The sequence below is a fragment of the Pseudomonas fragi genome (genome assembly GCF_025426255.1).
GTDB lineage: Bacteria > Pseudomonadota > Gammaproteobacteria > Pseudomonadales > Pseudomonadaceae > Aquipseudomonas > Aquipseudomonas kulmbachensis.
Genome location: NZ_CP104861.1, coordinates 1,833,702 through 1,891,372, shown reverse-complemented (window position 1 = coordinate 1,891,372; position 57,671 = coordinate 1,833,702). Strand labels below are relative to the sequence as shown.

Genomic DNA, 57,671 nt, shown 5'->3' with positions numbered 1-57,671 from the left:
AAGACGGTGAAACCTTCAACGTGCAGGATACAGCTCGCTTTTATGTCTCGATTCTATCGATTCGCAAAGCGCGAATTGCTGATCAACATTCACAACCCGGTGAGCGACAGAGGCGACACCCCCTTTGGTGCAGCAAGCCCGCAGAATAGACGAGAGCTTGCCGTTGCCGCTGCTTTGACCTTGATCCAGTCCAAGGTTTTCAACTCAAGCGGCCCTGCCCAGCTTCAATGGGAGCTGGATAATCTGGGCAAATATGCCGATCAGATACAGGCCGCGCTTGAGGTTGAATGAGCGGGGGGACGAGAAATGCCAACGCGCAGCTACAAGCCGCGCGCAGGCACTGACTGACAGCTCAGCTCATGACATCAAGCGGCCGCCCCCACTCGTGGAAGCTGACGCATGCTCTCGATGACCTGGTTTGCCAATGGTGTAACCACAACAAGGGCATTCGGTACCCAGACACGCGGGCGGGCCGGCGCGCCGACGAACCAGATGCTCTCCTTGCCGCCAAAACTCTCATGCGCACCGGCCATGCTCGGCAAGATAGTGATCGCATGCCTGCCCCGCTCACCTGTCACGTCCAGCTCGACCCTGCCGTCATCGCTCATGACATATCTGGACTGGTAGTAGCCCGTGGCTGCAACAATGGTGTCAAAGCCATGCACCTCCCCACCCCAACTGACATTCCATGCATTGGGGCGCCTGTCTGAGTAATCCATCGCGCTGATTTCACCGCCCTCTACGCAGAGAACACCGTCTTCAATGTACTTCAACAGTTTGCGGGCGTTGGGCAGTGCGAGTGCCGTAATATACCTGTAAAGCAGACGCTCGAAGCGAGGGTGGAAAGAGCCGTCGAAATAGACGTCTTCCTTGTTGTGCACGCCGTTAATGGCATGCATGAAATCAACAACGTATTCCTGCCACTGGCTATCACCACTCTCTGCAATTTCGACTTCTTCCTTCAACCTGCCGAGAACAGTCGATGAATAGGAGAACTGCTGACTCCAGTCTTTGCCAATGTTCTGGCGCAATACCTTGGAGAAGTATTTGACGTACCTATAGTGCAGCGAAGGACTGTACGTCTTGCAGCCCTCCTCCCCTGGCGCCATGACGGATGCGATGTCTTCGCCAACGAATGCTGCCTTTGGGCTGCGCATGAAACGCGCACGTACGGCGGGGAACTCTCCCGACGGGGACAGCATGGTCACTTGATGCCCGTCGCGACAGAGAACGATCGCACTGTCGATGGCCGACAGTTTGCTACCCATCACAAGCACACGGGATTTTTCAGGAATCATCGCCAGCATGCTGGCTTCAGGGTACGGATTCTTGATGAAGCTCGAATGGTTGAAAAAAGGTTGCGCAACAAGCGGTAAACGAGGCGGCCCAAAGCCCGTACAGAACACCACATCAGTGACCATCAGAGATGAGGACGGCACCTGAGGGGAGTCAACAAACTCCAGTTCATAGCGGCGGTGGCCATGAATCTTCAGGGCCTTGAACGTACTCGATACATATTTGACGACCACCCCCTGCTCCCGCGCCATGGCGGAATACTGCACAAAGCGGTTCGCCAGGTATCGGCCCACCAAAAACCGCGGCACAAAGCTCTCGGCCGTAGAGGCGTAGCCTTCGCAACTCAAGTGTTCAAGAAAATCCAGGGGCACGTCGTGCAACACCGACATGGTATCAACCGAGGTATTACAGAGAATGTCGCGATCCGTATTCGAGAATGCTGTTCCCGGGCCGACGGGGTGCGGATCTACCATATAGATGGTTCGCGCAACACCCGCCCTGACCGCAGCGATGAAAGTCGCAACGCCGGCAGCTCCGGCACCGACTATGGCAAGTCTATTCATGGGATTGCCTCTGAAAAGAGTAAGAACGCAGTGGCTGATCACACAGGCAAAGCCGCATTGATCATTTGCCAATGCGGCTTTACGCACGATTCACTACACCGCGCATGCCTCGATAATTGATACGTAGCAGCCCGTATCAATAGTGCGGTTCAAGCGCATATCGGCGCTTGCCAACAACTGTTCGAACTCTTTTTTGGTCCGCTCCCTGCCGCCTTCGTAGATACCCATGCACAACAGGTCCATCAACTTCCCGGAGTGCGGCGTGTTTCCCTCCGGAATGAGGGGATCCATGATGAGGATGCGTGCGCCGGGGTTCATGGCTTTGCGGATGTTCTTCAGGATCAGCGATGCCTGCTCATCAGGCCAGTCATGCATGATGTACTTGAGAAGATAAATATCCGCCTTCGGTGCGGACTTGAAGAAATCACCCGAACTCAGCTCCCACCGGGAGTTGTCTGCCAGCTCACCCAAGCGGTTCCTTTCCAGAACGTGCGGCTGGTCGTACAAGATTCCGTGGAGACTGGGATTGGTCTGCAGCACACGCAGCAGCAAACCGCCAAAGCCTCCCGCAATATCCGCAACGGTGGCTCCGTCAGGGAACTCATAACTGCGCACCAGGAAAATGTTCTCCACTTCCGACATGGAGGACATGCCGACGTGAAAATCCTCTGCCTGGGCACCAGCCTGCGACCAGTACTCGAAAAAGGATTTGCCATACAGGTGCCTGAACGGGGGATTACCACGGGCACTCTCGATCAGTTCACCGATGGGCCGCCAGAACGTCTCATCGGTAAGCATCAGCACAGCAGAACGCAGTGAATGATCAGCATCGGTACGCAGATAATCTGCCGCCGGCGTGAGCTCAAAAACACCGGGCTCAACCTCGCGGAAAATATCCCGTGTTGCAGTAACTCGCAGCAATCGCTGCAACTTCTGAGGCTCCGCGCCCACGGCCTGCGCCAGATCCACCACTGACTTTGGCCCGTCGGCCAGATAATCGGCGACCCCAAGTTGTGCTACTGCCCGTAGGGCTGCCTGATAGGTATAACCCATCGTTTGATCCAGCAAGTGAAGTGCAGCATCTTCGTTCTTGAGTACCAACTGTGATTGTATTTGCTTCGTCATATATACCTCTATCCTTGAGTATTAATGAACTGCGTATCTTTGAATTAAAGATGCAATGCTTATTCGGCTTTTCCAAAGCCTGCTTACCTGCAGGGAGCCGGAGTGTAGTGCCACGAATAACAAACGCAAGTTTGTAATTACATCTATTCAGGAAGCACAGCACCCAACGGGCCCGCACTATGATTTCTTTCCGATAAATGGCTAAGCCCACCTGATTTATGACAGTTGTAATAAAAACAACGTACACAGATGGCGAGTTTCTCTTGCAACGCCCGTTGTAAACTGCCCACTTCGAAAACTCACGACTACACTGACGCTCACACCGCGCACGCGAACAAAGCATGGTGATAGCGAACGTGGTTTTCATGCGGGTAATCATTGTGTTGGCGGCTATCGGGGCTCTAGCGTAGACAATTCATTAAGCCCTCACCCCCAGTACAACGGCGTCAGTTCTTCAGGTGTTTATACATTCGGAAAACCCGAACCCCGGTCAACGTTTCTTTTATCCACACACAAGAGGGCCCAGCCATTGGCAAACAACACAGCTCTGTAAAAGCAGTATCAGCGTTACTACCCGCCTAGTTTAAACAGGCAGCTTGCACACGCCTGTAACTTAAAAACCTTCAATAAAAACAAGAAGCCCGGCCGCCGACGGACTTCACGTTCAATACAATAACCCCCTCTTCACAGAGACAGAAAGTGCAGAACACAAGTTACCTCAACCCTTCGTTCTTTTCGTAAGCCCGATAACCATAAAGACGCACCCAGGTATCCAGATTCCGGGTATTGAAGTGGCGAGACCTACAGCAGACAGCGAGACCCCGACTACGAATAATGGCTGTTTGAATGCATTTTCCATAACGCAAAATCTCCCCAAAAATTAACCTTATTTATTAACAGCGTGAGCACAGAACCAGCATAGAGCAACGGAGAAATCTCGTAGATGAGCCCGCGCAAGTCGGCTTGCGCCTTCTGCGAAACAATGCAGGCGTCATTCAAGCCCGGCGTTCCCCGGGCAAAGTGACCATACAGCGGGATGGCTACGCAGAGTAGCTGCACGCAAATAAATCTGCAGAAAACAGTGCAAGTTAGCGCGACCGAGCTTCACTTACCTATAAAGGTTCTTACTGAACAACCAGCGCCAACGACAGCCTGTCGCTAACTGCCCGATCCCTCACGGGAGGTCGCATCGGAGTGTGATCTGAGTAGCCAACGGCCGACATACGCCAGGCAGATCGTACTCCGATGCGTACACATCACTGCAAGCCAGTCCGCCATCATCCCGGGCCGCGCCGCGCCAGGTGCCTTCATCAGCTCATATATTCACGATCGACGCCCTGAAGGCGGTGGTCGCGCCTGACGCTGGAAACACTCCACCAGTCAGCAACGTCATGGGTCTGTTCGGGTATCTAAAAAACGAACTGAACAAGCTAAATCTGGCCTGGCCTGCATGCACTTCGTTGAGGGTGCTACGGCGACCAGTCGTGGAGCTCCCGGAGGCATCGATATAGATTACTTGAGCGGCTTATTCACAGAGCCCTGCATCGACAACAACAGCTATAGCGAGCATTTGGCGTTCTGAAGCGGGGGTTTTGCAAATCGCAGACAACAAAAAAGGGCCCACCTTTCGGTGAGCCCTTCTAGACCGCCCAGCAGAGCGGATTTTGTTTGGTAGGCGCGATTGGACTCGAACCAACGACCCCCACCATGTCAAGGTGGTGCTCTAACCAACTGAGCTACGTGCCTGCTGTGGGGTCGCATTCTATAGATTTGCGGAGGGGTGTCAACACCTTTTTTGCAGCTAACCCTATGAATAGTCGAATTATTTATTTTCACCGCAAAAAAGCTCATCCGCCGGTAGCTGGCGGGTGGATTTCAACTCAGGTAGCATCGGTCGCACTCGTAAAAAATATAAAACAGAGGCTGCAGAATGTCGAACACTCCCTATCCCCAGTCCTACTATGCGGCTTCAGCTAATCCGACTCCTGAACGCCCTGCCCTGCAGGGTGAGGTCGAGACGGATGTCTGTGTAATCGGCGCTGGCTATACCGGGCTGTCGAGTGCGCTGTTTTTGCTGGAGGCCGGTTTCAAGGTCACTGTGCTGGAAGCCGCAAAGGTGGGGTTCGGCGCTTCCGGACGCAATGGCGGGCAGATCGTTAATAGTTACAGTCGCGATATAGATGTGATCGAGCGCACTGTGGGGGCCAAGCAGGCGCAGTTGCTGGGGCAGATGGCCTTTGAAGGCGCCAAGATCATTCGTGAACGCGTGGCCAAGTATCAGATCCAGTGCGACTTGAAAGACGGCGGTGTGTTTGCAGCGATCACCGCCAAGCAGATGGGCCATCTGGAAGCACAAAAAAAGCTCTGGGAGCGTTATGGCAACACGCATCTGGAGTTGCTGGATCAGCGCCGGATTCGTGAGGTTGTGGACTGCGATCAGTATCAGGGGGGGCTGCTGGACATGAGCGGCGGGCATATTCACCCGCTGAATCTGGCGCTGGGCGAGGCCGCCGCCGTTGAGTCGCTGGGCGGTACGATTTACGAGCAGTCACCGGCGATTCGGATTGAGCGCGGTGCCAATCCTGTGGTGCATACACCACAAGGCAAGGTGCGCGCCAAGTTCATCATCGTCGCGGGCAATGCTTATCTGGGTAATCTGGTACCCGAACTGGCGTCCAAATCCATGCCGTGCGGTACTCAGGTAATCACCACCGAACCGTTGAGCGAAGAACTGGCCAAAACCCTGTTGCCGCAAGATTACTGCGTCGAAGACTGTAACTACCTGCTCGACTACTATCGCCTGTCCGGCGACAAGCGCCTGATCTTCGGCGGCGGCGTGGTGTATGGCGCGCGGGACCCGGCCAACATTGAAGCGATTATCCGGCCAAAAATGCTCAAGGCTTTCCCGCAGCTCAAGGACGTGAAAATTGACTACGCATGGACGGGTAACTTCCTGCTGACGCTGTCACGCCTGCCTCAGGTTGGCCGTATCGGTGACAACATTTATTACTCGCAGGGTTGCAGCGGTCACGGAGTGACTTACACCCATCTGGCAGGCAAAGTGCTGGCCGAGGCCTTGCGCGGCCAAGCAGAGCGCTTTGATGCGTTTGCCGACTTGCCGCACTATCCTTTCCCCGGCGGACAGCTGCTGCGTACACCACTGACCGCTTTGGGCGCGTGGTACTACAGCCTGCGGGACAAGTTCGGGTTTTAACCCATTGTGGGAACGGGCTTGCTCACGATAGGCGCGACGCGATCCTTCAGTGAAACCGCGTTGTTTACATCGCGAGCAAGCCCGCTCCCACAGAGTTTGTCTATTTATTGGATTCAAGGGTCTTGATGGCGGTGGCCCCGGCCTGCTCCTGTCCCGAGCGGGACAGGTCATTAGCCGCTTTCAACCAGCGCGCCTTGTCGACATTGGCCGGCAATTGTGTCGGCGACAGGATCAGTACCGCCCAGCCTCCGGCATCTTTCCAGGACGACTCGAACGTGTTGATGTTCATCAGTCGCCGCCGCTCCATGCCCGCACGCAGCATTACCGTACGCTTGGCGCGGTTATAACCTACAAGCATCGCGTAGCGCGGCTCGGACCAGAGCGTGCCGTCGCTGAAACGCAGCATGACCGGATAGCCTGCAGCGACTTGGGTCAAGAGCGCAGAAAGCGATGAGTCCAACGGATAGACCATCAACCCGTAGCCAGCAGCCAGTTGCTCCATATTGCCTTGCAATGCAGCTTCGGCGCCCGGCAGCTTCAGCGGTTTGATCAAAAGACCCGGGGTAATTCTGACCCGTTGCTCACCGAGCATCCCGGCCAATGTTTGCGGGCCGCCTTGATTGGCATTACCGCGAAAAAAGGGTACGCCATTGAGCTCGACCCGTTCAGGCAAGCGCTGAATTTGCGGCGACTCAACACTAGCGCATCCCGCCATCACCAATACCAGGAACCCTGTCAGCAACAGTCGCGCTGATCTCAACCCAGTCACTCCCTGCATATTCCCTCGCCTTGAATGAGTGTCGGACCATAAGGCCCGCCAAGGGTGACGATCATAGGGTGCCAACAGGACGAGGTATAGCCTTTAGCCACAGCACTATCGTTGAGATAGAGCAAAATGGTTAGTCCAGCACGACCTTCGGTCAATAGACTGCAACACTGCTGAGGCTAGACTGTCCATTGCTTGGCGTGTGTTTGAGCCCGTTGGGGGCAAAGGAGGCACTGATGAGCCCGATACTCACGATTGTCCTGCTGATCACCGGCTGGCTGACTGTCGCTGGCGCTATGCTCTGGGGCCTGATGCGCATTAGCCGCCATCACCACCCGCAGGTGCAGCCAAAACCGCAAGACACCCCTGAAAAACCGGTAGCTGGCGCAGCAAACGCCCATTAAACAAAAAGCCGCCCACCCCAAACAGGGTGGACGGCTTTTCAGCAGTAACTTGCGCTTACTTCACCAGGGCAGCCTGGCGTTTTTCCCGAATCTGGCGCGCCACAATGTTGAGTGTTTCAACAGTGGCCGAGAACGCCATCGCCGCATACACGTAGCCTTTAGGTACATGGGCACCGAAGCCTTCGGCGATCAGGGTCATACCGATCATGATCAGGAAGGCCAGCGCCAGCATCACCACGGTCGGGTTGTCATTGATGAATTTGGCCAGAGGCTCCGAAGCCAGCAACATCACCATTACCGCGACCACTACTGCAATCACCATGATTGGCAAGTGTTCGGTCATGCCGACTGCGGTAATGATGCTGTCGATGGAGAACACCAGGTCCAGCATCAAAATCTGCCCGATGGCCGCCGCAAAACCCAAGGTTACTTTCGACGACACGCTCTCGGTCTTTTCTTCCGGTTGCGGGGTCATGCTGTGGTGGATTTCACTGGTGGCTTTCCATACCAGGAACAGACCACCGGCAATCAGAATCATGTCCTTCCACGAAAAGGCCTTGCCCAGCACTTCAAACACTGGCGTGGTCAACTGAACAATGTAGGCGATAGTACCCAGCAGACCCAGGCGCAAAATCAGCGCCATGCCGATACCGATACGACGTGCCTTGGTGCGGTATTGCTCAGGCAGTTTGTTGGTCAAAATCGAGATAAAGATCAGGTTATCGATGCCCAGCACGATTTCCATCACGATCAACGTGGCCAAGGCAACCCAGGCTGCGGGGCTGGCAGCCAGTTGTAAAAGATATTCCATAGGTGTGTTCGGACTCTGCAGTAGGACGCGTTAAATGGCTTTGGATGAGTCTTTGTTTTCTTGTTCAGGCTGCTCTTTTTCAACCAGCCCGCCAGTGGCATCACTGAGCGCCTGTTCAGCCGCCTTGTGCGTGTCATCAATCGCCTGTTTGGCGGACTCAGCGGTTTTGCTCAACATTTGTTGGGCGGCTTTTTCTGCCTGATCGCAACCGCTCATCAGCACCAGGCCCGACACCAACAACACGGCAACAGCAGATTTTTTAATGTTCATGGTCTCTTTCCTCTCTAAATCGACGGCCACCGGGGTGGCTTGCGCATAACGCGGGATTCTAGAGAATCAAACACTTCAGGAAAATTCGTATTTTTAAGCGCTATACTTCGGTTTTTACGAACTGTTGATGCGCCGATGCTTAATTACCGCCAACTTCACTACTTTTGGGTCGTTGCCAAAACCGGCAGTATCGTTCGCGCCTGCGAACAACTCAATCTCACGCCGCAGACAATCAGCGGGCAAATCAGCCTGCTGGAAGATACCTATGGCCTGCCATTGTTTCGCCGGGTCGGCCGCCAGTTGGAGTTAACCGAAACCGGGCGTCAGGTGCTGCCCTATGCCGAGCAGATCTTTCAGCTCGGCAGCGAGCTGGAAAGCATGCTGCGCATGGCGCCCAAGGAGCAACAAATTCTGTTTCGGGTTGGCGTGGCCGATGTGGTGCCCAAGTCGATTGTGTATCGCTTGATCGCACCCACCATGGAGCTGAACGAGCCGATCCGTATTACCTGTCGTGAAGACAAACTCGATCGGCTACTGGCGGACCTTGCGATTCAGCGTCTGGATCTGGTGATTTCCGACAGCCCCATGCCCTCTCACCTCGACATCAAAGGCTTTAGCCAAAAACTGGGCGAGTGCGGCATCAGCTTTTTTGCCGCCCCGGCACTCGCCAAAGACTACACCGAGAACTTCCCGCACTGCCTGCAAGGCGCCCCGCTGCTGATCCCTGGCCCCGAGACCGTACTGCGCAGCCGCTTGCTGCGCTGGCTGGCCGAGCAGCAAATACAACCGCGGATCGTGGGCGAATTTGATGACAGCGCACTGATGCAGGCCTTCGGCCAATCCGGAATCGGTGTATTTATCGCCCCCAGCGTGATTGCTCAGGAGGTGATGCGCCAGTTTGACGTTGAGCTGATCGGTCACACCGAAGCGGTCACTGAATCGTTTTACGCCATCACCGTCGAACGCAAAATCCGCCACCCCGGCATCGTTGCGATTACCGAGGGAGCCAGGCGCGAGCTGTTTACCCCGCGTTAGCGCACACAGGGCGAGGCTTGGCGGACATCAACAACAGCGCCAGCAGAATCGCTATCAGAATAAACCCGGCGGCGACGAACCCCAGGCTGCCCAAACCATAGTTATCGATCACGCGCCCACCGACCATCGCGCCCAGGCCAATCCCGAGATTGCCCCCGGCAATGTTCAGCGACGCAGCAAATGCCGGGGCATGGGGCGCGGCTTTCATCAACCGCACGTGACTGACCAGAAACAGCGCTGCCTGCGTCACACCCCAAATGCCCATCGCCGCAGCAAGGCCCAGGGTCGAGTGAATACTCGGCACCAGCGCCACCAGGCCGCCAATCATAAAGGCACAAAACACCATCGAAGCAATCAGCGGATGACGGTCCACCATGCGTCCGCCCAACGAGTTGCCGATCAATCCGACCGCACCAAAACCCATCAGACACCAACCCACCAGGGTGCCGTCAAAACCCGCCAACCGCTCAAGGATGTCGGCCAGGTAGGTGTAAGCCGTGAACATGCCGCTAAACACCAGCACCGACAATACGATATGGCCAATCATCAGCGGGCTGCGCAACAAACCAAATTGTGAGCGCAGGGTGACGACTTCCTTGACCGTTCGGGTCGTGGGCAAGTAGATCCACAGCAGCAAGGCCTTGGCCAGTGCTACCACCGCCAGAATGCCGAAGGCACTGCGCCAGCCCCACGCATCGGAGATCAAGGTGCCTACAGGGATACCAAATACTGTCGCACAGACAATTCCGAAACCAATTTTGGCAATCGCCCGCCCGGCGTAATCCGGGCCTACGATGTCTACCGCTGTTTCGCTGGCCAGGGCCCAGAACACCGGCAAACCCAACGCGGGTAACAGTCGAGCAAATGCCATCACCCAAATATTCGGCGCCAACGCCGCCACGGTGTTGGCGAAGGCGAACATCAGCAAAATAGTGATAAACAGCCGCTTGCGTGGAAAACGCGCAAAGTACGCGGTCAAAAACGGCCCAAGGGCGGCTACGGTGAAGGCGAACAGGGTCACCAGCAAACCGGCCTGGGGCACGCTGACCTCAAGGTCACGGGCAATCGACGGCAGCAGGCCGACAATGATGAACTCGGTAGTGAGCACGGTAAAACCGGCCGCAGACAGCAGCAGGATGGGCAACAGCATGAATAACTCCAGAGACAACGAGGCCAGCGAAAGCCCAGGGGCCCGCTGATTTGAAGAAGAATGGGGATGAGTGATAGTAACAGAGTGCTTCTACGCGAAGCCACGTTACCCTCGATAGAAGCCCGCCATGAGATGTGGCAGATTGCCCCTGCTTAAGAATGCACCTACATCACTATGTTAAAGTTCGCCCCCCGCCGTGGTTTTAGTCACACAGACGTGTTCAGCACGCAAGACCAGCCCCGGCCGCTGACTCTGCTTTAATCAAAACGTTTAACCCCGCCGACTTGCGTCGATCAGCCTGCCCGCTTGCTGCTGATCGCCCCATAGTTTTTCAATGCACCACCCAGAACAACTAGAGAAAACCCTATGACTGACGCTCCACCTACCCTGCTGCAAAAGCTCAAGAGCACCAGCCTGGTGACCCAGATCGTGATCGGTCTGATCGCCGGTATTTTGCTGGCCTGGCTTGCACCTGCGGCTGCGCTTTCGGTGGCCTTTATCGGCAAGGTGTTCGTCAGCGCCTTGAAAGCCGTGGCACCGATTCTGGTATTTGTCCTGGTCATGGCATCGATTGCCAACCATAAACACGGACAAGAAACCCATATCCGCCCGATCCTGGTGCTCTACCTGTTCGGCACCTTTGCCGCTGCCGTAGTGGCCGTTATCGCCAGCATGTTGTTTCCATCGAGCCTGGTACTGGTCACCGAAGACATCGCCATTGCAGCGCCGGGTGGTATCAGCGAAGTGTTGCAAAGCCTGTTATTGAGTGTGGTGGATAACCCGGTCAACGCGCTGATCAACGCCAACTTTATCGGCATTCTGGCGTGGGCTATCGGGATGGGGATTGCCATTCGCCATGCTGGCGACGCCACTCGCACCGTGCTCAGCGACCTGTCCAACGGCGTCACCCTGATTGTGCGTGTGGTCATCCGTTTTGCACCGCTGGGTATTTTCGGCCTGGTGGCTTCAACCCTAGCCACTTCGGGCTTCGGCGCGTTGCTGGGCTACCTGCACCTGCTCACCGTGCTGATTGGCTGCATGCTCTTTGTGGCACTGGTGGTCAACCCGCTGATCGTGTTCTGGAAGCTGCGTCGCAACCCGTACCCGCTGGTGTTCCTGTGCCTGCGCGAGAGCGGGATTACCGCGTTCTTCACCCGCAGTTCGGCGGCCAATATTCCAGTGAACATGGCGTTGAGCGAGCGTTTGGGTCTGCATGAAGACACCTACTCGGTATCCATCCCGCTGGGTGCCACTATCAATATGGCAGGCGCGGCGATCACCATTACGGTATTGAGCCTGGCAGCCGTGCATACGCTGGGAATTGCGGTCGATATACCGACAGCCATTTTGCTGAGTGTCGTGGCAGCCATATGCGCGTGCGGCGCATCGGGCGTGGCGGGCGGGTCGCTGCTGTTGATCCCGTTGGCGTGCAGCCTGTTTGGCATCCCGAGCGAGATTGCGATGCAAGTGGTAGCTGTGGGCTTCATCATCGGCATCCTGCAAGATTCGGCCGAAACCGCGCTCAACTCATCCACTGATGTACTGTTTACGGCTGCTGCGTGCATGGCCCAGCAAGACAAGGCTGTGCAACAGAGCTAAGACAACCAACCAAATCTGTGGGAGCCGGACTTACCCGCTCCCACAGAGGGCTTGCTTAGAAAGCGCCCATGTAGTCACGCTTGCCGACTTCAACGCCGTTGTGGCGCAGGATCGCGTAAGCAGTGGTCACGTGGAAGAAGAACTGTGGCAAGCCGTAGGTCAGCAGGTAAGCTTGGCCGGTGAAGCGTTTCTCTTTCGGCGTGCCCTGACGGGTGATGATTTCGATACCTTCCTTGCCGTCGATTTGCTCAGGCTTGATCGAATCAACAAATGCCAGCACTTTGCTGATCAGCGCTTGCAGATCGGCGAAGGTCACTTCGCTGTCGTCATACTTCGGCAATTCGATTTCAGCCAGACGGGCCGACACACCCTTGGCAAAATCAACTGCGATTTGCACCTGACGTACCAGCGGGAACATGTCCGGTGCCAGACGCGCTTGCAAAAACACGCTCGGGTCGATGTTCTTGGCGGTTGCATGAGCTTCAGCCTTGGTCAGAACACCGCTCAGGGCGTTGAGCATTTGCTTGAACACAGGGATGGAAGCAGCGTACAGAGAGATAGTCATGAAAGTCTCGACAGTCTGTGGGCGGGAATTGAATGTGCGGCGATTATAGACACGCCTGTCCTCTTGTGGCGTATGAAGATCAACCTTAAGGTCACTGCCGGAATAACACGCATGCCTTCTGCAAGTTTTGGTACACCTCCAGTCATGGCAATGGAAGACCCGGTCCAGGTGCTCTATCGCAAGATCACCTGGAAACTCATCCCCTTCCTTTGCTTCTGTTATCTGGCCGCCTATCTGGACCGGATCAACATCGGCTTCGCCAAGCTGCAAATGCTCGGCGACCTGCAGTTCAGTGAAACCGCCTTCGGCTTGGGCGCAGGGTTGTTTTTCGTCGGCTATATCATTTTCGAGGTGCCGAGCAATCTGGTCCTGGAAAAGGTCGGCGCCAAGGTCTGGATTGCCCGGATCATGATCACCTGGGGCCTGCTCTCGGCCTGCACCATGCTGGTCACCACCCCGGCCCAGTTCTACATCGTGCGCTTCTTGCTGGGCGCGGCCGAAGCCGGGTTTCTGCCGGGCGTGCTGTATTACCTGACCACCTGGTTCCCGACGCAGCGACGGGGACGCATCATCGCCCTGTTCATGATCGGCATGCCGCTTTCCAGTGTGATCGGCGGGCCGCTGTCGGGCTGGATCATGGGTGCTTTCGACAACACGGCCGGGCTCAGGGGCTGGCAATGGCTGTTTATCATCGAGGCGATCCCCAGCGTATTGCTCGGGATTCTGACGTTCTGGGCCCTACCCAATAGCCATCACAGCGCCAAATGGCTGAATACCAAAGAAAAAGAGTTGCTTGAAAACGAGCTGCGCAAAGATGACGTCGAAGGCAAAAACAGCAAGCACAGCTTTCGCGACGGTTTTTTTAACCTGAAGGTGTGGATGCTCGGCGGGATCGACTTCTCCATCCTGCTCAGCGCCTATGCGATGGCCTTCTGGATGCCCACTTTCATTCGCAATGCGGGAGTCGCCGACAACTTCCATATTGGCGTATTGACGGCTCTGCCCAGCGCCGCAGCCCTGATCGGCATGCTGATGATTGGGGCCAGCTCCGACCGTCATCGCGAGCGGCGCTGGCATATCATCGTGCCTTTTCTGGTCGGCGCGGCCGCCATGGCTGGCAGCACCTTCTTCAGCCATAACGTTGTGGCAACCGTGGCGCTGTTTGCCATTGCATCGGCCGCGATCATTGGCGCTGTACCGGTGTTTTTCAGTTTACCGGCGACCTTTCTCAAGGGCCGTGCAGCCGCAACAGGGTTTGCCCTCGCCTGCTCGCTGGCCAATATCGCCGGACTGGTGAGCAACTCGCTGATGGGCATCGCCATCGACGTGACGGGCAGCGGCTCCGGTGCGCTGTGGTTTTTCGCCTGCTGCCTGCTACTGAGCAGCCTGCTGGTGATTGCCCTGCCTGCCAAGCTGGTCAATCGCTGACAGACAATAAGAAACAACCTGTGGGAGCAAGCAGGCTCGCTCCCACAGCGGGGGTTACATGGCTGTCGCTCTACCGCGCAAAAGACTCCACAATGGTTGCTGGCAACGGTTGCTCAAATTGGAGAAGAAAATGGAAGTCCCCGCGAGTCAGTTCCCACAAAGCACGCAGATCGAGTCTGATGCAGGGCCTCAGCTCAACAGCACCGAGATCCGCATCCTCGGCTCGTTGATCGAGAAACAGACCACCAACCCTGAAACCTATCCCTTGACGCTCAACGCACTGGTACTGGCCTGCAATCAGAAGACCAGTCGCGAACCGGTGATGAGCCTTACACAAGGGCAAGTCGGGCAAAGCCTGCGCGCACTGGAAGGCCGCGGCTTTACCCGACTGGTCATGGGCAGCCGTGCCGATCGCTGGGAACATAAAGTCGACAAGGCGCTGGAGCTGGTGCCTGCACAAGTAGTGCTGCTGGGATTGCTGTTTCTGCGCGGTCCGCAAACCCTGAACGAGCTATTGACCCGCAGCTCCCGCATGCACGACTTCGAAGACATCGAGCAAGTGCAGCACCAGCTCGAACGCTTGATTGCCCGGGACCTGGCGCTGTTATTGCCACGCCAGAGCGGCCAGCGCGAGGACCGCTATACCCATGCACTGGGCGATCCGGCAGATATCGAAGTGATTATGGCCGCGCGCCAGCAACCCGCAGAACGCAGCAGTGGTTCCGGGGTCTCGCTGGAGCGTTTTGAAGCTCTTGAGGCGCGCATTGCCGCTCTGGAAGCGCGTCTGGCAGAGCTGGAGTAAAGCCGATATCGGGCGAGGCAACTCGCCCGACACTGCAATCAACTACGGGCAAATGCCACCGCAGCCTGGAACTGCTCCGTTGTAGGCCGGACACCGGTGTACAGCACAAACTGCTCGAGCGCCTGAATCGCAATAACCTCAAGCCCCGTGATCACCTGTTTGCCCTGGGCACGACCACGAATGATCAATGGCGTTTCAACCGGGATCGCCACCACATCGAAGACGATATCGGCACGATCAATGGCATCCGCTTCAAAGGCCAGATCATCCGCCTCAGCGCCGCCCGCCATGCCCACCGGCGTCACGTTGATCAGCATCTGTGGCCGCTGTGCAGCCAGCTCCGGCTGCCACTCATAACCGCAGCTTGCCGCCAGTGCGGCCCCTGTCGCCTCGTTACGCGCCACGATCAGCCCATTGCGATAGCCGCCATCACGCAACGCCGAAGCCACCGCCTTGGCCATGCCGCCGCTGCCACGCAGGGCAAAGGTGGTGTCCTGGGCGACTTTATGGCTGGCCAGCAGTTGCGCAATAGCGATGTAGTCAGTGTTGTAGGCCTTGAGGTGGCCGTCCGTGTTGACGATGGTGTTGATCGACGCAATGGCTTGGGCCGATGCATCCAGCTCATCCACCAGCGCAATACACGCCTCCTTGAAAGGCATCGATACCCCGCAACCACGAATCCCCAGGGCCCGGATACCCGTTACGGCGCCCGTAAGGTCCTTGCTGCTGAAAGCCTTGTAGTAAAAGTTCAGGCCCAGCTGTTCGTATAGATGATTATGAAAACGCAGTCCGAAGTTACCCGGCCGACCCGACAGCGATATGCACAGCTGGGTGTCTTTATTCGGATTCATTTGCATGATCATCTCCTTGCTGAATGCTTTTAGATGGACGGCACACGCCGTACCGAGAAATTTGTTGGATCATATTGCGGTCGCTTGCGCTGAAACGTCTCAGCGCCTGCCAGACCTTACACAAAATTTACCAAAACGCTTCGCAGTTTTTTAAAAAAGCACTGTCTTAAGGTTATCCCCGCGATTATCTGTGGTCTGGTGCAGACCGAAACGTCGGGGCTGGAATTCGAGGAATCGTCATGATGCGTACCATCCCCAAAGTGGCTTTGCTTATCGGCGCACTGGCTGTAGCGGGTCAGGCATCCGCCCATGGCGGCTGGGGTGCCGGCCCTGTCCTTTTTGGCGCGGTAGTCGGCGCTGCGGTTGTGGGTTCAGTCATAGCAGGCCAGGAACCGCGTCCGGTTTACGTTCAACAACCGGTCTATGCCCAACCGCAACCGGTCTACGTACAGGCACCGCCGGTGTATTACCAACCGCAACCGGTGTATGTACAGCCACCTCAGCCCGTCTACTATCAGGGTTACTACGGCCGGCCACACCCGGTGTACTACGGCCCGCCACGTGGTTATTACGGCCCGCCACGCTGGTGATACCGGTGCGCGCAAACCGGCAGGCTTTTTCAGCTGCCGACGGGTCCTAATAGACAATGTGAATGTCGCGGATGAGACACCGTACTGGCCCCAAGTACGGCATTATGGAGCGTAATCTGCTCGATCATCGGCACAATCATAAAAACAAGGACGACCTTTATGCCTACACAAAACCCGCATCATATCGTCGGGCTATGCACCTCCAGCAAGGTTTACAACACCCTGACCGAGCTCAAGCAGCTCGAAGGCCATCGTACCGCCAAGCTGGTTTCTCTATTGACCCAGCACCTTGTCCGCGAAGGGTTGTTGAGCGATCAGGAAGTCATGCACATGCTCGATCTGGTGGTTGACTGACACCTCACCGCCATCAATGACGACTATCACGCGCAATGATTTCTTGCGCAGCGGCCCGGGCCGTAAGGTAGCGACATTGTTTGAAGGAGGTTTTTATGCCCACGATTCATGTCATGTCAGTCATCGGCAGTGCCGTACCGGCCCCACTTCGCGCCGACGGCCTGTTGGCGTGCTGGTATGTGGTCAGTGACGGCGTTGCCGTCAGCGGCCCCTTTACCTCGCGCGCTGCGGCACAACTCAAAGCCACCAGCGAAACAGATAAAACAACGCGACACTCAACGCGACACTGAGCAATACGTTGCGTCGCCAAAGCATCAGACCTATGGCGCACAACCCGGCCAACAGGTATGGGTTGCTCAGGCTCAAGTCGAGCCCGTGATCCTTGACGAAGATGATCGGCCCGCAGATCGCCGTCAGCATTCCCGGCACTGCAAAGCCCAGGAACTCCTTGACCCCGCGATTCAAGCGAATCGGCAACCGCGGCTCCAGAAACAGGTAGCGGTTGAAAAACAGAATCAGCGTCATCCCGCCAATAATCGTCCAGATCATGCCCAGTACCCTCCCAGACGCTTGCACAGATAGCCTGCAACCATGCCCGCCAACCCTGCCAGCACAATGGCCGACTCCCACTGCCAGTAACTGAACAGCACAACGGTCAACAACGAGACCGCCACGCAGACAATCGTCGGGACAGTGCGCACGATGGGCGTGATTAACGCGATAAAGGTCGCGGCAATCGAGAATTCCAGCCCCAGTTGATCCAGCCCCGGAATGCTCTTGCCCAGCACCACGCCCAGAAGGGTGAAAATATTCCAGCCCACGTACATGCACAGCCCTACGCCCAGCGCATACCAGCGATTGAATGTCTTCTGGTCAAACGGGCTGACCAGGGCAAAGAACTCATCGGTCAGCAAAAAGCCCAGCCCGAATCGCCACTTGGGTTGCAACGGCGATACCAGCGGTCGCAGATGCATCGCATAGAGCAAGTGCTGCGAGGTCAGCAGCAAGGTCGTTACCAGAATCGAGATCGCACTGGCGCCACCCTTGATCATGCCGATCGCGACCAGTTGCGCCGCACCGGCAAACACAAACAGCGACAGCCCCTGACTTTGTGCAGGCGTTAACTGCGCATCAATCGCCGTGGAGCCGGCCAACAACCCCCAGGGCGCGCACGCCAGCGTCAACGGAAGGCAGGCTATGGTGCCGCGAAAAAACGCGGTTCGAGCAAGGGAATCACGCATCAGAAACATTCCGGCAGTAAGCAGCGGCAAAGGGTCGCAACTTGCGTGAATAAAGTCTTGAACGATCTTGCTCTGCGCCCCTCAAAACTTTACGCGGCCTGCTTGAAAAGGCCCGGCGCGTTTGACGAGAGTCTGATCCTGGTCTTTAGTCAGGCGCATTCAAGTTGCGTTGTTGCCCATCCACCGCTGCCACGAGGAACCACCATGTCAGACCTGAAATCCGCCAAGGAAAGCAGAAAGGCCGATCTGCGGACACCTACGGCACTAAGCGAAAAAGCCTGTATCAACATTGCGGCAGAAGTAAATGCACTGCTGGCTGACACTTTCGCCATTTACATGAAAACCAAGAACTTCCACTGGCATATGTCCGGCCCGCATTTCCGTGACTTCCATCTGCTGCTGGACGAGCAAGCCGATCAAATCTACGCCACCACCGACGCTATTGCCGAACGCGTGCGCAAACTGGGGCGTACCACCCTTCGCTCCATCGGCCATATCAAGAAACTGCAGCGCCTGCTGGATAACGATGCCGACTTCGTAACCCCCGAAGACATGCTGGCAGAGCTGCGCGAAGACAATATCCAGCTGGCCGCCTACATGCGTGAGACCCACGACATGTGCTCCGAACTCGGAGACGTGGCCACCACCAGCCTGCTGGAAAATTGGATCGACGAAGCAGAACGCCGCGTGTGGTTCCTGTTTGAGTCGTCGCGCACCAAGTAACCCAAAATTCTGTAGCCGCTGAGGAGAGCTGCGAGGCTAAGACCGGTTTGCCAGGGCTCCGCCCTCGATCGCAGCCTCCGGCAGCGGCTACAGTGCGATTCCTGTTTGAGTCGATGAATTTTGTTTCATCTTCCATAAGCGCGGCGAAGGGTATATTCGCCGCGCTCATTGCTCATTCAATGAACCCTTGGCCCGCACCCTCCCCCGCGGGCTTTTTTTTGCCCGTCAAACGCCCTGCTTGAACACCAGCGCCTTGAGGCCACACTCGACGTCGGCATCCGGGAACTCCGGCGGGTTGTCCAGACGCTGAACAAAGTGCAGGCTCGGCGCATCCTGGGTCACGCCATCAATCAAAAAGCCCGAACCCAGTGCAGGATCGTTCATACAGGCCAGCACCGTGCCGTTTTCGCTGAGCAACTCCGGCAAACGCCGCACCACGCGCTGGTAATCCTTGGTCAACAGAAAACTGCCCTTCTGGAACGACGGCGGGTCGATGATCACCAGATCGTAAGGGCCGGTGCTTTTTACCTTGCCCCAGGATTTGAACAGGTCATGACCCAGAAACGTCACCTTGCTCATGTCATGCCCGTTCAAGCGATGGTTGTCACGCCCACGGCTCAACGCCGCACGGGACATATCGAGGTTGACCACATGCTGTGCCCCGCCCTCTATCGCTGCCACTGAAAAACCGCAGGTGTAGGCGAACAGATTCAATACCCGCTTGCCCTCGGCGTTGGCCCGTACCCAGTCACGACCATAGCGCATGTCCAGAAACAGGCCGTTGTTCTGCTTGCGACCCAGATCCACTCGATAACTCAATCCGCCTTCAGTCAGCGTGCACTCATCAATCGCCTCGCCCACCAGCCATTCGGTGTCGCTCTGCAGCGTGTAGCGATGTTGCAGCACCAGCGTATGCGCGCCGCTGGCTTGCCACTCCGGCGATTGGGCGATGCTCAGCAGCAATTGCTTCAAGGCATCCAGAGGTTCAGCCTCCGGCTCCTTGAACAGCGAGACCAGTACCACGCCTTGTAGCCAGTCCACCGTCAACTGCTCAAGCCCCGGCCAGCACCGTCCGCGCCCGTGGAACAAACGCCGGGTTTCGCTGGGTGCAGTCTGCAGAGCAGTCAATAAGTGCAGGTGCAAGGTGGTTAACGCTTCAGGAGTCATCGGGCCGGCCGGTCAATTTCAGGGGCCGGCATTTTACACAATTGCGCCGCCTGCAAGCATGTGAAGGCAAGCCCTCAGCGGCCGCAGGTCAGCCAGCAATCTTTAAGTCCTGTTCAGCTTGCGCACAGCATCCAACTGCTAATTTCGGCGCCGGGCGCTGCATGAACAGCAAAGCACCGGTAAAAAACCTGTTTATTGCGCAAACCCCAGCAAAATCAGGCATTTCTGCCGCTATTGATCCATACTCACAAAATGTAACGTCATGTGTGTAAAGGCCGTTACAACCCGGTATTTCCCAACCCTTTTTGAGTCATTCTGCGTGAAAATTCATCTTTCTATTTTAAGCCTGTGTTTCGTTCTGGCAGGCACCAGTGCTTCTTCAATCGCCGCAGCGGCTGAAAGCACTTCGGCCCCAAGGGATACCTCACAACTGCATATCGCCTCAGGCAGTGCGATGCTGATCGATCTGCAAACCAACAAGGTCATTTTTGCCAGCAACCCCGACGCCATCGTTCCTATCGCCTCAGTGACCAAACTGATGACCGCCATGGTGGTACTGGACGCCAAGCAGTCGATGGATGAGTACATTTCGGTGAACATCAGCGACACCCCGGAAATGAAAGGCGTGTTCTCCCGGGTCAAACTGGGCAGTGAGCTGTCGCGTCACGAAATGATGCTGATCACCTTGATGTCATCGGAAAACCGCGCCGCAGCAAGCCTGGCCCATCACTATCCGGGCGGTTATGTGGCATTTATCGCAGCGATGAATGCCAAGGCCAAGAGCCTGGGCATGATGAGTACCCATTACGTAGAGCCGACCGGTTTGTCGATTCACAACGTGTCTACCGCACGTGACCTGAGCAAGTTGCTGGCCGCCGCTCGGCATTACCCGATGCTCAGCCAGTTGAGCACCACCAAGGAAAAAACCGTGGCATTTCGCAAACCCAACTACACCCTGGGTTTCCATAACACCGACCATCTGGTGAACAAGGACAAGTGGAATATCAAGATCACCAAAACCGGCTTTACCAATCAGGCTGGTCATTGTTTGGTGCTGGTGACTGAAATGGGCGGTCGCCCGGTTTCGCTGGTTATTCTGGATGCCTTTGGCAAATACACCCACTTCGCCGACGCAGGGCGGATCCGTAACTGGCTGGAAACCGGCAAAAGCGGCAGCGTGCCCGATGTAGCCTTGCGCTACAAAGCTGACAAGAATCTGCAAAAACACCAACTGACAGCAGGTCAGCCTGCCAAGTGACGGATTGCGGATAAAATGCAGGCACTTGCCCCGGGGAGAGATCGGGGACAAATGCCTGCGTACTGCCCGCCACGAACACCCGGATAGCAAGAACCCCGCCACAAAGACGGGGTTCTTGGCTAGCGCGTGCTCAGATTAGTGTTGCAGAGCAGGCTGCGAATCCCCATTAATCGGGATGCGTTTGGCTTTTGCCTCTTCCGGCACCACCCGTTGCAAGTCAATGCTCAACAAGCCATTACTCAGGTTGGCGCCTTTGATCTCGATATGATCGTCGAGACGGAAGGACAATTTAAAGGCCCGCTGTGCAATGCCCTGATGCAAGAAGGTCACACCTTCATCGCTCATGCTTTCACGTTTGCTGCCGCTCACGGTCAGCACGCCCTTCTCTACTTGCAGGTCCAGATCATCTTGCTGGAAGCCTGCTGCTGCAACCACGATGCGATAGCTGTCTTCACCACGTTTTTCAACGTTGTAAGGTGGGTAGCCGCCGCTCGAGTCGTTGCGCAAAGCGGTTTCAAACAAATCACTAAAACGGTCAAAGCCGACAGAATTACGGAACAGTGGCGCCATGGAAAATGCGTTGCTCATAATTATATCCTCCTGATTTCAGCGAGATATTGTTACGCGACCCGGTTTCGGCATCGCGTACCCGAGTGTCCTGTCTCACAAAAAGGATCAGTACTTGCGAGACAGGACACTAGATAAGGACCGTAAAAACCATTTCAAGAGCTTTTTTTAATTTTTTTTCAGCTGTTTCAGGCAGCGTCTGCTGGCGGGTTATTGACCATATGCCTAACCTTTTCACAGTCGGTTTCCCGGCGCATGGCATTGAACAGTACGACGGCTTCAGGGTAGTTGCGGGTCAGCATCGCCAGCCACTGCTTGAGTCGTCCCGGAGCTGAACGCGGCGTCAGCTGAGCCTCGGCCTGGGCCCAGAAGTCGCGGATCATGGGCTGTAAATCGGCCCAGGTCATTTCAACCACTTCCTCACCGGCACGGGCTGCGGCGATTTGCCGGGCCAGATCGGGGCGCGACACCAGACCGCGACCGAGCATGATGTCTTCAGCCCCACTGATTTCGCGGCAACGGCGCCAGTCTTCAACCGACCAGATATCGCCATTGGCAAACACCGGCACCTTGACCGCTTCCTGCACCTGGGCGATGTATTCCCAATGCGCAGGCGGCTTGTAGCCATCCATCTTGGTCCGCGCATGCACCACAATCTGACTGGCGCCGCCTTCGGCCAAGGCAATCGCGCACTCATTGGCGCTGTCTGGCGTATCAAAGCCCAGACGCATCTTGGCGGTGACCGGGATATGCGCTGGCACGGTGCGGCGCACTTGCAGCAGGATCGCGTGCAGCAGCTCGGGCTCCTTGAGCAGCACCGCTCCGCCACGGGACTTGTTCACGGTTTTGGCCGGGCAGCCAAAGTTGAGGTCAATCACCCCGGAACCCAACTCACAGGCCAGCGCCGCGTTATCGGCCAGACAGGCAGGATCAGAACCCAGCAACTGCACACGCAGGGGCACGCCAGAGCGGGTTTTTGCTCCGTGCTGCAGTTCAGGGGCGAATTTATGGAAGTAGGCTTCAGGTAACAGCCGTTCGGTGACCCGAATAAATTCGGTCACACACCAATCAATACCGCCGGTGCGGGTCAGGACATCACGCAGGATGTTGTCGACCAACCCCTCCATCGGCGCCAAAGCAATTTGCATGGGTGACTCTCATCAAAAACGTGGGGCAGTTTACGTGGTTCTGCGGGCAATCGGTATGAGCAGGCTCTGCCTGTCAGGCTGTCACGACAGCCGGACCATAACCTTCAAGAAACTCGGGCGGCAGGCGCTTGGGCTTGCCGGTGGACAGCTCGATGCAGACAAAGGTGGTTTGCGCACGCAACAGGGTCACACCATCGCTGGGGCGGACCAGTTGAAAATGACGGGTCATGCGCAGGCGCTGGTCGCAATCGACAATCCAGGTCGCCAGTTGCAGCTCGTCGTCTTCATAGGCGCTGGCAAGGTAATCGATTTCATGCCGGGATACCGCCATGGCGCGATCAAGACGACGGTACTCGGTGAGGTCCAGCCCCAGGCGCTGCGAATGGCGCCAGGCACAACGTTCCAGCCAGACCACATAGGCCGCGTTATTGGCATGGCCAAACCCGTCGATGTCTTCAGCCTGCACGTGCAGGTCAATGATAAACGGCGCTGCCAAATCCCAACTCATGCCTTGTCTCCCGGTACACAAATAAGGAGAGCAGTGTAACGCAGAGGGGGCTGCTGCAAGCTTGCAGGCGAGGAATATAAAAACTGCAGACAAACAAAAGGGTCATTCAATAATCGAATGACCCTTATAAATCCCGCAAAGCGGGTAATCGTGGCGTCCCCTAGGGGACTCGAACCCCTGTTACCGCCGTGAAAGGGCGGTGTCCTAGGCCACTAGACGAAGGGGACACAAACCCTTCTAACAGTGATCAGCACTGAGTGCTGATCGATTCAATGCCGGTGTGGCCAAGCATTGAACTGTAAATTGGTGGAGCTAAACGGGATCGAACCGTTGACCTCTTGCATGCCATGCAAGCGCTCTCCCAGCTGAGCTATAGCCCCGATTTATCGCCTGGCGGCGGAGCATCACCGAAGTGCTGCTTCTGTAAAACTGGCGTCCCCTAGGGGACTCGAACCCCTGTTACCGCCGTGAAAGGGCGGTGTCCTAGGCCACTAGACGAAGGGGACACAAACCTTCTAACTGATCAAGACTGAGTGTTGATCGATTCAATGCCGGTGTGGCCAGGCATTGAACTGTAAATTGGTGGAGCTAAACGGGATCGAACCGTTGACCTCTTGCATGCCATGCAAGCGCTCTCCCAGCTGAGCTATAGCCCCAAACAGACACTGCAGCGTGTTTCTTGCTGCTTGTTTCGTGTTGCTGTGTGGACGGGGCGCATATTAAGACTGGATGGGTAGGCTGTCAAACTTATTTTCAAAGTTTTTTAAAAAAATTTGCCGTGAGAACAACCACTTACCCTCCCCGCCCTGTAAATACTGGGCCAAACCCACGAAATCTGTAGCCGCAGCCAAAGGCTGCGATAAGGGCCGAAGGACCTTCACCCCCTCAGGACTGCTGCGCAGTCCATCGCAGCCTGCGGCAGCGGCTACAAATAAAAGCAGTTAACCAATCGCGTTAAACAGCTTTTCCCACTCTTTATTTTCTTTCTTCGACACGCCGCCCAGCAGGTCCAGCGCCTGACGCAGACGGAAGCGGGTCAGGTCCGGCCCCAGAATCTCCATCGCGTCCAGCACCGACACCGAGCTGGCTTGCCCTGTGATCGAGGCGAACATCAGCGGCATGGCATCACGCAGCTTCAGCTCCAGGGACTCAACCACGGTCTGGATGCAACCCGTGATCGCGTCTTTTTCCCACTGACGCAGGCTCTCGAGCTTCCACAGGATCAGTTGCATCAACTGACGCACTTGCTCATTGGACAGCTTCTTGTGCTCAAACAGCTTGGCATCCAGCTGCAAGCCGCCGGAGAAGAAGAACCCGGCCAATGGCGCGATTTGGCTGAAGGTTTCAACCCGGCCCTGCACCAGCGGCGCGATCTTCATCATGTACTCAGGGTTCAGCGCCCATTGCTGCACGCGGCTGGCGAACTCTTCCAGCGGCAGATCGCGCAACCATTGGCCGTTAAGCCAGGACAGTTTCTCAACGTCAAAGATCGGCCCGCCCAGCGAGACGCGGGACAGGTCAAAGTTGTCGACCATTTCCTGCAGCGAGAACTTCTCGCGCTCGTCCGGCATCGACCAGCCCATACGGCCCAGGTAGTTGAGCATCGCTTCAGGCATAAAGCCCATGCGCTCGTAGAACGTCACCGAAGTCGGGTTCTTGCGCTTGGACAGTTTGCTCTTGTCCGGGTTACGCAACAGCGGCATGTAGCACAGCTGCGGTTGTTCCCAGCCAAAGTATTCGTACAGCAGGATCAGCTTGGGTGCCGATGGCAGCCATTCTTCGCCACGCAGTACGTGGGTGATGCCCATCAGGTGATCGTCGACCACGTTGGCCAGGAAGTACGTCGGCAGACCGTCGGTCTTCATCAGCACTTGCATGTCCATACGATCCCACGGGATCTCGACATCACCGCGCAGCAGGTCCGGCACCACGCATACGCCTTCGGTCGGCACTTTCATGCGGATCACATGCGGCTCGCCAGCGGCCAAGCGCTGCGCGACTTCTTCCTTGGACAACAGCAGCGCTCGACCGTCGTAGCGCGGGGTCTCGCCCTTGGCCATTTGCTCGGCGCGCATCTGGTCCAATTCTTCGCTGGTGCAGAAGCACGGGAAGGCATGGCCCATTTCGACCAGTTGCTGGGTGTACTTCTTGTAGATCTCGCTACGCTCGCTTTGACGGTACGGGCCGTGCGGGCCGCCAACGTCCGGGCCTTCGCTCCAGGTGATACCCAACCAGCGCAGGGCGTCGTAGATCTGCTGCTCGGACTCGCGGGTCGAGCGCAACTGGTCGGTATCTTCGATCCGCAGGATGAATTCGCCGCCATGCTGCTTGGCAAAGCAGTAGTTGAACAAAGCGATGTAAGCGGTGCCGACGTGGGGGTCGCCGGTAGGCGATGGCGCGATGCGCGTGCGAACGGTGGTCATGGGCGGTCTCGAAATGGAGATAAAACAAAGGGCGAATGGTAACAGGCCGACCCTGCTTGGCTCCAGCGTAGGACTCGGCCCAGCCGCCACACGGCTGAAAAAACCTGAAATAGAGCGTTTGTATCGAATTGATACAGGGAAAAGCACCCGGCAGTGGTGCTAATCTCGGACCATTCCCGACATTCTCTGGCTGGAGACACCTATGTCCCACGTTGTACTGGTGCTGGTTGAAACCGTTAACGATTACCTGCCACTGCTCGAACATGAGGGTTTCGAGCTGATCCTTGCACCGACCATGGCCAGCCGCGCGGCGGCAATTGCCGAACATGGCGCACGTATCGATGCCGTTTTAACCCGCGGCCCCTTGGGCCTGTTCGCCGAAGAAATGGCCGCCCTGCCCTTGCTCAAGATCATCTGCGTGATCGGTGCAGGCTATGAGCAAGTGGACTTGCAAGCCGCCAGCAATCGAGGGATTACCGTTACCAACGGCGCCGGAGCCAATGCCTCGTCCGTGGCCGACCATGCGATGGCGCTGCTGCTGTCACTGGTACGCGGCATTCCCCAGGCCGATGCCGGTATCCGCCGGGGTGAATGGAACAAACTGCGCCAGCCCTCTGTGGCCGCAAAACGCCTGGGTATCATCGGGCTGGGCGCCGTCGGGCTGGCCATTGCCAAGCGTGCAGCGAACGGTTTTGACATGAGCATCAGCTATCACAACCGCCAGCCGCGACCTGACACCCCCTATACCTACTGCGCCAGCGTGGCCGAACTGGCCGCTGCCGTGGACTTCCTGATCGTGGCCACACCGGGCGGCAGCGACACCCGGCATCTGGTCGATGCCCCGGTGCTCGATGCCCTGGGGCCGCATGGCTACCTGATCAATATTGCGCGCGGCAGCGTGATTGACACCGACGCGCTGATTGCTGCACTGGCCAGCGCCCGAATCGCCGGCGCCGGGCTCGACGTCTTCGATCACGAACCCCAGGTTCCCGATGCCCTCAAAACCCTCGGCAACGTGGTCATGACCCCGCACATGGGCGGTCAATCGCCAGAAGCCGCACAAGGCACCGTGCAATTGGTCGTCAACAACCTGCTGGCGTATTTCTCCGGGCAACCGGTCCTCACACCTGTGCGGTTGCCCACGCCTGTCTGACTGTCCTGTGGAGCCCGAGCTTGAAATTCAGCCTGCCTAAAACCGCCACCGCGCCCTTCTGCCCTTCCGAAGTCAGCGGTAGCGTTGCCGTCGATGCCAGCGCGCCGTTGTTTAAACGCGTACTGCGCTTTGCCGGGCCCGGCTTGCTGATCAGCATCGGCTACATGGACCCCGGCAACTGGGCCACCGCCATCGAAGCCGGTTCGCGGTACGGCTACAACCTGTTGTTTGTGGTACTGCTCGCCAGCCTCGCCGGGATGGCCGTGCAGTGCCTGTGTTCGCGACTCGGGATCGCCACTGGCCGCGATCTGGCGCAACTGTGCCGCGAACGCTACAGCAAGCGCTCGGCACGAGTGCAATGGCTATTGGCGGAAATATCGATCATCGCCACCGACCTCGCCGAAGTGCTCGGCTGCGCGCTGGCCTTCCACCTGCTACTGGGTTGTTCGATGACCGTCGGCATCGCCCTCACTGCCTTCGACACGCTGCTGGTGCTTGCCTTGCAAGGCAAGGGTTTCCGCCGCCTGGAAGCCATCATGCTGGCGCTGGTGTTGACTATCGTCGGCTGCTTTTTTGTCGAACTGGTGCTGATCAAGCCTTACTGGCCGGACGTGTTCCAAGGTTTCAAACCGTCACTGTCAGCCATCAGTGACGCAGCGCCGCTGTACATTGCCATCGGCATCATTGGCGCCACCGTCATGCCGCACAATCTGTACCTGCACAGCTCCATTGTACAAACACGCCTGACCGGCACCGACTACGCCAGCAAACTGGACGCGGTGCGCCTGTCACGCATCGACACCATCGGCTCGCTGGCCCTGGCGTTGCTGGTCAACGCGGCGATCCTGATCCTCGCGGCTGCCGCCTTTCACCAGACCGGTCACAGCGATGTGGTCGAAATCCAGGACGCCTACCGCATGCTCGACCCGCTGGTGGGCGGCGCCATGGCCAGTGTCCTGTTCGGCGTGGCGCTGCTGGCCTCCGGGCAAAGCTCGACCTTCACCGGCACCATCGCCGGACAGGTGATCATGGAAGGCTACCTGGACCTGCACATCCCCTGCTGGCAACGCCGCCTGATCACCCGCGGACTGGCGCTGATCCCGGCGTTTCTCGGGGTCTGGCTGATGGGCGACGGCGCAGTGGGCAAGTTGCTGATCCTCAGCCAGGTCGTGCTCAGCCTGCAATTGCCGTTTGCGCTGTACCCGCTGATCCGCATGACCAGCGACCAGAAACTCATGGGCCCCTTCGCCAACCGCCTACCAACCCGGTTGTTGGCCTGGTTTCTGTTTGCGCTGATCAGCTGCGCCAACGTCTGGCTGATTGCGCAGCTCGGGTTCGGGGACTAACACCCGAGCTGCCCATCCAGCCAGCTCGCCACCCGTCCATGAATCACCGGCACCTCCTCCAGCAACCCGCTCATGCGCATAAAGTCGTGGGTCATGCCGGGCTCTTCGCACAGCAGCACTTGATTGCCCGCCCGCTTGAGTTTTTCGGCATAGGCCAACCCTTCGTCGTGCAGCGGATCGTAACCGGCCAGGTACACCAGCGCCGGGGCCAGGCCACTGACATCCGGGGCCAGCAAGGGCGAAATACGCCAATCCTGCACGTCATCCGGAGTGCGACTGTAGAGCCGGTAAAACCAGTCCATGCACGCGGTTTCGAGCAGGTAGCCCTCGGCATACCGCACATGGGAATCACGCTTGCAGCTGCCATCCGTCACCGGGTAGAGCAGCACCTGCGCACGCGGCACGATGGCGACTTCCTGCGGTTCGCGCACCGCCAGAATCGCGAGTACCGTGCTCAACGTCCCCCCTGCGCTGTCTCCGGCAAACGCCACTCGCGTGGCATCCAGCCCGTGCCTGGCACCGTCGCGCAGCAGCCAGTTCACCGCATCGCAGGCGTCGTGCAGTGCCGTGGGGAATACCCACTCCGGCGCCAGCCGGTAATCCACCGCCAGCACTGCAAAGTGCCCCGCTGCCGCCAAGCGTCGGCACAGCGCGTCATGACTGTCGAGACTGCCGATCACATAGCCGCCACCGTGAAAATAAATCACCACCGGCAGCCGCGAACCATCCAGCTGCGCACCACGATACAACCGCGCAGGCAGACTGAAACCATCCCGCGCCGGGATGCGCAGGTCGTAGCTGTCGACCTCGGGCACTGGCACATCAAATACCCCTGAGCTGAGCTCAAATTCACTGCGGGCCTGGGCCGGGGTCAGCGTGTGCATGGGCTGGCTCTTGCCGGTCATGCGGCTGAATTCAGCCAGTTCCAAAAACGCTTCCAGTTCGGGTAATACAGGCATTTCGGTTTCCTTCTTGCTCAACAAAGATCAAGCCAGTTCAGGCTCCAACAATTCATCCAGTTGCTTGAGCAAGGTGGCGTGACGCAGCAGCTCATAATGGCCACCGCTCAACACCTCATGCCCCGCCCCGGGACCCATTTGCGCCGCATGTACCCGACGTTCGTCTTCACGCCCGACCACCCACCAGTGATGTGCCGCTACCCGAGTCCGAGGCAGTGAGCGCTGGTCCAGGGCCAATTGCTTGAGACGTGTACCCACGGCAAAGATGTGACTCAACTCCGCCGCGCCCAGTAATCCATGCTCACCCAGACTGCTGCGCGGCTCAGCCATGGCCGCCTCGATCACCTGCTCGGCACCGGCGCCAGTCGCCGTCAACAGCTGCGCCTCGGCTTGCGGCACGCCCAGCACAAAGCGCAAAAAGTCCTGCAAGTCTTCACGCCCGTCACTGGCTTCAGCAGTGCCCGCTACATAGCTGTCTACCAGCCCGGCAAATGCCACTTGCTGACCTTGAGCCTCGAGGGCCTGGGCCACCAGCACCGTCAACGCCCCGCCCAGTGACCAGCCCAGCAAGTGATAGGGGCCGTGCTCCTGCTGCTGGCGGATGCGCTCGGCATAGGCCTGCGCCATGCTCTGCAACGACCCATCCTGCCATTCGGGGTCCAGCAACATGCGGCATTGCACTCCATAGACACTGCGCCGCCCGTCCAATTTACGCGCCAGCGGTTCGTAGTCGAACACCGTGCCAAAACCGGCATGCAGGCAGAACAACGGCGGCACTGCTTCGACTCGACTGTTAAGTGCCAGCAACGGATCAGGTGCTTGACCTGTAACCACAGGTTCAAAGCCGCTGAGTTCGGCAATACACGGCTTTTGCATCAGGTCGCGCAGCTTGAGACTCAAACCCAGCTCTGGCTGATTGCGCACTCGCGAGATGACCTTAAGCACCTGTAGCGAATCACCACCCAGCTCAAAGAAGTTATCGTCGATGCCCACCTGCTCCAGCCCCAGCACCTCCTGCCAGATCCCGGCCAACGCCTGTTCCAGTGCATTACGCGGTGCACGATAGTGGCCCTGAAGCAATTGCGGCTCGGGTAATGCACGGCGATCCAATTTGCCATTGGCCGACAGCGCAAAACGCTCCAGTAGCACGATATGGCTGGGCACCATGTAGTCCGGCAGTTGTGCCTGTAATTGCGCTTTCAGTTGGCGTTCCGAAATCGTGCCGCGCGCCGCCACCACATAGCCCACCAACTGTTTGCCGCTCGCGCCCTCGATGACCTTGACCGCCGCATCCTGCACACCGTCGCACTGACGCAAACGCGCTTCGATTTCCCCCGGTTCGATACGGAAGCCACGAATTTTTACTTGTTGGTCCAGACGGCCCAGATAGTCGATCAGCCCGCATTCACGCTGGCGCACCAGGTCGCCGGTGCGGTACATGCGTCCGCCACTGGCGGCGAACGGATCTGGTACAAAGCGCTCGGCGCTCAACCCCGGCTGGCGATGGTAGCCACGGGCCAGACATTCGCCGCCCAAGTACAACTCACCACTGACCCCCACCGGCAACGGATTCATGTCCGCATCGAGTACATACACGCCCCGCCCCGCCACACTGCGGCCAATCGGGGCGTAAGCGGCGTAACAACACTCGCTCGCTTCGGCCCGCCACAGCAAAGGCGTAACCACGGTCTCGGTCGGGCCATAGCCATTGACCAGCCGCTGGGGTTGCAGGGCACGTTTGACCAGCTCGAAACTGGCGTGCGGTACTGCATCGCCACCAAAGCAATAAGTGTGCACCGCCGGTGGATTGCCCTGTGCCAGGGCCACTTCAGCCAGTTGTTGCAGATAGGCTGGCGGGAAGCACGCCACGGTCACCCGCTGCTGATGCAATACCTGCAGGGTCTGCTCCGGGGTCCACAGATTGTCGTCGCGAATCACCAGGCTACCGCCTGCCAGCAGCACGCCAAGCCAGCGCTCCTGGGCACCGTCAAAGGCGAACGACATAAAGTGCAGTTCGCGACTGGCCGGGCTCAACTCATAGAGGTCGATAATCCCTTGGCAATGCCGCGCAATCGGCTCGCGGGCCACCGCCACGCCCTTGGGCTGGCCAGTAGAACCCGAGGTGTAAATCAGATACGCCAGATGCCCAGGCAACGACCGCACCGCACGTGGCGTGCCATCCCGTACCGGCAACTGATCGAGCAACAGCCGTGGCGTGACGCCGTTAAACGCCACGCGTTGATCGACATCGCTGTGGCACAGCAACAGGCTCGCTCCCGAGTCTGCCAACATAAACCCGAGGCGCTCGGCCGGGTAATCCAGGTCCAGCGGCAAGTAGGCTGCCCCTGCCTTGAGCACCGCCAAAAACGCCACAATGGTTTGCTCCGAACGCGGCAGTGCGACGGCTACCAATTGCTCCGGACCAATCCCCCGCGCCTGCAAGTGCAGCGCCAGCGCATCGGCCTGACGGTCAAGTTCGGCATAGCTCAACTCGCGGCCATCGCAGATCAAGGCCAACGCCTGCGGCTGCACTGCAACCTGTGCCATAAAGCCCTGCACCAGATCCCGCACTGGCGCCGGGACCTGCGCCATTTCGATCCGTCCATGGGGCAGGCCGATCTCACCGATCAGGCAATTGCCATCCAGCGGCAAGCGCGCCAGCAAGCCTTCAAACTGGCTGCGAATGCGCTCTACCGTTACCGCATCGAAACGCTCGCGCAGGTACAGGTATTCCACCTCAAGCCCCTGGTCGGTGGCGCTGATCATCAAGTCCATCGGGAAGTTAGTCACCCCACCGCTGCCCACCTCGGCGAACTTCAGCTCGCCGTCCTGCTCGCCGCGCAAGGCACGGTCCACCGGGTGGTTTTCAAACACGATAATGCTGTCAAACAACCCTTGCCCGCCCTGCCCGGCCCAGCGCTGAATATCCGCCAGCGGCGTATGTTCAAAATCGCGGATCGCTAGGTTGTAGTCCTGTAACTGGCGCAGCCAGTCGCCCAGCGCCTGTTGCGGATCGAGGGTCTGAATTACCGGCAGGGTATTGATAAACAGCCCGAGCATGTCTTGCGCCCCGGCCAGTTGCGTCGGCCGCCCGGCAACCGTGGCACCAAAGGCCACGCTGCGTTGCCCGGTGTGACGTTGCAGCAGCAACATCCAGGCTGCTTGCACCACCGTGTTCAGCGTCACTCTCTGGCTGCTGGCAAATGCATGCAATCGACGGCTCGCAGCGCTATCCAGATAGCTGTAGAGCACACCATGCCCGCTGCCATCGGTATTGGCCGCATTGGCCAGGATTGTCGGCGCTTGCAATACGTCCAGACGCTCACGCCAGAAGCCTTCGGCTGCCGTCACGTCCTGGCGCGCCAGCCAACTGATGTAGTCGGCATAACGCCCGCTCATGCACGGCAGTGTTTGTTTGGCGTACAAGCGCAGCATTTCGCCGAGCAGGCGCGAAGCGCTCCAACCGTCCAGCAACAAATGATGGTAGGTCCAGATCATCTGGAACCGGTTGTCGTCCAGACGCACCAGGGTAAAGCGCATCAACGGCGGGCAGCTGAGGTCAAAACCCCGGGCCTGATCGTCAGCCGCCAACGCCAGCAATGCCGACTCAGGGGCCGCATGCTCACGCCAGTCCAGTTCGACAATCGGCAACTCGGCGTGCTGATACACCGCCTGCAACGGGTCGGCCAGGCCGTCGCGCCACATAAAGGCGGTGCGCAGCACTTCGTGACGTTCCAGCAGGGTTTGCCAGGCGCTGCAAAACCGCTGCACCTGCAACCCCTCTACCGCCACGCTGAGCTGGTTGACGTAAAGGTTCAGCTCTGGCGATTCAATACAGTGGAACAACATGCCCTGCTGCATCGGCGACAGCGGATACAGATCATCCAGCGCACTGCGGTCCACCGCCACGGCATGGGGCACCAGGGCAAAGGGCAAGGTCTCGATGCGCTGCAGCGCTTGCGGCCCGGTATTGATCGCAACCGCCGCCAAGGCACGGATGTTTTGCGCTTCGAACAGTTGCTTGGGAGTAAAGACCAACCCTTGCGCCCCGGCACGGCTCACCGCCTGCAACGAAATAATCGAATCGCCGCCCAGTTCAAAAAAGTTTTCCGTGACGCTGATCGCCTCCAACCCCAGCAAGTCTTGCCAGATATCGGCCAACAGTACTTCGGCCGCCGTTTCCGGCAGCACTCGGTCAAGCACCTGGCGACTGGCCTCAGGGGCAGGCAGGGCCTGACGATCAAGCTTGCCGTTGGGGGTCAACGGCAAGGCCGCCAGGCACATCAGGTGCGCGGGGAGCATATGCGCCGGCAAGCGGCTGCTCAGGTGAGTAATCAAATGTTCACGCAACCCGGCCTCGTCGGCCAGCGGATCACGGGCCACGATATAACCGACCAACTGACGACTCACCGGGCCATCGCGATCGACTACAAAGGCCTCGCGCACGCCATCGTGCTCCAACAGGCAGGCCTCGATTTCGCCCAGTTCGATGCGGAACCCGCGAATCTTCACCTGCTGATCGATACGCCCCAGATACTCGACCACACCGTCGTCACGCAACCGTGCCAGGTCGCCACTGCGATACAGCCTCGCGCCCGCCACGAATGGATCGGGCACAAAGCGTTCGGCGGTCAGGGCCGGGCGCTGATGGTAGCCACGGGCGACACCTTCGCCACCCAGATACAACTCACCGGCCACCCCTACCGGCAGCGGCTGCAAGCTGGCGTCCAGCACATAGGCACTGCGCTCGCCCACCGGGCGACCTATGGGCAAGAACGCCGACTCGAATCGGGTGTCCGGGTAGGCGCACCAAATCAGCGGCGTAATCACGGTTTCGGTCGGGCCGTAGCCGTTGATAATGCGCGGTGGTTGCAGCACTCGCTGCACCTCATCAAACGCGTGCTTGGGCATGCCTTCACCGCCCACGGTGTAAGAACGAATCGGCAGCTTGCGCCCGGCTTCGCCCATGTAATCGGCCATTTGCAGCAAGTAACTTGGGGTAAAACAGGCAATTGTGATGCCGTGGCGCTCGATTTCTTCGCAGGTGCGCTGGGCGCTCCATACTTCGTCATCGCGCGGCATCAACGCCGAGCCGAAGACCAGCGGGGTCAACCAGCGCTCGTGGGCACCGTCGAAACTGATGGAGGCAAATTGCAGCTCGCGGTCATCCGGAGTCATGCCATACAACTCGCCAATTGAAAGGCAATGCATGGCCAGCGGACCGTGGGCCACGCTCACGCCTTTGGGGCGGCCAGTGGAGCCCGAGGTGTAGATCAGATAGGCCAGGTTCTGTGGTTGCGTGAGGTTGGGCGGATTGCTCGCAGGCAACCAAGCGATGTCTTCGCGGTCCAGTTCCAGCACCGGTAAACCGTCGATATGCGGCAGCCCCTTGCGCAACCAGGACTGGCTGAGTAACAGCGCAATACCGCTGTCCTGCATCAAATAGCTCAGGCGCTCGGCCGGGTAAGCCGGGTCCAGCGGTACATAGGCGCCACCGGACTTAAGAATCGCCAGCAAGCCGATAATCATCTGTGGCGAGCGTTCCAACGCCAGCCCCACCCTCACTTCCGGGCCCACTCCCAACTCACGCAGGCGATGGGCCAAACGGTTGGCGCGCTGATTGAGGTCGGCGTAGGTGAACGTAGTCCGGTCAAAGATCAACGCCGTTGCCTCAGGGCGAATAGCCGCCTGCGCTTCGATCAACTGATGCACGCACAGCTCGCTCGCGGCTCCCGGCTGGCGGTTCCAGTCCTGCAATTGCTGGTGTTGTTCGGCAGCGCTCAACAACTGCAACTCGCCAAGACTGGCTTGCGGCGCGGCAATCATGCCCCGCAGCAGGCAGGCCAGGTGCTCACTCATGCGGGCAATCACTGACGGCGTAAAGTGACTGAGTAAAAAGCTCCAGGTCAGGCGCAACTGGCCTTCACTCACCGCGGCCAGGGTCAGCGGGTAGTTGGTGCGCTCATGGTTGTCCGGCAACGAAAAGCTCAACCCCTGTGGCGCCCCCTGCTGCAAGGCCTCGCCAATGGGGAAGTTTTCAAATACCAGCAAACTGTCGAACAGCGGCTCACCGGCGCGTCCCGCCCAGCGCTGCACATCACTGAGCGCGGTAAATTCATGCTCACGCAGTTCCAGGTTATGTGCCTGCAAGCGGCTCAACCAGTGCGCCACGCTCTCGGCCGCTTGCGGTTGAGTGATCACCGCCAACGTGTTGATAAACAGCCCGAGCTGGTGCTCCGCCCCCGGCAAATCCACCGGCCGCCCCGCCACAGTGGCGCCAAATGCCACGCTCTGCTGGCCGCTATAGCGCTGCAACAGCACGGCCCAGGCGCCTTGCACCAGCGTGTTGAGGGTGATGTTGTGCTGGCGGGCAAACGCCGCAAAGTCGGCGCTCAGTTGTGTATCGAACAGTTGGTGATGGTCGGCGTAGTCGACACCGTTTGAAGGCGTATGGGGCAGGCTCTGCGCCAACAGGGTCGGGCTCTGCAGTGGCGCCAGTTGCGCGCGCCAGAAGGCTTCGTCGGCCACCGGATCCTGGGCTTGCAGCCAGCCGATATAGTCACCGAAGCGGCCCTGCGCGGGAGCTACTTCTATCCCGGCGTAGCGCTGCAACACCTCGCCGAGCAGCAACGCATTGCTCCAGCCATCGAGCAACAAGTGGTGGTGGGTGTAGATCAACTGCTGGCGTTGTTCGTCAAGGCGCACCAGCGCCAGACGCAATAGCGGCGGCTGCGCCGGATCGAACTGCAAACGCTCGCTGCGGGCCAACAATTGCAATTCGCCAGCCTGATCGGCACGCCCGCGCCAGTCGAGCACGGTCAGCGGTAATTGCAGCGAACGCTGTACCAGTTGCACCGGGGCGGTTGCGCCCTGAGGCCAGTGAAACCCGCTGCGCAAAATCGGATGCGCATCCAGCGTCGCTTGCCAGGCTTGGGCCAGGCGCGCCGCGTCCAGACCTTTGGCCTCCACGCTGAGTTGATTGACGTAAGCCCCAGCCTGCGGCTCGTACAGGCTGTGAAACAGCAAACCGCTCTGCATCGGCGACAGCGGATACAGGTCTTCAATCTGCCGTGGCGTGACCGGCAGTTGGTCCAGTTGCGCCTGGGTCAAATTCGCCAGCGCAAAGTCCGCGGGGGTCACGCCGCTGTGCTGCGGGTTCAGGCAATGCTCTACCAGCGCCTGCAAATGCATCTGAATGCCCGCGGCCAGGCCCTCAATCTGATGTTTGTCGAAGCACTCCTGACTGAAGCTCAGGTCCAGTTTCAATTCGCCGCCAAACACCTGGCCGTCCACCGAGAGCCAGTTGGCCAGCGGCGAATCGGGGCTTTGCGCGGCGCCGCTGGCCTCTTGGGCTGGCACAAACAGCGCGTCCTCGCTGAAGCTCTGGTCGAACTGGCCCAGGTAGTTGAACGTCACCCGCGCTGCTGGCAAAGCCGCGAGGCTGGCTTGTGCCTGCGCATCCCCCTGATAGCGCAGCAATCCAAACCCCAGGCCCTTGCCCGGTACTTCACGCAGTTGCTGCTTGATTGCCTTGATGGACTCGCCAAGTCCGGCTGCCGGGGTCAACTTCACCGGGAACAGGCTGGTAAACCAGCCCAGGGTACGGGTCAGGTCAATGTTCTCGAACAAGTCCTCACGCCCGTGACCTTCGAGCTGGATCAACGCTGTCGGTTCGCCGGTCCAGTCGCACAATGCACGGGCCAGGGCGGTCAGCAGCAAATCATTGACCTGGGTGCGATAGGCCGCTGGCGCCTGTTGCAGCAATTGGCGGGTTTGTTCGCGATCCAGCCCCATGCTGACCACCTGCCGATGCCGCACTGCCTGACTGGCGTTGGCACGCGCATCCGGCAACTCGCCGCTGACACCCTGCAACTGTTGCTGCCACCACAGCAATTGCGCCGCCAGATCCTCGCTTTGCGCATAAGCATTCAACTGCAACGCCCAATCCTGCAGCGAGCTGGTTTTTTCCCCCAGCGCCTGAGAGGCATAAGCCGCTTGCAGGTCTTCAAGCAGCACCCGCCAGGACACGCCATCGACCACCAAGTGGTGGATCACCAGCAGCAAACGCTGGTTGCCGTCGTCATGATCAATCAGCACCGCGCGCAGCAATGGGCCATCGTGCAGCGACAGGCTGCGCTGAGCTTCGTCGCACAGACCTTGCAGGGCCTCGTCACTTTGCACTTGTGCGGTCCACAGCAAATCGGTGGCGGCCACACCGTCCAATGGCCGGTAGTGCGCGGCCCACTGCCCGTCCTGCTGACGGAACTGCAAACGCAGCGCGTCATGCTGGGCCAGCACCTGTTGCAGCGCGGTTTGCAGGCGCAGCAAGTCGAGCGGCTCACGCACGGCAAGCAAAACCGACTGGTTCCAGTGCTGGTTATGCACCGTCTGCTGGGCAAAGAACCACTGTTGCACCGGGGTCAACACTTGTGCGCCCAACACCGGGCCCTGGGCGATTGGCGCCGCGACTTGCTGGCTAACCACCGCGGCCAGCGCATGCAGGGTCGGTTGCTGAAACAGATCACGTGGCTGCAAACCCAGACCCGCGCGGCGAGCGCGGCTGACCACTTGAATGGAGATGATCGAGTCGCCACCCAGCTCAAAGAAATTGTCCTGACGCCCGACCTGCTCCAGGCCCAGCACGTCTTGCCAGATTGCCGCCAACTGCCGTTCATTGGCACTGCGCGGCGCTTCAAAAATACGCTGGCTGACATTGATCAGCGGCGACGGCAACAATTTGCGCTCCAGCTTGCCGTTGGGGCTCAGCGGCATGCAATCGATCAGCATCAGGTGCGTGGGCACCATGTAATCCGGCAAGCTCACCAGCAAATGCGCTTTCAGTTCTTCGCGCCAGCTGGCCGGATCTTGCGGGGCAACAACCGGCACCAGATACGCCACCAGTTGGTTGTCCAACGCCAACACCACGGCCTCTTGCACCTGGGGATGCTCTTGCAGGCGCGCTTCGATTTCGCCCAGTTCGATACGCAGCCCGCGAATTTTCACCTGGTGGTCGATACGACCGCAGTACTCAATAGCGCCGTCAACGCGATAGCGCGCCAGATCGCCCGTGCGATACAAGCGTTCGCCACTGCCCAACGGGTCCACCACAAAGCGCTCGGCAGTCAGAGCCGGGCGGGCATGATAACCCCGCGCCAGCCCGGCGCCCGCCAGGTACAACTCGCCAATCGCACCGTTCGGCAATGGCTGCAGCTCGGCACTCAGAATATAGGTGCGCAGGTTGGCGATTGGCCGTCCGATCGGCACGCTGTCGCGACCCTCCTCGACGCAAGTCCAGTGAGTTACGTCGATGGCGGCTTCGGTCGGCCCGTACAGGTTGTACAACTGCGCATGTGGCAGGCGCTCAAGAGTCTGGCGCTGCAACGCCATCGGCAACGCTTCACCGCTGCACACAATGCGCCGCAACGAGCGGCACTGCGCCGCTTCGTCAGCGCTGATAAAGGCTTGCAACATCGACGGAACAAAATGCAGGGTGGTGATCGCCTGCTCGACGATCAATGCCGCCAGTTGCTGCGGGTCGCGATGAGCGCCGGGAGCAGCCACCACCAGGGTTGCGCCGTGCATCAGCGGCCAGAAAAACTCCCATACCGACACGTCAAAGCTGAACGGGGTTTTCTGCAACACCCGATCCGCGGTGTTCAGTTCATAGGCCTGTTGCATCCAGGCCAGACGGTTATACAAGGCGCCATGGCTATTGCCAGCGCCTTTCGGGCGACCGGTGGAACCCGAGGTGTAAATCACATAGGCCAGGTTTTGTGCGCTGGCCACATTTGCCAGGTTCGCGGCGCTGTACTCGGCCAGCCAATGCGCCGTGCTTTCAAGGCACAGACTGGCCAGCCCCGCCGGTAGCGCCAGGTTGGCCAACACCGGTGTCTGGGTCAGCAACAGGCTGATGCCGCTGTCCTCGAACATATAGGCCAGTCGCTCGGCCGGGTATTGCGGGTCCAGCGGCACATAGGCACCACCCGCCTTGAGGATCGCCAGCAGGCCGATTACCAGCTCCAGTGAGCGCTCGCAGGCAACCCCGACCCGGACTTCCGGGCCGACGCCCAATTCACGCAAATGGTGCGCCAGACGATTGGCTCGCTGATTCAGTTCGCCATAACTCAGACGCTGCTGGCCAAACACCAGCGCGCAACCATCCGGGGTCGCGCCAGCCCGCGCCTCGATATGCTGGTGCACGCATTCGGGGCCGGGATAGACCTGCTGCGTGGCATTCAGGCCGAGCAAGGTGACCTCGACTTCAGCCGCCGACAGCATCGCCAGTTCGCCAATCGCGCATTCGGGATCGGCCACGATACTTGCCAGCAGGTTGCGCCAGTGCCCGGCCAGGCACTCGATGCGCTCGGCATCAAACAAATCGGTGGCATAAGTCAGGCTGGCCAGCAGCAGCTCGCCTTCTTCGTGAGTATCCAGTTGCAGGTCAAACTGCGCCGTGCGCCCCGGCCACGCCAGGCTTTGAACCTCAAGCCCGGCAAGCATCCCGCCGAGTGCGCCGGGGCGACTTTGCTGATGGTTGAACATGACCTGGAACAGCGGGCTGTGGCTCAGGCTGCGCTCACCTTGCAGCGCTTGCACCAGACGTTCGAACGGCAGGTCCTGATAGCCTTGGGCATCCAGCGCACGGTCACGGGTTTGCTCCAGCAGCCGGGCAAACGGCAAGCGCCCGTCAAGCTCGGCGCGCAGCACCTGGGTGTTGACGAAAAAGCCGATCAGACCACAGGTTTCTGCACGGCTGCGGTTGGCCACCGGCACGCCGATGCGCAGGTCTGTCTGACCGCTGTAGCGGTGCAGCAACACCTGAAAGCTGGCCAGCAACAGCATGAACGGGGTCACGCCACGCTGGCGGGCCAGGCTCATCAAGCCTTTGGCCAGCGCCGGTGGCAGTGCAAAGTCCAGCCGCGCCCCCTGCTGCGTGGGCTGCGCCGGGCGCGAACGGTCGCCGGGCAACTCCAGCACCGGCTGCTCGCTGCCCAATTGCCCGCGCCACCAGTCCAACTGGCGCTCCAGCTCACCGGCTTCCATCCAGCGGCGCTGCCACAACGCGTAATCACTGTACTGGATCGCCAGGGCGGGTAGCTCAAGGGGCTTGCCCTGGACATGGGCCGCGTACAGCTGCGAGAACTCGTCGACCAGTACCCCCATCGACCAGCCGTCAGCAACAATATGGTGCAAGGTCAGCACCAGCACATGATCGTCGGCGTCCAGTTGCAACAGGCTGACTCGCAACAACGGGCCGTGTTGCAGATCAAACGGCCGGGCTATATCCAGCTCCAGCAGTTGCATGGCCATGTTCAGGCGTTCGGCCTGGGGCTGATCACGCAGATCATGCTGGGTCAAAGTCAGTGAAAGGTCGGTAGGGGTTTGCAACTGCTGGAGAACCCGACCTTCGGTTTCAATAAACACGCTGCGCAGGCTGTGATGGCGTTCCAGCAACGCATCGAAGCTGTGCTGCAACGCTGGCACATTCAGCGCGCCGCGCAAACGCAGGGCCGCCGGGATGTGATAGGCCGCACCTTCGGGGTCAAGTTGCCACAGGAACCACTGGCGTTGCTGGGCATAAGACAGCTCGCACGGTTCAGCGGCAGGTGCGGTCAGCGGTATCGGCAACTGGCCGAAGCTGACACCCTGCTCCTGCATTTTTTGCAGAAAGTCGCGACGCTGCTGCGGCGCGAGGCTGGCGAAACGGTTGGCAATGCGCCAGGCGGTAGAGTTTTCCATCAGTTGATCTCCATCTCGTCGAGCAGCGACTCAAGTGCGCTCAGACGAACATCGTTATCCGCAGGCGTTTGCGCCTGTGCCAGAGCGGCATAGGCTTGAAGGTCAGCGGCTTCGAACAGCGCCCGTAGCGCCAACTCGATGCCCAGTTGCAGTTCGACCCTGGCGCTGGCCTGGGCCGCGAGCAGCGAATGCCCGCCCAATTCAAAGAAGTTGTCGTGACGCCCCACCCGCTCGACTTCCAGCACGCTGGCCCAGATTGCCGCCAATTGCGTTTCCAGTTCACCCACGGGGGCGGTGTAAGGCCGTTGCCAGTGTTCGGCGTCGGGCAGCGGCAAGGCGTTACGATCAAGCTTGCCGTTGCCGGTCAGTGGCAGCGCATCGAGCAGCAACCAATGTGTGGGCACCATGTAATCCGGCAGCTCGCCCTTGAGCACAGCACGCAATTGCTCGCGCCAGGCCAGCGGGTCAGCAGGGGGCTGGTCGGCCACCACATAGGCGCACAGTTGCTCTTGATACACGCTCAGCACCGCGTCGCTGACGCCGACTTGCTGCTTGAGGCAGGCTTCGATTTCCCCCAGTTCGATACGGAAACCGCGAATCTTCACTTGCTGGTCGGCCCGCCCCAGATAGTCGATATTGCCATCGGCCCGCTGGCGAGCCAGATCGCCACTGCGATACAGCCGCGTGCCCGGTTCAAACGGACTTGGCACAAAGCGTTCGGCCGTCAACCCGGCGCGGCCGTGATACCCACGCGCCAGCCCAGCCCCGGCGATATACAGCTCACCCGCGCAACCCGCAGCCACCGGTTGCAACTGGCTGTCGAGCAAGTACCAGCTGAGGTCACTGAGCGGACGACCAATCGGGCTTTGCACCCTGGCATCGAGATCAGTCGGGCTGATGGCGCGGTACGTCACATGCACCGTGGTTTCGGTGATGCCGTACATGTTCACCAACGTGGTTTGCCGATCACCGAAGCGTTCGTACCACGGACGCAGGCTCGACGCTTGCAGCGCCTCGCCACCGAAGATCACCCAACGCAACGCCAGCGGGTGCGGGCTGCTGCAGGCAATCGGCAGCAGTTGCCGGAAGGCTGTAGGTGTCTGGTTGAGCACCGTCACGTGTTCATCACACAGCAACCGGTGAAACACCTCAGGTTCACGGCTGATGTAATACGGCACGATCACCAGACGACCGCCGGTACACAGCGCACCAAACAGCTCCCAAACCGAAAAATCGAACGCATAAGAGTGGAACAGCGTCCACACATCACTCGGGCCAAACCCGAATTGATCTGCCGTGGCGCCCAGCAAACGAGTGACGTTGGCATGGCTAAGCAGTGCGCCTTTGGGCCGACCGGTTGAGCCCGAGGTGTAAATCACATAGGCCAGGTTATCGGGCTGCGTGAGGTTGCTCAGGTTTTCGGGGCTAAAGGCATCCAGCCCCAGATGCTCCATGCACAAGGCCTGTACCCCGACCCGTGGCGGCAGGTTTTCCAGCAGATGTTCCTGGGTCAGCAGCAGTTGAATGCCGCTGTCTTCAATCATGTAACTCAAGCGCTCCGCAGGGTATTGCGGGTCGAGCGGCACATAAGCACCTCCGGCCTTGAGAATCGCCAACACCCCGACCACCAGCGCCATGGATCGCTCGGTGGCAATCCCCACCCGTACTTCCGCACCCACTCCCAGTTCGCGCAACTTGTGCGCCAGGCGATTGGCCTGCGCGTTAAGCGCGCCATAGCTCAGCGAATCGCCGTCGCAGCGCAGCGCCACGGCCTGAGGTTGCAAGGCCACTTGCGCCTCAAACATTTGATGCAGATTCGGCGCCAGCGGCTGGCTCAGCACCTGCGGGTTCCACTGCGCGATCAGCGCCTGCTGCTCGACTTCATCAAGCATCGGCAACCCAGCGATACGTTGTTGCGGCTCACGCACCACGGCGCGCAACAGGTTCAACCAGTGCCCGGCCAGACGTTCGATAGTGGCAGGGTCATACACATCGCTGGCATAGGTCAGGCTGGCGTGCAGTTGCTCGCCCTGCTCTTCGGTGTCCAGTGCCAGATCGAACTGGGCGCTGTGCTGTTGCCAGTCCATGCGTTGCACGGTCAAGCCCGGCAGCGTGCGTTCAACACTGTCACCGACCTGGCGTTGATGGTTGAACAGCACGTCGAACAGCGGCGTGTGGCTGAGGCTGCGCTGCGGTTGCAGTGCCTCTACCAGTTGCTCGAACGGCAGTTCCTGATGCGCCTGCGCCCATAGCGCCGTTTGTTTGACCTGCTGCAACAGGCTGGCAAAGGTTTGCTGACCGTCGATCTCGGCGCGCAGCACCTGGGTATTGATAAAGAAGCCGATCAGGCCTTCGGTTTCGATCCGGCCCCGCCCGGCGTTCGGCACGCCAACACTGATTGCCGACTGACCACTGTAGCGATGCAAAAGCGTTTGCAGACTGGTCAGCAGCAACATGAACAGGGTCACATTTTGCTGCTGAGCCAACTGCCGCAATTGGCTGGCCAATTGCGGTTCAACCGTCAATTCGATACGTGCGCCGCGCTCGCTGCGAATCGCCGGGCGGGTCAGCTCACTGCCCAGTTCCAGCGGCGCGTGATGAGTGCCGAGCTTTTCGCGCCAGGCATTCAACTGGCGTTCGCCCTCGCCTCCCTGCAGCCAGTTGCGCTGCCATGCCGCGTAATCGGCGTAGCTCACAACCAGCGGCGCCAGGTTCGGTGCCTGCCCCTGAACATGGGCCACATACAGTGCACTGAACTCATCGACCATCACCTGCATCGACCAGCCATCAGCGGCGATATGGTGCACAGTCAGCACCAGCACATGCTCATCGGCCGCGACCTTGAGCAGCAACACGCGCAGCAGCGGACCGTGGCGCAGGTCGAACGGCTGGCGCATTTCTTCGCTGACCAGGGCTTCAATCTGCGCCTCACTGACGGTATCGAGGATCAACTCACGCAAGGCCAACGGCAAACTGGCGTGCAGCACGCCACGGGCCTGTTCGCCATCCTGGGAGAAGGTAGTACGCAGGGTTGCGTGGCGTGCCTGCAGGTCATTGAAACTGCGCAGCAGTGCATCACGATTGAGCGCACCTTTAAGCCGTAGCGCTGCGGGAATGTTGTACGCCGCACTGTCCGGGTCAAGCTGCCAGAGGATCCACTGGCGCTGTTGCGCATACGACAACACATCTGCTTGGCCGCCAACCAGCGGGCGCAATGGCGGCTGGCTGACAGTTGGCGGTTGCGCCGCACAACGGCTGGCAAAGTCGCTGAGGCTGGCGGTTTCAAACAGGCTGCTCAGGGGCAGTTCGATATTCAATTGCTGACGCACGCGGGACACCACTTGCGCGACCAGCAATGAATGCCCGCCCAGCTCGAAGAAATTGTCGTCGCGGCCCACTGCATCGAGTTTCAACACCTGCTGCCAGATGGCGGCAATCCGGGTTTCGATCCCGGCCAGCGGGGCAATCACCTCGCGTTGCCAGTCACCCGCCTGGGGCAACGCCCTGCGGTCGACCTTACCGTTGGCATTGAGCGGCAGGCTGTCCAGCACCTGCCATTGCAGCGGCACCATATAGTCGGGCAAGCGGGACTTGAGCCCGGCCTTGAGCTGCTCGCGCAACTGGCTCCAGTGCGGCGCCTCGTCGTCGGCCACCACAAAGGCGACCAACGCCTTGCCGGTCGGACCTTCCTGCACCACCACCGCGGCTTCGCGCACACCATCCAGCTCGCGCAGACGGGATTCGATTTCACCCAGCTCAATGCGAAAACCACGCACTTTTACCTGCTGGTCGATGCGGCCCACATATTCCAGCTGACCGTCGGCGCGGCGCCGCGCCAGGTCGCCGGTACGGTACAGGCGCTCGCCCGGTTGTTGCGCGTAAGGGTTGGGCATAAACACCGCCGCACTGCGCGCCGGATCGCTGAAATAGCCGCGCCCCACGCCAGTACCCGCCACATACAACTCGCCCACCACACCGGTTGGTACGGGCTGCAAACCGCCATCGAGCACATACAGACGGTTGTTGTCGGTGGCCAGGCCAATCGGCAGATATGCGCCATCGACCGAAGCAGCATCGACCCGAAACAGTGCCACATCGTCCGAGCATTCCGCCGGGCCGTAGGCGTTGACCAGACCGATCTGCGGATAGCGCTGCAACCAGCACCGCGCCAGTTGCGGCGGCATGGCTTCGCCGGTTGGCAGCATCCAGCGCAGTGCAGCGAGCGAACCCTGTGGTTCGTCGAGCAGGCTCTGGATCAGTGACGGCACGCTCTCGAGAACGCTGATGCCCCGCGCCGCCACATGGGCCAACAACGCTGCCGGATCGTGGGCGATGGCGTTGGGCACGATATCGACCTGGGCGCCAAACAGCGGCGCGGCAAGGAACTGCCATACCGAAATATCGAAACTCTGGGACGCGGTTTGGGCAATAACATCAGCGCCAGTCAGGTGCAGATACGGTTGCTTGCTCAATTGGTTATTGAGCATTCCGGCCTGCTCGACCATCACCCCTTTGGGGGTGCCGGTCGAGCCCGAGGTGAAGATCACATAGGCCAGATTATTCGGCGCGCTGTAGATCTGCGGTTGGGCGCAAGAGCCGCCCGCGGTTTGCACCTCATCCCAGATCAACAGCAGGGGCCGCTGTTCAGGCGCCAGCAGCGCAAGCAAAGCCTGCGCCTGTTCACCACAGGCAGCACTGGCCACCAGCGCCGGAACCCGCCCCAGTTGCAGCAGATCCAGCAGACGTTGCTGCGGCAACTGCGGGTCCAGCGGCAGGTAAGCCGCGCCAGCCTTGAAGCTGGAAAGCATCATGCCCAGCAGCTCCAGGCTGCGCTCGGCCAGCAGCGCAACCGGTTGGTCGACGCCGATACCGGCTGCGATCAACGCTTGAGCAAGACGATTGGCCCGGGTGTCCAGCTCGCGATAGGTCCAGCGTTGCTCAAGACAGGTGGCGACCACGCGGTCAGGGTGCGCCGCCAGTTGCGCCTCAAACAGGCGTACATACCCTTGATCCAGCGGGTAGTCGCGGGCGGTCTGGTTACCGGCCTGCAACAGTTGCCTACGTTCGGCGGCGTCGACCACCGGCAGGTCGGCGAACTGGCCATCGGCATGCTCGCCAATCGCCAACAGCAGGCGCTTGAAATCCGCCAGCAAGCACTCGACCGTAGCCTCATCGAAGAAGCGTTTGTCGTAAGACAAGTGCAAGCCCAGCGCATCGCCGGGGTACACCACCACCGTCATCGGGTAATTGGTGTGAGTGCGGGCGCTGTCGGACCTGGCGCTGATCTGCTGCGCACCGCTGACCACCGCGCTTTCTACCGGGGCGTTTTCGTAGACGAACAGGCTGTCGAAAATCGACTGGCCTTTTTCCAGCCCGCTGCATGCCTGAATCTTCAGCAGCGGCAAATGCTCGTGTTCGCGCAGCGCCAGGTTGTGCTCGAACAAGTCTTGCAACCAACTTTGCACGCTGACGCTTTGCCCGGCGCGAGGCAAGCGCACACGTAACGGGATGCTGTTGATAAACAGGCCCACGGTGTCCTGCATTTGCGCAAGATTGATCGGGCGACCAGCCACCGTCACGCCGAACAACACTTGATCCAGCCCGCTGTAACGCTGCAAAACCAGCGCCCAGGCAGCCTGAGTCAGGGTGTTGACGGTCAGCTGATAACGCTGCGCCAGTTCACGCAAGGCACGGCCCTGCGCCGGTTCAAGGTCGGCGTAGCAATCGCCGATCTCGGAGAACCCGCCCTGGCGGCGCACAGGGCGGTCGAACGGCAACGGCGTGGGTTGTTCAAAACCTTCCAGCTCAACCGTCCAGGCATTCAGCGCAGCGCTCTCACCCTGTTCTTGCAGCCACTGGATAAAGTCGCGATAACGCGCCGCGGGCGGCAGGCTGTGCTGGCCGCTGTAAAGGGTGAAGAAGTCTTGCAGCAACAGCGAGCGGCACCAGGCATCGATCAGGATGTGGTGGTTGCTGAGGATAAACCAGTAATGCCCTGCGCTGCGGCGGATCAGGCGCAAGCTGAACGGTGGGCTGTTAAGCAGATCGAAACCCTGCGCCCGGTCCTCGGCCAGCAGCGCTTGCAACGCCGCTTCGTGCTCAGCCTGCGGGCGTTCGGTCCAGTCGTGAAGTTGCACTTTAGGCGCAGCATCGCGGTGGATGATTTGCAGCATCTGGCCGTCTTCGTCGAGGCTGAACGAAGCGCGCAGTGCATCGTGACGCTGGACTACGGCGTGCCAGGCAGCCGTAAAGCGCGGCAGGTCGATTTCGCTGTCGATGATGTAACGGTCCTGCATGAAATAGATACCCGAGCCCGGTTCCAGCAGGGTGTGCACCAGCAAGCCCTGCTGCATCGGCGACAGTGGGTAAATATCCTCAATGGCGCTGGCAGGCACCTTGAGGTTGTCCAGTTGTGCCTGGGTCAACGATGCCAGAGGGAAGTCCGACGGGGTCATGCCGCCCGCCTCACAGCCCACGCAGTGTTCGATTAGAGCGCTGAGCTCGTGCCGGTAATCGTCAACCAGCGCCTGCACCGTCGCATCATCGAACATCTGCTGGCTGTAGCTCCATTGCAGGCTCAGTTCGCCGCCGTAGACCTGCCCCTCGATGCTCAGCCAGTTGGCCAGCAGCGCGTTTTCGTCCTGTGCCAACCCGGCACTTTCAGCGGCCGGGGCGAACAGCGCCTGCTCGTCAAACTGACGGTCGAACTGCCCCATGTAGTTGAAGGTGATGCGCGGCGTGGCCAAACCCGCCAACTGCGCGCCCACCTCATCACCTGCCAGGTAGCGCAACAGGCCGTAACCGACGCCCTTGTTCGGAACACTGCGCAGTTGCTCCTTGATCGATTTGATCGAGGTGCCGAAGTCACCTTGCGCAGTCAGTTGTACCGGGAACAGGCTGGTAAACCAGCCCAGGGTGCGCGACAGATCGAGGTCATCGAACAGCTGTTCTCGACCGTGGCCTTCGAGCTGAATCAAGCTGCTGGCCTGCCCACTCCAGCGGCCAATCACCCGTGCCAACGCCGTCAGCAACAAATCGTTGACCTGGGTGCGATAGGTTGCAGGGGCCACTTGCAACAACTGGCGGGTAAGTTCGGCATCGAGTTTGAGCTCCAGCTTGCGCCCGTGGCGGTTTTGCAAACCCGCGTCAGGACGGTCACAGGGCAAGTCGCTGCAGGCACCGGCCAACTGCGCCTGCCACCAGGCCAACTCATCGACCCGTGCCAAAGCCTCGCCTTGCAGGCGTGCAGTCCAGGCCTGATAGGCACTGGTCTTGGCCTGCGGCGGCTGGCTCGGAGCGCTATAAAACTGCTGCAGATCTTCCAGCAATACACGCCACGATACGCCGTCCACCACCAGGTGATGGACCACCAGCAACAGGCGCTGACTGTGATCGGGCATGTCCACCAACAGCGCGCGCAGCAGCGGGCCCTGTTGCAGGTCAAGGCTGCGCTGAGCCTGTTCGCATAGCGCATTGAGTTCTTGCACACCAGTCACCTGCCGGTGCCACAGCAGGCTGTCCGTCGGCAGTTCGGCATAGGCCTGCTGCCACTGACCGTCGCGCTGTTCGAAGCGCAAGCGCAGACCATCGTGATGCGTCAGCAACGAGCGCAGCGCCAGCTCCAGCACAGCGCCCTCAAGCGGCTGACGCGGGTGCAGCAGCAGCGACTGGTTCCAGTGGTGACGTTGAGGCATTGGCTGCGCAAAAAACCACTGCTGCACGGGTGCCAATGCCACAGCGCCACTGGCGAGCCCCTGATCGATGCTGGTTTGCTGGCTCAGCTCAGCGACCCGGGCCAGGCTGCGAATGGTCTGATGCTGGAACAGATCTCGCGGGCTGAACGCGATCCCGGCCTGACGAGCTCGGCTGACAACTTGAATCGAGATAATCGAGTCACCGCCCAGGGCGAAGAAGTTGTCATCCACGCCAATCTGCGCCACGCCCAGTACGTTTTGCCAGATATCGGCCAAGCGCTGCTCCAGCTCGCAGGCCGGTGCGGCATAGCCTTGTTGCAGCGCACTGAGGTCCGGGCGCGGTAGGGCTTTGCGCTCCAGCTTGCCGTTGGCCGACAGCGGCAAGCGCTCAAGGCTGAGCCAGAGGCCGGGTACCATGTATTCCGGCAACGCGAGTTGCAGGTGCGCGCTGAGTGCGGCCTGCCAGCCGGCCTGCAATGGATCTTGCAGTACCACATACGCCACCAGTTGCTTGCCATCGAGCACCAGCACCACGGCTTCGCGCACTGCTGCGTGCTCGACCAGACGCGCTTCGATTTCCCCCAGTTCAATGCGCAAGCCACGTAACTTGACCTGGTGGTCGAGGCGCCCCAGATACTCAATCACCCCGTCCACCCGCTGCCGAACCAGATCACCGGTGCGATACAGGCGCTCGCCCTGGTTGAACGGGCACGGCACAAAGCGCTCGGCGGTCAGGGCCGGCCGTCGATGGTAACTGCGGGCCAATCCAGCACCGCCCAGGTACAGTTCACCGGCAACCCCCAGCGCCACGGGCGACAGATTCGCGTCGAGGACACAGGTGCGCAGGTTGGCAATCGGCAAACCAATCGGCACGCTGGCTGCGCCTTCCTCCAGGCAGGTCCAGTGCGTCACGTCGATGGCGGCTTCGGTCGGCCCATACAGGTTGTACAACTCGGTAGCGGGCAGTTTGGCGAACACCTGTTGCTGGGCGTCCACCGGTAATGCTTCACCACTGCAGACAATCCGGCGCAGGCTGGTGCAGTGCTCGACTGCACTTTCGTGAATAAACGCCTGCAACATCGACGGCACAAAATGCAGCGTAGTGATGCGCTGCTGACGAATGGTCTCGATCAGGCGCAGCGGTTCGCGGTGTTCGCCGGGCTGGGCTACTACCAACCGGGCCCCGGTGAGCAGCGGCCAGAAAAACTCCCACACCGACACGTCAAAACTGAACGGGGTCTTTTGCAGCACGGCATCGTCTGCCCCCAGAGCGTAAGCCTGCTGCATCCAGCACAGGCGGTTGACCAGCGCCGCATGCGTGTTGCCCGCACCTTTGGGGCGCCCGGTAGAACCCGAGGTGTAGATCACGTAGGCGAGGTGTTGCGAATCCTGGGCCAGGTTGAGATTGCTGGCGCTGTAGTCGTCCAGCCAACCCGAAGGTTGATCGACAGTGATGACCTTCACATCGGCCACCGGTAGCGTCGCCAGCAAGCGGCTATGGGTCAGCAACAGCGCAATGGCGCTGTCGTCGATCATGTACGCCAGCCGCTCTTGCGGGTACTCCGGGTCCAGCGGCACGTAGGCGCCACCGGCCTTGAGGATCGCCAGCAAACCCACCACCATCTCCTGCGAGCGTTCCAGCGCGATACCCACCAGCACGTCCGGGCCCACGCCCTGCTCGCGCAACAGATTGGCAAGCTGGTTGGCGCGAGCATTGAGTTGCGCAAAGGTCATGGACTGCGTGCCAAACACCAGGGCTATGGCATTCGGCGTACGCTCGACCTGCGCTTCGATCAATTGCTGCAGGCAGGTATGGGTCGGGTAAGCGACCTGGGTGCGGTTCCAGTCATGGACCTGGGTCTGCCACTCGCTGGCATCGAGCATCGGCAACTCGCCAACCCGGCGTTCAGGGTTGTCTACCAGCGCTCGCAGCAGGTTGCTCCAATGCCCAGCCATGCGGGTGATGGTCGCACCGTCAAACAGGTCATTGGCGTAGGTCAGGGCAGCGTGCAGCTGGCCGGCTTTTTCGTAAGTATCCAGGCTCAAGTCAAATTGGGTGGTACGCCCTTCCCACTCCACCAGGCTCAACTTCAGGCCGGAGGCGGTATTCACCGTATCGATATCCGCGACCTGCGGCTGGTGGTTGTACATCACCTGGAACAGCGGGTTATGACTCAGGTTACGTTCAAGCTTGAGCGCCTCAACCAGTTGCTCGAAGGGTAATTCCTGATGTGCCTGGGCGCCGAGCGCGGTCTCTTTCACCGCGCCCAGCAACTCGGCCACCGAGGTCTGGGCATTGAGTTGTGTGTGCAGCACTTGGGTATTGACGAAAAACCCGATCAGCCCCTCGACCTCGCGCCGGTTACGATTGGCAATCGGCACCCCGACCCGCAGATCGTCCTGGCCGCTGTAGCGGTGCAGGAGGATATTGAACGCGCCCAACAGCAGCATAAACAGGGTGACATTGTGTTGTTGCGCCAAGGCGCGCAATTGCTCGACCAGTTGCGGGGCAACCGCAAATTCATACCGGGTGCCGCGATAACTCGGCATCGCCGGGCGCGGATAATCCGTGGGCAAGGCCATGACAGGATGCTCGTCACCGAGCCGTGACTGCCAGTATTCCAGTTGCCGGGCCTGCTCACCGGCCTGCAGCCAACGGCGTTGCCACAACGCGTAATCGCTGTATTGAATCGGCAACTGAGCCAGCGCGGGCAACTCGCCGCGCTCGAAAGCGTCATAGCTGCGGATAAATTCGTCGATCAACACATTCATCGACCAGCCATCAGACACGATGTGATGCAAGGTCAGCAGCAGTACATGCTCCTGTGGGGCGAGCTTGAGCAGCTTGATTCGCAACAGCGGGCCGTTGGCCAGATCAAAGGGTTGCAGCGATTGGCGCTGAGCCTCGGCCGCGACCGCCTGTTCACGCTCAATGACGGGCAGCAGGCTGAAATCCAGCTGCTCGACCTGGAGGGGAACCGTGAGCGGCGCCTGTTCGAGGCTGTCATCGGGATTTTGACGAAACACCGTGCGCAGGGTTTCGTGGCGCTGCACCAGGTGGGCAAAGGCCTGCTCCAGCGCGGCGCTATCCAGCGCGCCGGTCAGGCGTACCGCGCCCGGCAGGTTATATGCACCACTGTGGGGGTCGAGTTGCCATAAAAACCACATGCGCCGCTGCGCATACGACAACGACTGACGGTCGGTTGCGGGCACATCGGCGGGAATCGGAAACTGCGAAAAGTCGATCCCTTCAGCCCGCAGACCGTCGAGGAATAACCGGCGTTTTTCCAGCGGTAACTCGATGAATCGGCGGGCAAGTTTGAGGGACTTCTCAGCATTCATCTGACTTCTTCCGTACGTGTTGGCTATCGAGCGTTGGCTCGGCTATCCCTACGGAACGGATGAAGTCAGGGGAAAATTAACCTGCCGCTTTTGACAGAAACAGGCAAGGGACACCGCGAACACACCAACACCCGAAAGTTGTAGATACTCTGTTCTAGGTCAAGCCCCCAGTGGGAGCGAGCCTGCTCGCAAAGAACATTCGCGAGCAGGCTCGCTCCCACGCTTGAAGTATCTCTGTAGATACTCTGCTCCCGGTCAAGCACTAGCGAAGGGCTCTCGCTAAACCGCTTGGTTCACCTGCGCGCCTCAGCGGCTACAAGTCGCCGTTAAATTCAGGCTCCGACTAGTCGTTATATAAACGACTCCTGTTCACTAAGGTGCTGTTATGTCCGCCGTCACCTCTCTGGTACAAAACCTGCGTAATCGACTCAATAAACCCACCGCTTACCAGGTGTTCGATATCCAGCTCAAGCATCGAATTGCCTTGAGTCCGTCGCTGATGCGTTTTGTGTTCAGCGGCAGCGATGTGGCACTTATGCGCACCCTGGCACCGGACCAGCGGGTCAAACTTTTCTTCCCGAGCGTCGACGGTATCGCTCCCAACCTGCCCAAGCAGGGCGACTGGCGAGCACACATACGCGACCTTGGTTCCGAACAGACCCCACCCATGCGCACTTACACCATTCGCGACCTGCGCGTGGAATCGGCCGAGCTGGACATCGACTTTGTCCTGCACGGCGAAACCGGCCCCGCCTCGCGCTGGGCGCTGCAAGCCGAGATCGGCGATCAACTGCAAATCATCGCTCCCAACGGCGCCTGCCAAGAGGACCCCGGTGGTTATGAATGGCAACCACCTCAGGGCGTGCGCACAGTGCTGTTGATCGGCGACGAAACCGCCCTCCCGGCGATTGCCGGGATCCTTGAACAACTTGCACATCACCCCGACCCGCCCCAGGTACAAGCCTTTGTCGAAGTACCCGAAGAGTCTGACTGCCTGCCTTTGGTCTGCGGCCTTAACGCCAAAGTCCACTGGCTACCCCGCGCCAGTCTGGGCAAACAACACGGCGACGGCATGCTCCTCGCCGCCCGCGAACTGGCCAGCCTGCCGCCCCGGCGCAGACAAGCTCAAGGCTGCGCGGCGCTGCAAGAACTTGACCTGGACAACCAGCGCCTATGGGAACGGGCGAGCGCCAAACACAACGACTTTTATGCCTGGGTGGCCGGGGAATCGACGGCTGTGATGGCGATAAGAAGGTTTTTCGTCAATGAGTGCGGCATGGACCGCAAGGGGCTGACCTTTATGGGGTACTGGAAACTGGGGCAGTCGTTGGGGTGAACGCAGCCTCGTTCCTGCATCAACGGCTGCAGGCATACGGGGTGCGAAACATTTTTTTACAACTCTGGCTTCGGGTTTTGAACGTCTCATTCGTCCTACATGGATAAGCAATCGCTTCTCAATGGCGATTAGACACCCGCCCAGCCGCGAGTTTGCCGTTCCCCATGTCCAAAAAGTCCCGTTCTAAACTCTGGTTTCTGGTGCACAGCTGGTTGACGCTGCCTATCTGGTTCTTTGTGTTGATTGTCTGTGTGACCGGTACCTTGGCGGTGGTCAGCCAGGAGATTGTGTGGCTGGCCACCCCCGAGGCTCGTGCCACTCAGCCGTCGGATGACGCGCCACTGCTGACTTATGAGCAAGTGCTCAGTGCCATTCACAAGGCCGAACCGACACTGGCCGTGCAGTCGATCAGCCGTCCGGACGAGTCGCATTTTGCCCTGGTAGCCGATGTGGTGTACCCGGACGGCCGCTCGCCAGCGCTGTATATCAACCCTTACACCGGGGCAATTCAGGGTGAAAGCCCAAGCTTCGACTTCAAGGCCTTTACCCGCGCCCTGCACGGCTGGTGGCTGGTGCCCTTTACCAATGGCTACAGTTGGGGCTGGTATCTGGTGTCATTCCTCGGCTTGCCTTTGCTGGCATCGCTGGTTACCGGATTGGTGGTCTACAAGAAGTTCTGGAAAGGTTTTTTCAAACCCAACCTGCGCTTCAAGCACGGTGCGCGGATTTTCTGGGGCGATTTCCATCGTCTGTGCGGCATCTGGTCGATCTGGTTTATCGCGGTAATTTCTATCACCGGCCTGTGGTTCCTGATTCAGGCCTTTATGTTCGATAACCAGATTTCCATTTCAACCGCAGGTAACCCGCCCGTTGTGGCGCGCCAGGATGTGCCGATCATGCCGGACGGCAAACCCGCGCCGCAGATCAGCCTCGATCAGGCAGTCAAGATTGCAGCCGAAAACATCCCGGGGCTGGAAGCGAGCTTTGTCAGCCTGCCAAGCAATGCCTACGGCCATATCGAAGTCGGCGGTCCCGGCTGGTATCCGTTGTTGTTCCAGACCGCCGAGATCAACCCCTACAACGGCGCAATTGAAGGCTCGCGGATGATCGCCGACCGCTCCGGGCTGGAGTTGGTCACCGAGTCGATGCGCCCGCTGCACACCGGTGATTTTGGCGGATTGTGGGTCAAGCTGATCTGGTTCTTCTTCGGTTTGATCCTGAGCATGATGGTCTTGAGCGGCTTGCTGATCTGGACCAAGCGCACCGCCCTGGCCACCGCCAACGCCCTCAAACGCAGTGAAAAACCCAAGCGTGCGCCAAAAACCCAGACCGTTACGGCGCATAGCCCACAGCCCGAAGAGGTCAATGTATGAGCAAGGCAGTGGCTGCACAGCCAGCGTCCAGCCTGAGCAGGCTGTGGCACAAATGGCGCTTTCACATAAACATCCTGCTATTGCTGGTGCCGCTGGGCTTTATGCCCAAGTACTTTGCCGATGCTTCGCTGTTTCGTGGTGACAGCGGCTTGGGCGAGCGAGACATCGGCACCGTGCAGGTCGGCCCCTGGAGCCTGCAACTGGCCGAGTTGCGCAACGAGGCCCCACGCCCCGACGGCCCGGCCGGGTACATGAAGAGCTTTAACGCGGCCCTGTGCGACACCTGTATCGATCAGGTCAAGGCCGCCTATCTGCGTATCGGCAAGCCGCGCAGTCTGCGCGCCGCCGGGGTGATTTTTTTCGGCACGCCGTACCGCATGGGCGCCACCCTGCCAATTCCTGAGCGCACCAAGGCCGACGCAGAACTGTGGATCACCCTTGAAGGGTGGGACGGTTCCATGCATCAGGCATCCATTCCCCTGAGTCAGGCATCACCGACAACCGTGGCCTGGCTGACCAAACAAGGAGGCAAGCCATGAGTTCGCGCCTGTTTAAACAACCTGCCTTGGCGGCAGGACTGTTTGCATTGATCGGTTTTTGCGGTCAGGCACTAGCCCACAACCCGATGTGTGAGTGCAAGGCTGTCGAAGACGGGCAAATCCGTTGCACCGGCGGGTTTTCCGATGGCAGCGGCGCACCAGGGGTGACCCTGGACGTCATCGGCTACGACGAAACCATCCTGGTGCCCGGCAAGCTGGGAGCGGACTCGACCATGACCTTCAAACGCCCGGATTCTGAGTTTTATGTGCTGTTCGACGCAGGCCCCGGTCATATCGTAGAGATTGACCAAGCCGATATCGAGGCCCCATGAGTACTCAAGTCGTGCGCCCGGCCGGGGCCGGGCATGAAACCCTGTATGTGTTGCTGTTGTGCCTGCTGATTCTGACGGTGGCCGGTTCCGTGGTGGCCTGGCGTCATGAATCCCAGGAAGTGACCTCGGTGGCCACCCATCAACTGGATGCGCGACGCGACCTGACCGCGGCCGAGCAAGGCATCTACGCCGACTTGCGGGTCACCCTGGACGAGATCCAGTTGCTGCGCGAAGAGTCCAGCACCCTGCCCCAACCAGCACAACTGGCCGAAGAAGGCTTCGCACCCTTCGCCAGCGATGCCAGCTCAGTCAGCCGTGGCAACCATGCCTGGCAGTTGCTGGGCCAGCAGGCGTATCTGGGAGTGAGCCCTAACCCCGAAGTGGCGGGCTCGTTTTTGATGCGTATCGCGGATCAACCGGACATCTGGCTCAACCGCCAACATGCCGTCAGCCCACCCGTTGATCTGAGCGATGCGGCCCTGAACCAGAGTGGCTGGCAGCAAGTGATCGCGCAATTCGATGCTGGAGTGACTCGTCAGCATCGGCACTGAACCCACCGCTTGACCTGAGAGAAGACTGCTCGCCATGTCGATTTCATCTGTTGTGCGTCGCCGCACCTTGTTGCTGGCCGCCCTGTTTGCCGCTTGCCTGTCACCACTGGTGCATGCCGACACCCCGACACCGCTGGCCAAGCCGTTGCGCATCGGTATCACCTTGCACCCTTACTACAGCTACGTGGCCAATATTGTCGGCGACAAGGCCGAAGTGGTGCCGCTGATTCCTGCAGGCTTCAACCCCCACGCCTATGAGCCACGCGCCGAGGACATCAAGCGCATCGGCACTCTGGATGTGATCGTGCTCAATGGCGTCGGCCATGATGACTTTGCCGACCGCATGATCGAGGCCAGCGAAAAGCCGGATATCCCGGTGATTGAGGCCAACCGCAATGTTCCGCTGCTGGCTGCCACCGGCAACGCGGCACGTGGCGCGGGCAAGGTGGTCAACCCGCACACCTTTCTGTCGATCAGCGCCTCGATTGCTCAGGTCAACAACATTGCCCGCGAACTGGGCAAGCTGGACCCGGCCAACGCCAAGACCTACACCGCCAATGCCCGCGCCTACGGCAAGCGCTTGCGCCAAATGCGCGCCGATGCCTTGGCCAAGTTGACCCAGGCACCCAACGCCGACCTGCGCGTAGCCACGGTACACGCAGCTTACGACTACCTGCTGCGTGAATTCGGCCTGGAAGTCACCGCAGTGGTTGAACCGGCCCACGGCATCGAACCGAGCCCCAGCCAGCTGAAAAAAACCATCGACCAACTGCGCGAACTGGACGTGAAGGTGATCTTCTCCGAGATGGACTTCCCTTCCACTTATGTCGAGACCATCCAGCGCGAGTCCGGGGTCAAGCTGTACCCGCTGTCACATATTTCCTATGGCGACTACAGCGCCGACAAGTACGAAAAAGAAATGACCGGCAACCTCAATACCGTGGTCAGGGCAATTCAGGAGGCCGGCGCATGACTGCTGCTGAACGATTGTCAGTAAAGGTCTGCGGCCCCGGCGTAGAGTTTGATCAGGTTTCGCTGACCCTGGGCCGCACGCCCATTCTGGATCACGTCAGCTTCAGCATCCGCCCCGGCAGCGTGCATGCGCTGGTCGGGCCTAATGGCGGCGGTAAAAGCTCGCTGATCAAGACGCTGCTGGGGCAAATGCCCCATCAGGGTCGACTGTGCCTGAACTGGCCCGGCGAACCTGGGCTGATCGGCTATGTGCCGCAAGCGCTGGAATTCGATCGCGGGCTGCCGATGACCGTGGATGATTTTATGGCCGCCATGTGTCAGCGCCGCCCTGCCTTTATGGGCCTGTCGCGCAAGGTGGCCCCGGCCATCGGCGAAGCGCTGGAGCGGGTTGGCATGCAGGACAAACGCAAGCGCCGCATGGGCGCACTGTCCGGTGGCGAACGCCAGCGTGTGCTGCTGGCTCAGGGTTTGATCCCG

At 59.5% G+C, this 57,671-nt stretch carries 38 protein-coding genes, 5 tRNA genes and 2 pseudogenes (2 of these 45 cut by a window edge); 22 read left to right on the top strand and 23 right to left on the bottom strand.

Annotation, left to right across the window (positions count from 1 at the left end):
* Positions 1 to 108, top strand: a pseudogene (locus N7D90_RS08730) (site-specific integrase) (its annotated part extends 315 nt beyond the left edge of the window); the annotation flags it as partial.
* Between the two features lie 257 nt (positions 109 to 365).
* Here N7D90_RS08730 and N7D90_RS08725 read toward each other — a convergent pair.
* Together N7D90_RS08725 and N7D90_RS08720 are read right to left on the bottom strand one after the other, a co-directional pair.
* Positions 366 to 1,859: an FAD/NAD(P)-binding protein gene (locus N7D90_RS08725; RefSeq protein WP_261741778.1), complete on the bottom strand. Its 1,494-nt coding sequence runs from the start codon at positions 1,857 to 1,859 to the stop codon at positions 366 to 368.
* 93 nt (positions 1,860 to 1,952) lie between these two features.
* The gene (locus N7D90_RS08720; RefSeq protein WP_261741777.1) at positions 1,953 to 2,984 is read right to left on the bottom strand and encodes an acetylserotonin O-methyltransferase; all 1,032 of its coding nucleotides are present in this window, start codon (positions 2,982 to 2,984) and stop codon (positions 1,953 to 1,955) included.
* 1,349 nt (positions 2,985 to 4,333) lie between these two features.
* On the opposite strand from N7D90_RS08720, the pseudogene N7D90_RS08715 reads away from it, so the two are divergent.
* A pseudogene (locus N7D90_RS08715) lies at positions 4,334 to 4,560 on the top strand (alkene reductase); the annotation flags it as partial.
* A gap of 93 nt (positions 4,561 to 4,653) precedes the next feature.
* On the opposite strand, the gene N7D90_RS08710 reads toward N7D90_RS08715, so the two are convergent.
* Positions 4,654 to 4,730 (bottom strand) — tRNA-Val (locus N7D90_RS08710).
* A 184-nt stretch (positions 4,731 to 4,914) separates the two neighbouring features.
* Here N7D90_RS08710 and N7D90_RS08705 point away from each other — a divergent pair.
* Positions 4,915 to 6,198, top strand: coding sequence for an NAD(P)/FAD-dependent oxidoreductase (locus N7D90_RS08705; protein WP_261741776.1), 1,284 nt, complete (start codon positions 4,915 to 4,917; stop codon positions 6,196 to 6,198).
* 100 nt (positions 6,199 to 6,298) lie between these two features.
* On the opposite strand, the gene N7D90_RS08700 is transcribed toward N7D90_RS08705, so the two are convergent.
* A complete protein-coding gene (locus N7D90_RS08700; protein ID WP_261741775.1) occupies positions 6,299 to 6,976 on the bottom strand; it encodes a peptidase C39 family protein in 678 nt (225 codons plus the stop codon).
* A gap of 224 nt (positions 6,977 to 7,200) precedes the next feature.
* Between N7D90_RS08700 and N7D90_RS08695 the strand changes: the two genes are divergently transcribed.
* Positions 7,201 to 7,368: a hypothetical protein gene (locus tag N7D90_RS08695; protein ID WP_261741774.1), complete on the top strand. Its 168-nt coding sequence runs from the start codon at positions 7,201 to 7,203 to the stop codon at positions 7,366 to 7,368.
* A 55-nt stretch (positions 7,369 to 7,423) separates the two neighbouring features.
* Here N7D90_RS08695 and N7D90_RS08690 read toward each other — a convergent pair whose 3' ends face one another.
* A complete protein-coding gene (locus N7D90_RS08690) occupies positions 7,424 to 8,179 on the bottom strand; it encodes a TerC family protein (RefSeq protein ID WP_261741773.1) in 756 nt (251 codons plus the stop codon).
* A gap of 30 nt (positions 8,180 to 8,209) precedes the next feature.
* Positions 8,210 to 8,449: a hypothetical protein gene (locus tag N7D90_RS08685; protein WP_261741772.1), complete on the bottom strand. Its 240-nt coding sequence runs from the start codon at positions 8,447 to 8,449 to the stop codon at positions 8,210 to 8,212.
* A gap of 135 nt (positions 8,450 to 8,584) precedes the next feature.
* Here N7D90_RS08685 and nhaR point away from each other — a divergent pair, with 135 nt between their 5' ends.
* Positions 8,585 to 9,484 carry a transcriptional activator NhaR gene (nhaR, locus tag N7D90_RS08680; protein WP_261741771.1) on the top strand — a complete coding sequence of 300 codons (900 nt, stop codon included), beginning with the start codon at positions 8,585 to 8,587 and terminating at the stop codon, positions 9,482 to 9,484.
* Here nhaR and N7D90_RS08675 read toward each other — a convergent pair.
* On the bottom strand, positions 9,471 to 10,634 hold the full coding sequence (locus tag N7D90_RS08675) for an MFS transporter (RefSeq protein WP_261741770.1): 1,164 nt from the start codon (positions 10,632 to 10,634) through the stop codon (positions 9,471 to 9,473). The genes nhaR and N7D90_RS08675 overlap by 14 nt on opposite strands.
* Before the next feature lie 366 nt (positions 10,635 to 11,000).
* Between N7D90_RS08675 and sstT the strand changes: the two genes are divergently transcribed.
* A complete protein-coding gene (sstT, locus tag N7D90_RS08670; RefSeq protein WP_261741769.1) occupies positions 11,001 to 12,233 on the top strand; it encodes a serine/threonine transporter SstT in 1,233 nt (410 codons plus the stop codon).
* A gap of 55 nt (positions 12,234 to 12,288) precedes the next feature.
* Here the strand turns inward: sstT and N7D90_RS08665 are convergent, their stop codons facing one another.
* Positions 12,289 to 12,798 carry a DUF1993 family protein gene (locus N7D90_RS08665; protein ID WP_261741768.1) on the bottom strand — a complete coding sequence of 170 codons (510 nt, stop codon included), beginning with the start codon at positions 12,796 to 12,798 and terminating at the stop codon, positions 12,289 to 12,291.
* Positions 12,799 to 12,909: 111 nt separating this feature from the next.
* Between N7D90_RS08665 and N7D90_RS08660 the strand changes: the two genes are divergently transcribed.
* Both N7D90_RS08660 and N7D90_RS08655 read left to right on the top strand, forming a co-directional pair.
* The gene (locus N7D90_RS08660) at positions 12,910 to 14,226 is read left to right on the top strand and encodes an MFS transporter (RefSeq protein WP_261741767.1); all 1,317 of its coding nucleotides are present in this window, start codon (positions 12,910 to 12,912) and stop codon (positions 14,224 to 14,226) included.
* A 130-nt stretch (positions 14,227 to 14,356) separates the two neighbouring features.
* The gene (locus tag N7D90_RS08655; RefSeq protein WP_261741766.1) at positions 14,357 to 15,028 is read left to right on the top strand and encodes a YceH family protein; all 672 of its coding nucleotides are present in this window, start codon (positions 14,357 to 14,359) and stop codon (positions 15,026 to 15,028) included.
* Between the two features lie 38 nt (positions 15,029 to 15,066).
* Here the strand turns inward: N7D90_RS08655 and N7D90_RS08650 are convergent, their stop codons facing one another.
* Positions 15,067 to 15,885: a shikimate 5-dehydrogenase gene (locus N7D90_RS08650; RefSeq protein WP_261741765.1), complete on the bottom strand. Its 819-nt coding sequence runs from the start codon at positions 15,883 to 15,885 to the stop codon at positions 15,067 to 15,069.
* A 233-nt stretch (positions 15,886 to 16,118) separates the two neighbouring features.
* On the opposite strand from N7D90_RS08650, the gene N7D90_RS08645 reads away from it, so the two are divergent.
* From N7D90_RS08645 to N7D90_RS08635, 3 genes are all read left to right on the top strand, one after another.
* Complete coding sequence (locus N7D90_RS08645) at positions 16,119 to 16,469, top strand: hypothetical protein (RefSeq protein WP_261741764.1); 351 nt, start codon at positions 16,119 to 16,121, stop codon at positions 16,467 to 16,469.
* Between the two features lie 159 nt (positions 16,470 to 16,628).
* Positions 16,629 to 16,823 (top strand): hypothetical protein, encoded by a 195-nt coding sequence (locus tag N7D90_RS08640; protein WP_261741763.1) that lies wholly within the window; start codon positions 16,629 to 16,631, stop codon positions 16,821 to 16,823.
* Between the two features lie 95 nt (positions 16,824 to 16,918).
* Entirely contained in the window at positions 16,919 to 17,113 is a 195-nt protein-coding gene (locus tag N7D90_RS08635; RefSeq protein WP_261741762.1) for a hypothetical protein, read from the top strand.
* Here the strand turns inward: N7D90_RS08635 and N7D90_RS08630 are convergent.
* Positions 17,061 to 17,372, bottom strand: a complete 312-nt coding sequence (locus N7D90_RS08630) for an AzlD domain-containing protein (protein ID WP_261741761.1) — start codon at positions 17,370 to 17,372, stop codon at positions 17,061 to 17,063. The genes N7D90_RS08635 and N7D90_RS08630 overlap by 53 nt on opposite strands.
* Complete coding sequence (locus N7D90_RS08625; protein ID WP_261741760.1) at positions 17,369 to 18,064, bottom strand: AzlC family ABC transporter permease; 696 nt, start codon at positions 18,062 to 18,064, stop codon at positions 17,369 to 17,371. The genes N7D90_RS08630 and N7D90_RS08625 overlap by 4 nt, the downstream gene beginning before the upstream one ends.
* A 204-nt stretch (positions 18,065 to 18,268) precedes the next feature.
* Between N7D90_RS08625 and N7D90_RS08620 the strand changes: the two genes are divergently transcribed.
* The gene (locus tag N7D90_RS08620; protein WP_261741759.1) at positions 18,269 to 18,787 is read left to right on the top strand and encodes a Dps family protein; all 519 of its coding nucleotides are present in this window, start codon (positions 18,269 to 18,271) and stop codon (positions 18,785 to 18,787) included.
* 225 nt (positions 18,788 to 19,012) lie between these two features.
* Here N7D90_RS08620 and N7D90_RS08615 read toward each other — a convergent pair whose 3' ends face one another.
* Entirely contained in the window at positions 19,013 to 19,954 is a 942-nt protein-coding gene (locus N7D90_RS08615) for a class I SAM-dependent methyltransferase (protein WP_261741758.1), read from the bottom strand.
* A gap of 319 nt (positions 19,955 to 20,273) precedes the next feature.
* On the opposite strand from N7D90_RS08615, the gene pbpG reads away from it, so the two are divergent.
* Positions 20,274 to 21,212, top strand: coding sequence for a D-alanyl-D-alanine endopeptidase (gene pbpG, locus N7D90_RS08610; RefSeq protein WP_261741757.1), 939 nt, complete (start codon positions 20,274 to 20,276; stop codon positions 21,210 to 21,212).
* A 135-nt stretch (positions 21,213 to 21,347) separates the two neighbouring features.
* Here the strand turns inward: pbpG and N7D90_RS08605 are convergent, their stop codons facing one another.
* The 8 genes from N7D90_RS08605 to gltX form a co-directional block, all read right to left on the bottom strand.
* Positions 21,348 to 21,800 (bottom strand): Hsp20 family protein, encoded by a 453-nt coding sequence (locus tag N7D90_RS08605; RefSeq protein WP_261741756.1) that lies wholly within the window; start codon positions 21,798 to 21,800, stop codon positions 21,348 to 21,350.
* Between the two features lie 167 nt (positions 21,801 to 21,967).
* Positions 21,968 to 22,927 carry a tRNA dihydrouridine synthase gene (locus N7D90_RS08600; RefSeq protein ID WP_261741755.1) on the bottom strand — a complete coding sequence of 320 codons (960 nt, stop codon included), beginning with the start codon at positions 22,925 to 22,927 and terminating at the stop codon, positions 21,968 to 21,970.
* A 73-nt stretch (positions 22,928 to 23,000) separates the two neighbouring features.
* Positions 23,001 to 23,435: an acyl-CoA thioesterase gene (locus N7D90_RS08595; protein WP_261741754.1), complete on the bottom strand. Its 435-nt coding sequence runs from the start codon at positions 23,433 to 23,435 to the stop codon at positions 23,001 to 23,003.
* Positions 23,436 to 23,586: 151 nt separating this feature from the next.
* Positions 23,587 to 23,662 (bottom strand) — tRNA-Glu (locus tag N7D90_RS08590).
* Between the two features lie 77 nt (positions 23,663 to 23,739).
* A tRNA-Ala gene (locus N7D90_RS08585) sits at positions 23,740 to 23,815 on the bottom strand.
* 50 nt (positions 23,816 to 23,865) lie between these two features.
* A tRNA-Glu gene (locus N7D90_RS08580) sits at positions 23,866 to 23,941 on the bottom strand.
* A gap of 74 nt (positions 23,942 to 24,015) precedes the next feature.
* Positions 24,016 to 24,091: transfer RNA gene (locus N7D90_RS08575), tRNA-Ala, on the bottom strand.
* 285 nt (positions 24,092 to 24,376) lie between these two features.
* Positions 24,377 to 25,858: a glutamate--tRNA ligase gene (gene gltX, locus N7D90_RS08570; protein WP_261741753.1), complete on the bottom strand. Its 1,482-nt coding sequence runs from the start codon at positions 25,856 to 25,858 to the stop codon at positions 24,377 to 24,379.
* A 202-nt stretch (positions 25,859 to 26,060) separates the two neighbouring features.
* On the opposite strand from gltX, the gene N7D90_RS08565 reads away from it, so the two are divergent.
* Both N7D90_RS08565 and N7D90_RS08560 read left to right on the top strand, forming a co-directional pair.
* Positions 26,061 to 27,011, top strand: a complete 951-nt coding sequence (locus N7D90_RS08565) for a 2-hydroxyacid dehydrogenase (RefSeq protein WP_261741752.1) — start codon at positions 26,061 to 26,063, stop codon at positions 27,009 to 27,011.
* 20 nt (positions 27,012 to 27,031) lie between these two features.
* On the top strand, positions 27,032 to 28,357 hold the full coding sequence (locus N7D90_RS08560; protein WP_261741751.1) for an Nramp family divalent metal transporter: 1,326 nt from the start codon (positions 27,032 to 27,034) through the stop codon (positions 28,355 to 28,357).
* Here N7D90_RS08560 and N7D90_RS08555 read toward each other — a convergent pair.
* From N7D90_RS08555 to N7D90_RS08545, 3 genes are read right to left on the bottom strand one after another with little or no spacing between them, the layout of a single operon-like run.
* Positions 28,354 to 29,316 carry an alpha/beta hydrolase fold domain-containing protein gene (locus N7D90_RS08555; protein ID WP_261741750.1) on the bottom strand — a complete coding sequence of 321 codons (963 nt, stop codon included), beginning with the start codon at positions 29,314 to 29,316 and terminating at the stop codon, positions 28,354 to 28,356. The genes N7D90_RS08560 and N7D90_RS08555 overlap by 4 nt on opposite strands.
* A 27-nt stretch (positions 29,317 to 29,343) precedes the next feature.
* Entirely contained in the window at positions 29,344 to 41,055 is an 11,712-nt protein-coding gene (locus N7D90_RS08550) for an amino acid adenylation domain-containing protein (protein WP_261741749.1), read from the bottom strand.
* Positions 41,055 to 52,091 (bottom strand): non-ribosomal peptide synthase/polyketide synthase, encoded by an 11,037-nt coding sequence (locus tag N7D90_RS08545; protein ID WP_261741748.1) that lies wholly within the window; start codon positions 52,089 to 52,091, stop codon positions 41,055 to 41,057. Before N7D90_RS08545 ends, N7D90_RS08550 begins: the two co-directional genes overlap by 1 nt.
* Positions 52,092 to 52,476: 385 nt before the next feature.
* On the opposite strand from N7D90_RS08545, the gene N7D90_RS08540 reads away from it, so the two are divergent.
* The 7 genes from N7D90_RS08540 to N7D90_RS08510 all read left to right on the top strand — a co-directional run.
* On the top strand, positions 52,477 to 53,427 hold the full coding sequence (locus N7D90_RS08540; protein WP_261741747.1) for a siderophore-interacting protein: 951 nt from the start codon (positions 52,477 to 52,479) through the stop codon (positions 53,425 to 53,427).
* A 164-nt stretch (positions 53,428 to 53,591) separates the two neighbouring features.
* The gene (locus N7D90_RS08535; protein WP_261741746.1) at positions 53,592 to 54,800 is read left to right on the top strand and encodes a PepSY-associated TM helix domain-containing protein; all 1,209 of its coding nucleotides are present in this window, start codon (positions 53,592 to 53,594) and stop codon (positions 54,798 to 54,800) included.
* Positions 54,797 to 55,339 carry a thiamine pyrophosphate-binding protein gene (locus tag N7D90_RS08530; RefSeq protein ID WP_261741745.1) on the top strand — a complete coding sequence of 181 codons (543 nt, stop codon included), beginning with the start codon at positions 54,797 to 54,799 and terminating at the stop codon, positions 55,337 to 55,339. Before N7D90_RS08535 ends, N7D90_RS08530 begins: the two co-directional genes overlap by 4 nt.
* Positions 55,336 to 55,671: a hypothetical protein gene (locus N7D90_RS08525; RefSeq protein ID WP_261741744.1), complete on the top strand. Its 336-nt coding sequence runs from the start codon at positions 55,336 to 55,338 to the stop codon at positions 55,669 to 55,671. Before N7D90_RS08530 ends, N7D90_RS08525 begins: the two co-directional genes overlap by 4 nt.
* Positions 55,668 to 56,222, top strand: coding sequence for a DUF6162 family protein (locus tag N7D90_RS08520; RefSeq protein WP_261741743.1), 555 nt, complete (start codon positions 55,668 to 55,670; stop codon positions 56,220 to 56,222). The genes N7D90_RS08525 and N7D90_RS08520 overlap by 4 nt, the downstream gene beginning before the upstream one ends.
* Positions 56,223 to 56,256: 34 nt before the next feature.
* Positions 56,257 to 57,195, top strand: a complete 939-nt coding sequence (locus N7D90_RS08515; protein WP_261741742.1) for a metal ABC transporter substrate-binding protein — start codon at positions 56,257 to 56,259, stop codon at positions 57,193 to 57,195.
* A protein-coding gene (locus N7D90_RS08510) for a metal ABC transporter ATP-binding protein (protein WP_261741741.1) crosses the window boundary here: on the top strand, positions 57,192 to 57,671 show its 5' portion. 273 nt of this gene lie beyond the right edge of the window; 480 of the gene's 753 nt are visible here — the first part of the coding sequence; its start codon is at positions 57,192 to 57,194; its stop codon lies beyond the right edge, outside the window. The genes N7D90_RS08515 and N7D90_RS08510 overlap by 4 nt, the downstream gene beginning before the upstream one ends.

What these genes read in the sequence shown, in the direction of transcription:
- N7D90_RS08675 (WP_261741770.1), bottom strand. Translation starts at nt 10,634, where the DNA reads ATGCTGTTGCCCATCCTGCTGCTGTCTGCGGCCGGTTTTACCGTGCTC.
- N7D90_RS08645 (WP_261741764.1), top strand. Translation starts at nt 16,119, where the DNA reads ATGATGCGTACCATCCCCAAAGTGGCTTTGCTTATCGGCGCACTGGCT.
- N7D90_RS08540 (WP_261741747.1), top strand. Translation starts at nt 52,477, where the DNA reads ATGTCCGCCGTCACCTCTCTGGTACAAAACCTGCGTAATCGACTCAAT.
- N7D90_RS08600 (WP_261741755.1), bottom strand. Translation starts at nt 22,927, where the DNA reads ATGCAAATTGCTTTGGCGCCGATGGAGGGGTTGGTCGACAACATCCTG.
- N7D90_RS08550 (WP_261741749.1), bottom strand. Translation starts at nt 41,055, where the DNA reads ATGGAAAACTCTACCGCCTGGCGCATTGCCAACCGTTTCGCCAGCCTC.
- N7D90_RS08565 (WP_261741752.1), top strand. Translation starts at nt 26,061, where the DNA reads ATGTCCCACGTTGTACTGGTGCTGGTTGAAACCGTTAACGATTACCTG.
- nhaR (WP_261741771.1), top strand. Translation starts at nt 8,585, where the DNA reads ATGCTTAATTACCGCCAACTTCACTACTTTTGGGTCGTTGCCAAAACC.
- N7D90_RS08660 (WP_261741767.1), top strand. Translation starts at nt 12,910, where the DNA reads ATGCCTTCTGCAAGTTTTGGTACACCTCCAGTCATGGCAATGGAAGAC.
- N7D90_RS08720 (WP_261741777.1), bottom strand. Translation starts at nt 2,984, where the DNA reads ATGACGAAGCAAATACAATCACAGTTGGTACTCAAGAACGAAGATGCT.
- N7D90_RS08655 (WP_261741766.1), top strand. Translation starts at nt 14,357, where the DNA reads ATGGAAGTCCCCGCGAGTCAGTTCCCACAAAGCACGCAGATCGAGTCT.
- N7D90_RS08695 (WP_261741774.1), top strand. Translation starts at nt 7,201, where the DNA reads ATGAGCCCGATACTCACGATTGTCCTGCTGATCACCGGCTGGCTGACT.
- N7D90_RS08615 (WP_261741758.1), bottom strand. Translation starts at nt 19,954, where the DNA reads ATGACTCCTGAAGCGTTAACCACCTTGCACCTGCACTTATTGACTGCT.
- sstT (WP_261741769.1), top strand. Translation starts at nt 11,001, where the DNA reads ATGACTGACGCTCCACCTACCCTGCTGCAAAAGCTCAAGAGCACCAGC.
- N7D90_RS08530 (WP_261741745.1), top strand. Translation starts at nt 54,797, where the DNA reads ATGAGCAAGGCAGTGGCTGCACAGCCAGCGTCCAGCCTGAGCAGGCTG.
- N7D90_RS08520 (WP_261741743.1), top strand. Translation starts at nt 55,668, where the DNA reads ATGAGTACTCAAGTCGTGCGCCCGGCCGGGGCCGGGCATGAAACCCTG.
- N7D90_RS08640 (WP_261741763.1), top strand. Translation starts at nt 16,629, where the DNA reads ATGCCTACACAAAACCCGCATCATATCGTCGGGCTATGCACCTCCAGC.
- N7D90_RS08700 (WP_261741775.1), bottom strand. Translation starts at nt 6,976, where the DNA reads ATGCAGGGAGTGACTGGGTTGAGATCAGCGCGACTGTTGCTGACAGGG.
- N7D90_RS08685 (WP_261741772.1), bottom strand. Translation starts at nt 8,449, where the DNA reads ATGAACATTAAAAAATCTGCTGTTGCCGTGTTGTTGGTGTCGGGCCTG.
- N7D90_RS08605 (WP_261741756.1), bottom strand. Translation starts at nt 21,800, where the DNA reads ATGAGCAACGCATTTTCCATGGCGCCACTGTTCCGTAATTCTGTCGGC.
- N7D90_RS08525 (WP_261741744.1), top strand. Translation starts at nt 55,336, where the DNA reads ATGAGTTCGCGCCTGTTTAAACAACCTGCCTTGGCGGCAGGACTGTTT.
- N7D90_RS08595 (WP_261741754.1), bottom strand. Translation starts at nt 23,435, where the DNA reads ATGAGTTGGGATTTGGCAGCGCCGTTTATCATTGACCTGCACGTGCAG.
- gltX (WP_261741753.1), bottom strand. Translation starts at nt 25,858, where the DNA reads ATGACCACCGTTCGCACGCGCATCGCGCCATCGCCTACCGGCGACCCC.
- N7D90_RS08545 (WP_261741748.1), bottom strand. Translation starts at nt 52,091, where the DNA reads ATGAATGCTGAGAAGTCCCTCAAACTTGCCCGCCGATTCATCGAGTTA.
- N7D90_RS08620 (WP_261741759.1), top strand. Translation starts at nt 18,269, where the DNA reads ATGTCAGACCTGAAATCCGCCAAGGAAAGCAGAAAGGCCGATCTGCGG.
- N7D90_RS08665 (WP_261741768.1), bottom strand. Translation starts at nt 12,798, where the DNA reads ATGACTATCTCTCTGTACGCTGCTTCCATCCCTGTGTTCAAGCAAATG.
- N7D90_RS08535 (WP_261741746.1), top strand. Translation starts at nt 53,592, where the DNA reads ATGTCCAAAAAGTCCCGTTCTAAACTCTGGTTTCTGGTGCACAGCTGG.
- N7D90_RS08630 (WP_261741761.1), bottom strand. Translation starts at nt 17,372, where the DNA reads ATGATCTGGACGATTATTGGCGGGATGACGCTGATTCTGTTTTTCAAC.
- N7D90_RS08635 (WP_261741762.1), top strand. Translation starts at nt 16,919, where the DNA reads ATGCCCACGATTCATGTCATGTCAGTCATCGGCAGTGCCGTACCGGCC.
- N7D90_RS08705 (WP_261741776.1), top strand. Translation starts at nt 4,915, where the DNA reads ATGTCGAACACTCCCTATCCCCAGTCCTACTATGCGGCTTCAGCTAAT.
- N7D90_RS08650 (WP_261741765.1), bottom strand. Translation starts at nt 15,885, where the DNA reads ATGCAAATGAATCCGAATAAAGACACCCAGCTGTGCATATCGCTGTCG.
- N7D90_RS08555 (WP_261741750.1), bottom strand. Translation starts at nt 29,316, where the DNA reads ATGCCTGTATTACCCGAACTGGAAGCGTTTTTGGAACTGGCTGAATTC.
- N7D90_RS08625 (WP_261741760.1), bottom strand. Translation starts at nt 18,064, where the DNA reads ATGCGTGATTCCCTTGCTCGAACCGCGTTTTTTCGCGGCACCATAGCC.
- N7D90_RS08725 (WP_261741778.1), bottom strand. Translation starts at nt 1,859, where the DNA reads ATGAATAGACTTGCCATAGTCGGTGCCGGAGCTGCCGGCGTTGCGACT.
- N7D90_RS08690 (WP_261741773.1), bottom strand. Translation starts at nt 8,179, where the DNA reads ATGGAATATCTTTTACAACTGGCTGCCAGCCCCGCAGCCTGGGTTGCC.
- N7D90_RS08515 (WP_261741742.1), top strand. Translation starts at nt 56,257, where the DNA reads ATGTCGATTTCATCTGTTGTGCGTCGCCGCACCTTGTTGCTGGCCGCC.